The organism is Kingella oralis (assembly GCF_014054985.1).
GTDB classification, from domain to species: domain Bacteria; phylum Pseudomonadota; class Gammaproteobacteria; order Burkholderiales; family Neisseriaceae; genus Kingella_B; species Kingella_B oralis.
Genome location: NZ_CP059569.1, coordinates 1,445,398 through 1,500,729, shown reverse-complemented (window position 1 = coordinate 1,500,729; position 55,332 = coordinate 1,445,398). Strand labels below are relative to the sequence as shown.

Here is a 55,332-nt window from a genome sequence, read left to right as displayed (position 1 = left end):
TCCGATTGACCGCACGCTGCCAGCAGCCCCGCTAATACCAAAGCAGAAAGAGTTCGCAAGCTGTTCATAAATTTTCCTTATTCTTTAGAGTGTAAAAGGCAATAAACATTGTAGAGAAAAAAAGCAATCTTTACAAACGAATAGATAATCAACTTGATACGCAAAACCGTTGGGCAGCCTGAAAACACGGGTTTGCGATAAACCGTGTTAAAACGTGTAAAATAACCTTTTTTACCCAAACGAGGCCGCGCCATGAACCCTTTGATAACCGATTACCCGCTTTCCACCCAGCCCACGCCTGTGATTGTGGCGCTGGATTTTGCCAACGAAGCCGAAACCTTGGCATTTGTGCGCCGCTTGTCGCCCGAATTGTGCCAGTTAAAAATCGGCAAGGAATTGTTTACCGCAACGGGGCGTTCGCTGGCAGAAAAGCTCATCAACCAAGGCTTTAAGCTGTTTTTGGATTTGAAATACCATGATATTCCCAACACGGTGGCCCATGCGTGCAAAGTGGCGGCGGAAATGGGCGTGTGGCTGGTGGATATGCACGCTTCGGGCGGGCGGCGCATGATGGAAGCGGCAGCAGAGGCGGTGGCAAATTGCGCGTATCGCCCGAAACTGATTGGCGTAACGGTGCTCACCAGCATGACGGCGGAGGATTTGCGCGAGATTGGTTTGAATCGGCAGCCTGAAACGCTGGTGTTGCAATGGGCGCAGCTGGCGCAGTCGTCGGGGCTGGATGGCGTGGTGTGTTCGGCGCAAGAGGCGCGCTTGCTGCGGCAGCAGTTGGGCGACGCGTTTTTGCTGGTTACGCCGGGGATTCGCTTGGACACGGCGCATAATCGGGACGACCAGCGGCGCATCATGACCCCGCTGGATGCGTTGAACGCGGGCGCGAGCTATTTGGTGATGGGGCGGCCGATTACGCAGGCGGCCGACCCTGCGGCGGTGTTGCGCGGGATTAACGCGGATGCGGCGCAGCTGATGCGCGGCGAAAGCTAAACGGCAGGAAACGCTGGTTGTACGCCGGCGTTTTTTTATAGCGGATTAAAAATTGTTACCTTGCGGCAGCCTGAAAAAGCACAAACCGTTTTGGCTCCGCCACTACGCTGCGCTGCGCAGGCTGCCTTGGCGCCTTATTCGGGCAGCCCGTCCCACGCCGACACCGCCGCCGCGTCTTGCCGCAGCGTGCGGTGTCCGTGCTCGGCGCCCTTGCCGAGGGCAATCAGCATCACGTCCAGATAACGTTCGGACAGGTTCAGCACGCGGCGCAGGCCGTCGCGTCGGTAGCCGGTCATCGGCACGGTTTGCCAGCCCGCTGCTTCGGCGGCGAGCATAAACGCCATCGCCTACAGCCCGCAGTCGAGCGCGAGGCCGCGCTGGGTGTCGGTTTCATCGAAGGGTTGGTAAAACTGAACGGCAGCCTGAATCAGGAAATCGCGCACGTTTGCATCAAAGCAGCCGTCTGCAAACTCCTGCTGGTGGATGCGGCGCAGGTTCGGCTCGCGGTAGGCTGTGCGGTCGCCCAACAGCACCAGCACGGCGGAGGCGGTGATGATTTGCTCCTGCCCGTAGGCTTCGGGCAGCAGGCGCTGGCGCAGGACGGGGTCGGTCAGCACCATGATGCGCCACGGCTGGGCGTTGTTGCTGCTAGGGGCGCGGTTGGCTTGGCTGATAAGCGCGTTTAATTCGGCGCGGTCGATGGGGGCGTCGGGGCGGAAACGGCGGGTGGAGCGGCGGTTTTGCAGCAGGTCGTTAAGCGGCATCATGGCTTCCTTCTGAGTGGAAAACCGTTATACTAACGCTTTTAAAATCAAATAAAAACAACGTACTAAAAAGTTCTCTACGCACTTTTTGGTAAGTTTTCCAACAAAATAGGAGCTTAACGGAGCATGCTTTCGGCAATTGAACTGACGATGAAACTGGTGGGCGGCAAATGGAAATGCCTGATTCTTTACCATTTGGGCGGCGGGGCGCGGCGCACGCGCGATTTGCTGGAACGGCTCGGCGGCATCAGCCCGAAGGTGCTCACCGAGCAGCTGCGCCAGCTGGAAGCGGACGGCCTGGTGGCGCGCGAAGTGTTTGCCGAAGTGCCGCCGCGCGTGGAATACCGCCTGAGTGAGGAGGGCAAAACCTTTCTGCCCGCGCTCTATACGCTGTGCGACTGGGGCAAGGCATACGGCCTGCGCCACGGAACGGCAACCAGCCCCTGCCCGCCGCCTGCCGAGTGAGACAGTTGAAATTGAGGCAGCCTGAAACAAAGGCAGCCTGAAACAAAGGCAGCCTGAAAACCCCTTGTTTGACGAAAGGAAGACACATGAAACCCATCTTAACCGCCGTTCTGATGCCGCTGCTGCTGGCCGCCTGCGGCGTTTACCTGCCCGAGCAGATAACGATAGACACGTGCGGGCCGAGCCATCGCAGCCCCCGCCCCGAGCGCGATGCCGACGGGCTGATTCGCACCCAGCGCGGCGAATGCCTCGACATCCACGGCGACGACCGCCGCAGCCTGATACGCCACCGCTGCCACGGGCAGGCGAACCAGCTGTTCCGCTGGGATGCGAAGAGCGGCACCATCCGCCAAAACGAGCGCTGCCTCGACGTGGCCGGCGGCGAAACCCGCGACGGCAGCCGCGTCATCCTGTTTTCCTGCAACGGCCGGGACAACCAGCGCTGGTATCGCGACGGCGCGCGCATCCGCAGCGCCGATTCGGGCAAATGCTTGGATGCGTCCGAAAGCTATCTCGCCATCCGCACCTGCAACGGCAGCCGCGAGCAGCAGTTTGAGTGGGGCGGGCGCTAGGACGTGGGCGCGGCGTTCGTTTTAGTTTAGTGAAAACGGCAGCCTGAAAACCAAAAAATGGTTTTCAGGCTGCCGCTTGGTTTTCAGTTTGTAGGTCGGGCATTCATGCCCGACAAACGCTGACCTATTTATCTTTAAGGATACACCAAAAATTTAAAACGTCGGGCATGAATGCCCGACCTTATATAGTTCCCATCATTCAAGGGGCTTTACCAAGGTTTCAGGCTGCCTTGTGTGGGAAGGCAGCCTGAAAGCTAGTCGGGCAGGGCGATGGTTTCGCCGCCGTGTTTGGGCTGTTTGCCGGTGAGCAGGTCCAGATACATTTTCATGCGCGCGCCGTATTCGCGCACGCGGGTTTTGAAGCCGCCGGCGTAGAGGTGTACGTCGGGGGCGTTGTAGCCGACGGCGCGGATGCCGTGGGCGCGGGCGAGGTACACGGCGCGTTCGTTGTGGAATTTTTGCGAGACGACGATGTAGTCCGCCTGCCCGAACACGCTGCGGGCGCGCAGCACGGAATCGAGGGTGCGGATGCCGGCGTAGTCGGGGACGATGCGTTCGGCGGGCACGCCTTGGGCGATGAGGGCGGCTTTCATGGCTTCGGGTTCGTTGTAGCCGTGTTTGCGGTTGTCGCCGCTGGCGATGATGTAGCGCACTTTGCCGGCGCGGTAGAGTTCGGCGGCGGCGCGGATGCGGTGGGTGAAGTAGAGGTTGCTGCGCCCGTTGGCGAGGAGGGGGGAGGTGCCCAGCAGTAGGGCGGCTTTTTGCGCGGGGATTTGCTCGGCGTGGGTGTAGAGATAGGGCGCGGTTTGGCGTTGGGTGTGCCAGTTGGCGAGCAGGGTGATGGCGGTGAGCAGGGCGAATAGGGCGATGGCGAGAATAAGCGGGGTTTTCATGGGGCTGGTTGGGTTTTGTGGGGTGAATGGGGCAGGGCAGCCTGAAAACCGTTTTTTGTTTTCAGGCTGCCTATTGGTTTTCAGGCTGCCTTATCCTACTCGCCAATGCAATACTCCACTTCGTGCGCTTCGTCATAAAACGGGATTTCCAGTTTGCCGAGCAGGCGGCGGATAACGGCTTCGGGTACGCTGTGTTCGCGCTGTTTGTTTTGGCGCAAGAGCTGCTGCCACGGCACTTCTAGGTAGCTGATGCGGATGCGGGCGCGGTAGTCGGCGAAAAGCTGCGTCCATTTGCCGCGCAACTCACGGGTGAGGTTGGTGGCGTTGAATACGAAGTCTTGGCGGTCGCGCAGGTATTGGCGGGTTTGTTCTTTGCCAAGCTGTATCACGCGCCCTGCGGCTTTTTTGTCGGCGGGGTCTATGCGGTAGGCGCGGCGGATGTCGTCAAGCGAGAGCACGGGCAAATCGGGGAAATGGCGGGCGATGTGGGTGTCTTTGCCGCTGCCAGGTAGCGCGCTCATCATGTGGACGGTGCAACTGAAATCATTGTAGGGCTGATAATCGGGGCTGCTTTCGGGGTGGTTGAGGTAATGATAACGTGCGTGGCAGCCTGAAAAGGGGTAGGACACGCCCCAGCTTTGGTTTTCTTCGCACAGGGCTTGGAACAGGGCGATTTTGTCCAGCAGCTCGGCGGTGTCGGGGCAGATGCGCCCGAGTGCGTCGGCTTTGGCGAGGATGGCGAGCCATTGGGTATTGGTTTGCAGGGCGGCGGCGATAACGGCGTGTTCGGGCTGGGGTTTTTCTATTGCCCACAGCGGCAGCCCGTGCCAGCGCACGAGTTTGGCGACGACTTGGTGCACGGCAAAGGGGGTGGCGAGGTCGCAGTAAAGGATTTGGTGGGCGGTGTATTCGCCTTTTTTGGCGTGGCGCGGGGAGACGATGCGGATGCGCCCGTCGCGCTCTTCGCTTGTGGTGGTGCTGCGTTTTTCTACATCGTGCAGCAGGGCGGCGGCGAACAGGATGTGTTGGGCTTGTTCGTCTAATTCCTGATATTCAGGCAGCCTGAAAAGCGCGTCGGCAACCATTTTGGTGTGGGTGAGCACATCGCCTTCGCCGTGCCATTCGGGGTCTTGGGGGACGGCGGCCATGTCGACGAGCCAGTTGAAGCGGGCGGTGAGCGCGTGCCAGTCGGGGTCGTGGTTGGGGGTGAAATGGGGGAATTGCCACATGGCAGGTGCCTTATAAGGGGTAAGCGCGTTGATAGGCAGCCTGAAAACGGGTTGGGCGTTTTCGCTTCGCCGAAGCCTTCGGTTTTCAGGCTGCCTTTACGTTTGCTGCATCGGCTGGTAGGGGTGGCGGATAAACAGCCACAGCACAAGCAGCCACACCGCTGCTACGGTGATGCAGAAAGCGGTAGCAAACCATGCAACGTTGTCCTGCCCTGCCTTAAAAAAGCGGAATACATCGGGGTTGTCGGGCAGATATTGCACGGGGATGGTTTTGCCTGCGTTCAGTTGGTCGCGCTCCATCGGGCTGACGGGATAGTTGGCGATGGTGATGGTTTTGCCGCTTTGGGTGGTGAAGCGCAAATCTACGGCGTAGGTTTTCAGGCTGCCTTGGCGGAAGCTGCCGTATGGCGCGGCATAGGCGATGGGGGCGTGTTGGAAGGTTTGTTTTTCCTGCCATGTGGTCAGGGCGAGAAAGCCAGATATGCTGCCCAGCGCAAGGGCTGCCAGCGTGATGCCCAGCAGGGTAATGATGTTGTTCCGCAGCACGCGGCGCGGGTTGGCTGCGGATTGCAGCGGGTATCGGGCGGCTGGGGGCATATCGTTGGGGGCGATGGGCGCGGGCAATGCGCGGGTTTTCATGTGGACAACCAGCGCAACGGGCAGCAGGGCAATCATCAGCCAGTCTGTTATGTCTAGGGTTTCTGCGGCTTTGTCGCGCAAGATTTCGCTATGGTCTTGGGTAATCAGAAATTCGCGGGTGATGGGAATATGGCGGCGCATTTGCGCTTGCTCATCGGCAGAAACGCGGGTTTGGGCGGCGTGGGTTTTGCCTTGCGCATCTTGGAAAACCACAATGGTTTCGCTATCCGTGCTTCCTCGGATGCTTTGGTAGTTTTCCGAATAGGGCATTGCCTGCACGGTTTCGCGGTGGGCGGCGGTGCTTACTAAATGCTGCTGGTTGATAACGGGCAGCAGCCTGAAAACGGCAAACGCGCCAAAGACGATAATGAGGAATAGGTTGTTGAGCAGGGAGCGCAGTTTCATTTTCAGGCTGCCTTTATGGTTTGCTTTGGTATTGGTAGCCGTGCCAGCCGTATTTGTCGTAGTCAATCAGCGTGGCGGGCTGCCATGTTTTTGTCCAATGCACATCGGTTTTGACGTGTTTGGCGCGGACGAGTTTGAACAGGTTGTCAAATTCGTTGGGCTGCACGGGTAAATCGCCGTTGTTGGTGGCAAAGCCGTCGCCGTTCCATATTGCGTTTCAGGCTGCCGATTGTGTTTATCCATAATGAGGCAGCCTGAAAATAGCTTGAACCATCGCAATAGCAATATGTATGCACTTGCGCTTGCCCTGCCAAATACATTTTCAGGCTGCCTCTGTTTACAGGCTGTGGTGCATCACAACGCACGGTCAAAGTAAGTATTGATTTGGCTGCGCTGCGCCATGTTGGCGATGTAGTCTTGCACCACGGCGGGGAACTGGATGCCGCGCACCATCGTGAGATTGCGCAGCATGGGGAAGATCAGGATGTCTTCCATGCTGAGATCGCTGCCGTTAAGGGTGTCGCTGTGGATTTGGCTGGCGAGCGTTTGCAAATCGCTGTGGATTTGCGCAAGCAGCTCGGGGGTTTTATCGAGCATTTGGGCGATGCCTGTGCCGATGCTGGCTTCTTTTTTCAGGATGAAATACACCACGGCGGCGGGGGTGGCAAATTCGGGCAGACCAAGCTGGATGCTGCGGGGGAACAGCAGCTGGTTGTAATACTCGCCCACTTTGTCTGCCCATGCTTGGATGCTGGGGCGGATGGTTTCGCTGATGGGGCGCTTGGCTTGTGCGTTGATGTGGCGCACGATGTCTAGGCTTTCGCCCATATAGCTGCCGTCTAGCTTTTGCAGGATGGGCACTTGTTTGGCGCCGATTAAACGGATGGGCGTGGCTTCGTCGTCGTTGGCAAGGGTAATCAATTCAACGGGAATTTGCTGGATGCCAAATATCATGCGGGCACGAACGCAGAAGGGGCAATGGTCGTAGATGTAGAGTTTCATGGGATGTCCTTTTTGTGTGGGGGGAAAACGGTTTTTCAGGCTGCCTGTTTGTCAACACATTAGGCAGCCTGAAAATGTGTTACCGCGCGGGAATTGTGCCCAACCGTTGTTTCAACGATGTTTTGGGTTCGCCCAAAATATTGGCGTAATAAACCGAATTGGTGAGCACTTTTTTCACATAATCGCGCGTTTCGTTAAACGGGATGGTTTCGGCGTAGATTGCGCCTTCCATGCTGGCGCCTTGCCATTTGCGCGCGCGCCCAGGGCCGGCGTTATAGCCTGCGGTGGCGAGTACGTCGCTGTTGCTTAGGCTATTGCGCGCGTCTGCCATATACCATGTGCCCATGCGGATGTTGCCGTTCATGGTGTATAGCTCGCTGTTGTCCATGCCGATTTTGCGGGCAATCATGCTGGCGGTGGCGGGCATCACTTGCATCAAGCCTTGCGCACCCACGCTGGATTGCGCGCCCATCACAAAGCGGCTTTCTTGGCGGATTAAGCCATAAACCCATGCAGGGTCCACGCCGTTTTCGTTGCCGTATTGCGTAACCAGCTCGCGGAAGGGCGTGGGATAGCGCAGGTTGTAGTTCAGCAGGTTGTGGGTTTTATCTGCGCTGTGGATGGACATTTCGTAGAACTGGTGGTTGGCAGCAAGCTGGGCGGCGGTGAGCAATGTGCCTTCGTTCATGCCGCGCGTGGCGTATTTCCATTCGTTTTGCGCTTGGCGGCGCATTTTCCAGTTGCCCGATTGTTGGCTGGTGTGGAAAAGATGCAGGGCGCGTTGGATGGCGCCGTCTTTGCCCAGTTGGGCGATGTGGGCATCTTGCGCGGCTGGGGCATTGTTTTGCGTGTTAACACGGCTGCCGAGTTCTTCGGTCGCCAGCACGGCGTAGAAATTGCGCCCGCTGGCGGCGGCTTTTTGATACAGGGTTTGCGCTTCGCCGCGCTTGCCTTGCGCGGCAAGGGCGCGGGCGAGCCAGTATTGCCATGTGGGATCGTTTTGCAGCTTGGGCGGCATGGTTTGGATGATGTGGGCAAGCTCTGCCCAGTTTTGCTGGCGCAGGGCGGCGCGGGCAAACCATTCAAATTGCTCGCTGTTGAGCTGGTTGCGGTCGGCGTTGCGGTAGTAATTCAATGCGCCATCCATGTTGAGATTTTTGGCGTGCACCAAGCCGAGTACACCCCATGCGAAGCCCGATTGTTCGCTGTTCAGGCTGCCTGAAAGCTGTTGCAGGCGGGCGGCGGCGGTGTCAGGCGATTTTTGTGCGTTCGTGCCGATAACATCACGCAGGGAATTTTCTTGCGCACCAAAGCCTGTGGGGCTGTCCAGCGGGCTGCCAAGTGCGGCGGCAAGGTTGGCGGCATCGGTGGTTTGCCCTGCGCTAATCAGCCCGCGCACGCGCCGCCATGCGCGGCTGGGGTTGAGCTGGCTGGCGCGCGCTTGCAATAGGTTGTTGCAGCCTGCGGGCAGTTTGCCTGTTTCTTCGACCAGCTCGTTGATGAATTTGCTGTCGTTTTCCATGCCCAGCAGGTTGGCATAGCAGCGCGTTTCTTGGCTGCGGCCTTCGGGGTCTAGCTGGGCGTATTGTTGTTGGAAGGTGGCGGTTTGCCCGCGTTTGGCGAGGCTTTTGAGCCATTCGTTGCGCACGCTCTCGCCCATCGCGCTTTGGCTTTGTTGGGCGAGAAATTGGGCGGGCTGGATGTCGTCGCCATTTTTGGCGGCGGCTAACACACTTTCATACACGCCGTAGGTTTGCAGGGCTTGGTCTGCCGATTGCGCGGGGCGCAGATTGGGATGCACAAAAGCGGCTTCGCCCGACACGGGTTGCAGCGGCTGCTCTTGCACGGCGGGCGCGGTGTGGTGCGAGGCGCAGGCGGCTAAAAAGGCAACGGCAAGGCCGCCGATGCTTTGGGATAAAAAACGCAATGCTGTCATTATGATTTCCATCATGAGCTTGATTTTTCGGGGGAATTGAAAGGGGCGTATCATAGCATTTTTTGCGCTTTCAGGCTGCCTTTGGGGTGCGGGGCGGATGGAGGCAGCCTGAAAAATGAGAGTGGTTTTATTTGGGTGGAATGGGGTTTCAGGCTGCCTTTGGTAAGGCGCAATTCTTGTTTACAAGCGATGGCATGGTTTGCGAAATCTAGCTAATCGTTTAACGCTTTTCAGGCTGCCTCTGCGTCATAGGGCAGCCTGAAAAAATAAAATGGCTTGGTGTTGAGCCAAACGATTTTTTTTGCTGGATAGATTGGGTTTCAGGCTGCCTCAACGCGGGCGGGATGGTTGGGCAGCCTGAAACGCTACCCCGCGTCCCTACGGCTTGCTTGCAAGCCGTGCGCTGGCTTGAAAATGGGTTTTAGGCTGCCTTTGGCGGAGCGCAATTCCTGTTTACAAGCGATGGCGCAGTTTGCAAAGCCTAGCTAACCGCTCAACCCATTTTCAGGCTGCCTCAAAGCATAAGGCAGCCTGAAACTGCTATACTCCCCGCATCTCACGTTTCACTAACCCCTACCAAAGGAAATGCCATGAGCAAACTGTTCCCCACCGCCACCCTACGCAACCGCGCCCCTTATCGCTTTGACATCGTTGGCAGCTTTTTGCGCCCCGAAGCCTTGAAGCAAGCCCGCCGCCAATGCGCGTGCGGCGAATGTAGCATGGAAGCCATGCACGCCGTGGAAGATGCCGAAATCCACAAAATCGTAGAAAAACAAAAAGCCATCGGCTTGCCCGCCGTGAGCGATGGCGAATTTCGCCGCACATGGTGGCATTTGGATTTTCTGTTTGAACTGATTGGCGTGGAGTTGCGCGACACCGACACATACAGCACGCAATTCAAAGCCCATATGCACCGCCCCGTTACCCTAGAAATCATCGGCAAAATCCAATGGCCCAACGTGCATCCCTTTTTGGAACACTACAAACGCCTGCACGCCGAAGCGGACGGCTACCCCGTTAAATTCACCATCCCCTCGCCCAGCATGCTGCACCTGATTACCTGCGTGCGCACTGCCGAGCCCAAGCTGCCCGCCATTTATGCCGATAACCAAGAGCAGCTATTTGCCGACATCACCGCCGCCTACATCCAAGCCGTTAAAGCGTTCTACGACTTGGGCTGCCGCATTTTGCAACTCGACGACACCTCGTGGGGCGAATTCTGCTCCGAAGAAAAACGCGCGCTGTACGCATCGCAAGGCGTGGACGTGGATGCCACCGCCCGCAGCTATGTGCAAATGCTCAACGACATCCGTGCCGCCGCCCCAGCCGACATGGCGCTCACCATGCACATTTGCCGCGGCAACTTCCGCTCCACATGGTTCTCATCAGGCGGCTACGAGCCGATTGCCGAAATTCTGTTCGGCGGCTGCAACATCGACGGCTTCTATTTGGAATACGACAGCGACCGCGCAGGCGACTTCAAACCGCTGCGTTTTATTAAAGACCAACAAGTCGTGCTCGGCTTGGTAACCAGCAAAACAGGCGAATTGGAAAACAAACAAGACATCATTAACCGCATCCAAGAAGCCACGCAATACGTTGATATTAACCAGCTTTGCCTCAGCCCCCAATGCGGCTTCGCTTCCACCGAAGAAGGCAACGTGCTCACCGAAGAAGAGCAATGGCGCAAGCTGGAATTTATCCGCGAAATCGCCGAAGAAGTGTGGGGCAAATAAGCGCATAGGCGTTGCACTGTAAACGCCAAACGCAACCATAATCCTGCAAACCCAAACACGCGCCAAGGGCAGCTCCGGCGCGTGTTTTTTTGCAAGATGGAGTAGGGCAGGCGCAAGCATTGGGATTTGAGATGCAAGCATTCACGCCAGCCCAAGGCAGCCTGAAAACGCTTTTTCCAACCAAGCGCACGGCTTGCCAGCAAGCCGTAGGAACGCGGGGCAGCGTTTCAGGCTGCCGAACCGTTGCCCCCGCGCTTAGGCAGCCAGAAACCCAAAATGGAACGGCGACGGCTCATTGCCAAAAATGGCAACATCACTTGCAAAATACCCATTGCCCAATCGCTACACGTTTTCAGGCTGCCTCAAACCATCATCCAAGGCAGCCTGAAAATAGCACGGCGACGGCTCGCCGCCAAATGGTGTACTCAACAAGACTTTGCTGGTTGGCAAAATATCGACGAGCCGCCGACGCGCCATCGCGCATCCCGTTTCAGGCTGCCTCAGCAGCGCAATCCCCCGAAGGCAGCCTGAAAAACAAAAACCGCTTGGTATTGCGCCAAACGGTTTTTTGTTAGATAGATTGGTTTTCAGGCTGCCCAATCTAAATGCCAATCACAAAGCCCAACCCTTTTTCAGTCTGCCTACTCCACTTACATCAAAGCAGCCTGAAACCCCCATTTACACCCCCTGCAACACCATTCCCTCAAAATCCCCCGCCCATTCCACATCCCCCCGCAGCCGCACCCCCGCCGCCCGCTTGCTCAACACCACCCCATACACCGCCGCATTTCTCGCCCACAAAAGCTGCCCCGCCGTCTCCACCAGCTGCCAATTTTCAGGCTGCCCCACAGGCGGCAAATGCACCATAAACCGCCCGCCGCCCACCTGCCAGCCCACCATCCGCGCCAAGCGCCGCAGCCGGTTAAAAGACACCCCGTTGCGCACGTCAGGCAAGCCGTCGTCCCGCCACCAGCGCCACACCGAATGCGGATTCAACCCTGTAACCAACACCGCCCCCAGCGGCTGCACCACCCGAAACAACTCCGCCAACGCCAACAACAACGGCGCATCATCATCAGGCAAATGCGGCGCCACCACGCAATCAAACGCCTCATCGCGCCAAGGCAACCGCCCCGCCGAAGCCACCACATCCGCAGGCAACGCATCGCATTGCAACACCGCATCAAGGCAGCCTGAAAACGCAGGCAACGCCGTTACCCCAGCCACCGCCAAACGCCCGCCGTCGCCCAAACACAACACATCCCGCCACGCCCGCTCCCCCAAGGCAGCCTGAAAAAACCCCCACTCCTCCTGCCACACAAAACGCCCCAAACCATCCCCCGCCAACCAAGCGCATAAATTCCGCGAATTCATTATATTTAAAACCTGTATTCATTATTTTCATAGGTAGATTTTATGACATAAAAGCGTGGATACAAGGCAAAAAGCGCAGCAAGGTTAGACATCTTGCCAGCATTTTTAACGCGGTAGCCGCGTTTTTAGGGCATAAGATACCTATGAGAATGGTGAATATAGGTTCCTAACCCCGTAAAGCACATATTTACCTTTTAAAGCCAAGCACTTAGCTTGACACAACACGCTAATATCATTACGATGCGAACCTATTTTTTCGCACGAACACCCTCCCGTCAATATGAAAACCATAAAAAACATTGCCCTAGCCGTCAGCAGCCTATTCATCCTCCCCACCCTAGCGCACGGCGAAACTTACAAACCAGCCCAAACGGGCGCGGCAATGATGCAACTGCAAAACACCCCGTTCAGCAAAAACCCCATCGCCACCTTCCTATCAGGCGGCAGCGTATGGGACAACCTGCGCAAAAACTTCCGCATGCAAGAAGTCAATTCAGGGCTGGTGCGCAGCCACGAAAGCAAATTCGCCCAAAACAGCGCCTATTTCAACCGCACCATCCAGCGCAGCACCCCCTATATGTATTACATCACCGACGAAGTCAAAAAACGCAATATGCCCGCCGAAGTCGCCCTATTGCCGTTTATTGAAAGCGCGTATGTAACCAAAGCGCGTTCGCACGTCGGCGCATCGGGCTTGTGGCAGTTCATGCCCGCCACAGGGCGGCACTACGGGCTGGAACAAACCCCGCTCTACGACGGGCGGCACGATGTGCACGCCGCCACCAATGCCGCGCTCAACTATCTGCAATATCTTTACGGCTTATTTGGCGACTGGTCGCTTGCGCTTGCCGCTTACAACTGGGGCGAAGGCAACGTAACCCGCGCCGTCAACCGCGCCATCGCCCAAGGCCTTCCCCCCACCTACGAAAACCTGAAAATGCCCGCCGAAACGCGCAACTATGTGCCCAAGCTGCTCGCGGTGCGCAATCTGGTGAACAACCCCGGCGCATTCGGCCTAAAACTGCCCGAAATCAAATCCGAACCCTATTTCAAAACCGTCAACGTGAAAGCCCCGCTGGACATCCGCGCCGCCGCGTTTCTCGCCAACATCCCCGAGAGCGAATTCCTTGCCCTGAACCCCGCCTTCAAAACCCCCGTGTTCATCCCCAAAGGCAACAGCCGCCAAATGCTGCTGCCGATTCAGGCTGCCAAAACCTTTGAAAGCAACTACAAAAATTCCGACCTGAACACGCTGCTATCGTGGGACGTTTACACCCCCAACAGCCGCATCTCCCTGCAAGACATCGCCGCCCAAACAGGCAGCAGCATCAGCGAAATCCAACGGCTCAACGGCATCCGCTCCGCCTATCTGGAAGCAGGGCGCACCATTTTGGTGAACAAAAACCGCGCCTCAGGCATCAAGCCCGCCTCAGAATTTGCCAAAGCCGATTTTGACCCTGTGCCCGATACGTTTAAAGAACAAGCGCCTGTGCTGGGCAAGGGCGTAGCCAATATGGCGACTTCTGCGCCAACCACTGCCAGCTTCCCCGCGCCCACGCCCGTAGTGCTTGCCACGCCGCATCCCGATGCCTTCAAGCAGCCTGAAAAACCTGCGATTGTGGTTACGCAAAACAGCATAAGGCAGCCTGAAAAAGCCAATGTAACCACAACCGTGGTCGCCCAAGACAACAAGCAGCCTGAAAAAACCACCATCCCCACCACGCCCGTTGTGGTCTTCAAACCGCACGCGCAGCCTGAAAAAGCAACCAGCGTTGCCCAAAACAGCAAGCAGCCTGAAACGCCCGCGATTGTGGTTACACAAAACAGCGTTAAGCAGCCTGAAAATGCCATCGTCGCCAGCACAGCCACGCAGCCTGAAACGCCAGCCAGCGCCAGCGATGTAGCCCATGCTGTTGCCAGCAACGAAAAGCAGCCTGAAACCGCCCATCATGCCGACAACACCGCCGAAGACGAACTCATGCAGCTTGCCCGCGCTTCGCAAGAGCGCATCCGTGCCGCCGAAGCCGCCAAGGCAAATCACGCCAGCGAAGCAGTTAAAGCCAGCCTAGCGCAATCCGAAGCGCAAGAAGCCCGCGCCCGCGCCACCAGCGAACAGCGTGCTGCCAAAGAGCGCCAACGCCAGCAGCAACTTGCCGCCGAAAAAGCCAAAGCGCCCGTTGCCAAAGCCGAAGCTCCCACCAGCACACACAAAGTCAGCAACGGCGACACCTTATACAGCATCGCCAAACGCTACAACATGGATGTAAACGAGCTCGCCGCGCTCAATAAAATCAAAGGCAACAACATCAAAACAGGGCAAACGCTGAAAGTCGCCAGCAACGCACATTCCAGCAAGCCTCAGCTGGTTAAAGCCGTCGCCAAAGGCAAAGCCGAAACCAAAGCACACGATAACCGCGAAAGCGACAGCCGCCACAAAAACGCCAAGCCCGACAACAAAAAGGACAGCAAAAACGACAATAAACAAAGCGCGCGCAAACCCGAAGCCGCCAAAAAAGACAAAGCCAAAAGCGAAAAACCCGCCGCCAAAACACAACGCAAAAAATAAGCCCAGCATACGCGTTATCCCAAAGGCAGCCTGAAAGCGAGTTTACGTGCTTCTGCGAAGCTAAAACAGCATTGCAAGCCAAGCAACACCAACACTTGCCGCGCCACCTTTTTCAGGCTGCCTTATCCAGTCGGATTCCCATCCGACTTTTTTATTGCCCAACCGCTTGTGTCGCGCAAATCCCCACAATCCCACGCCGCAATGTAAATAAACTTGTTGCCCACGCTAACAAAAGTTTACAATCCCCGCATTCAGGCTGCCCATCCAAAGGCAGCCTGAAAAACACCCTAAGGACACGCCATGCCACTAAACATCCCAATATACCTTACATGGGCGCGCATACTGCTTATCCCCATATTCACCGCCCTGTTTTATCTCCCCGCAAACTGGTTCACCCCCCAAGCCATCAACATCGCCGCCGCTGCCACCTTCGCCGCCGCAGGCATCACCGACTGGTTAGACGGCTTTCTCGCCCGCTATCTCAAACAAACTTCCGATTTTGGCGCATTTTTAGACCCCGTTGCCGACAAGCTCATGGTCGCCGTCGCCCTAATTTTATTGGTCAAACTAGACCGCACGCTCGCCATCTACGCCATGATCATCATCGGACGCGAAATCACCATTTCCGCCCTGCGCGAATGGATGGCACAAATGGGCAAACGCAACAGCGTCGCCGTCGCCTATATCGGCAAACTGAAAACCGCCGCCCAAATGGCCGCCATTTTCGCCCTGCTGTTGCACGAAATTCCGCTATGGGGCGTGCAACTTTCATTCATCGGCAACGCGTTAATGTTTATCGCTTCCGTGCTCACCGTTTGGTCCATGTGTTACTACCTTAAAATGGCTTGGCACGAATTCAAATAATTTTACAAACCAACTTGACACAAAAACAGAAGTCGCTATAATGGCGGCTTCTTTGCTTTTAGCGCAAAGACAAAGCGGGAATAGCTCAGTTGGTAGAGCGCAACCTTGCCAAGGTTGAGGTCGCGAGTTCGAGACTCGTTTCCCGCTCCAATTTTTTTGCTTCATCAAACAGGGCGGGAATAGCTCAGTTGGTAGAGCGCAACCTTGCCAAGGTTGAGGTCGCGAGTTCGAGACTCGTTTCCCGCTCCACTTCTGCTTGATGATGTTCACGCGGGAATAGCTCAGTTGGTAGAGCGCAACCTTGCCAAGGTTGAGGTCGCGAGTTCGAGACTCGTTTCCCGCTCCAAATTCTAGTTGTTTATCCCATTATCAATAAACAATTCAATATTTTGGGCGAGATAGCAAAGTGGTTATGCAGCGGATTGCAAATCCGTCTACGCCGGTTCGATTCCGACTCTCGCCTCCATCTTAATTTATGGCGGAGTGGCAGAGTGTTTATGCTGCGAAAGGTGCAACTTTCGTATAGGTCGGTTCAAATCCGTGCCTCCGCCTCCAATTAGTTAGTGTCCATTAGCCCGAGTGGTGGAATTGGTAGACACAACGGACTTAAAATCCGTCGTTCCTAATACGAACGTACCGGTTCGATTCCGGTCTCGGGCACCAAGCATCAATAAAACTACTACTCATTCGGGTAGTATTTTTTTTATCTAAATTTGCCTGTTGGCGGATGATTGCGCGCCCGAAAATTAGAGCGCATGGGTTGGATGATGAAGATAATGGCAACGAATAAACCCGCATAAAAGGCAGCCTGAAAATGGAGTTTCCCTTTTTTCAGGCTGCCTCAATTATCATGTGGGCAGGGTAAGCAAATTGCTGCGAACAACTGTGCTGCTTTTTGTTCAACTACTTGCGCTCGTTTCGTGCCGCGCAATGCTCGCAGCGCCGTAGAAAACTGTTTACGATAGCAAATAGCATTTCGCCCAGCCATTCGCAAATCAGCGCAATGAAATAGTAGGCAGCCTGAAAACGTGTTTTGAAATGCAGCTTGTCTCGCCAAACCATGCCACATCCATTTTCAGGCTGCCTTCATCCCACCAACCATAACCCCAAAAGGAGTCGCCATGAGCATCAAAGATTGGGCTGCTAGCGAGCGCCCGCGCGAGAAACTGTTGGAACGCGGCGCAAGCGCGTTAAGCGATGCCGAATTGCTGGCGATTTTGTTGCGTGTGGGCACGCAGGGCATGAGTGCGGTGGATTTGTCGCGCTCGCTGCTGGATGCCTACGGCGGCTTGGGCGGCGTGATGCACGCGTCTGCCGCCGAGCTGGGCAAACACAAGGGCATGGGCTTGGCTGCCTACGCCCAGTTTGCCACCGTGTTGGAAATTGGGCGGCGCGTCTTGGGCGAGGAATTGCGCCAAGCCTCGCTGTTGAACACGCCGCAAGCGGTGGGCGATTATTTGCGCCTGCGCATTGGGCATGAGCGCGTGGAAATCAGCTTCGCGCTGTTTTTGGATGCCAACAACCACCTGCTCGCCGCCGAAGAAATCGCGCGGGGCACGTTGTCCGAAAGCGTGGCTTATCCGCGCGAAATCGCCCGTTTTGCCCTGCAACACCACGCCGCCGCCGTGATTTTTGCTCACAACCACCCATCAGGCAGCCTGAAACCATCGCCCGCCGATTTTGCCTTTACCCAACGCCTCCATGCCGCGCTTGCCCTGTTGGATATTGTGTTGCTGGATCACATCATTGTTACCGCTGCTGCCACCGTATCGTTTACCCAGCAAGGCTGGTTACAGCCTTTTGAGGCAGCCTGAAAAGAAATTTAGTACAATCCCCCTCCTTTCTTTGCACAAGCCAACGCCATGACTCAACACCAAGCCCGCAAACGCTTTGGGCAAAATTTCCTGCAAGATACTCGCATCATCACCGACATCGTCAACGCGGTTCGCCCGCAAGCTGATGATATTGTGATAGAAATTGGACCAGGGCTTGCCGCGATTACCGAGCCGCTTGCCCGCAAGCTCAATCAATTGCACGTTTGCGAAATTGACCGCGACATCATCAATCATCTGAAAAAACAGCCATTTGCCAACAAGCTGGTGATCCATGAGGGCGATGTGTTGAATTTTGATTTTCGCAGCATTGCTGGACGCAAAAAAATCGTGGGCAACCTGCCCTATAATATTTCCACCCCGCTGCTGTTTAAGCTGGCAGAAGTGGCGGATGAAGTGATTGATATGCACTTCATGCTGCAAAAAGAAGTGGTTGAGCGCATGGTTGCCGCGCCCAAAACCAACGACTACGGGCGGTTGAGCGTGATGCTGCAATACTTTTTTGATATGGAAAGCCTGATTGATGTGCCGCCTGAAAGTTTTATCCCTGCGCCCAAAGTGGATTCGGCGGTGGTGCGCATGATTCCCGTGGCAGGGCGCATCGGCATCGCGCGGGATTTTGCCCGATTTGCCGATTTGGTGCGCTTGGCGTTCCATCAACGGCGCAAAACGCTGCGCAATAATCTGAAAGGCGTTGCCAGCGATGAGGATTTGCAAGCGGTCGGCATTTTGCCCGCGCAACGGGCGGAAGAAGTGGCGGCGGAAAAATATGTGGCGTTGAGCAATTGGCTGGCGGATAAATGATTTTCAGGCTGCCTGATATGTTGAAAAACGCGATTAAATCAGCCCATTATCTTTCTGTCTTGCTGCCTGTGTGCTGGTTGCTGTGGGCTTGGCATCGCGGCGGCGCGATAGCGCTTGCCCTGCATTTTCCGCTGGCGGCGGCAGGTTTTTTGATGCTGAACAATGCTTTTACCATGCCGCTGTCTGCCATTTATTCGCAGCGATGTGATGCCGAACCGCGCCATTTTTCCAGCGTGCCGTTGGTAGGCGAAATCATGATTTATATTTTTAAAATGGCGGCGGGGCAAGCGCAAAAATGGCAGCCGAGCCACGATTGGCTGGATGTGTCGGTTTGGATTTTGCTGCCGCCGGCAGTGGCATCTTGGCTGATTGCGCCGTGGCTGTGGCATCGTTTGGTAAAATGATTCGCTTGCACGGTAGGCAGCCTGAAAACCGTAAATACTTAATTTTTCATTCATACAACACGGAAGTTTTAAACCATGACCAACCAAATCAACCCTCAGAAACTCATGCTCAGTTTCAAAGCCGTAAACAAGCATTTCGGCAGCAACCATGTGATTAACAATGTGAATTTGGACATCCACCAAGGCGAAGTGGTGGTGGTGTGCGGGCCTTCGGGCAGCGGCAAATCCACGCTGATTCGCACGGTGAACCAGTTGGAAAAAATTGAAAGCGGCGAAATTTGGGTGGACGGCGTAAACGTTGCCGATTCCAAAACCGATTTGAACAAAATCCGCACCGAGGTGGGCTTTGTGTTCCAGCATTTCAATTTGTATCCGCATTTAACGGTGTTGGAAAACATCACCTTATCGCCGATTAAGGTGAAAAACATGGATGCCGCCGCTGCTGAAAAGCTGGCGATGGAATTGTTGGATAAAGTGGGTTTGGCGCACAAAAAAGACGCTTATCCCACCGAGCTGTCGGGCGGGCAGCGGCAGCGCGTGGCGATTGCGCGCGGTTTGGCGATGCAGCCTGCGGTGATGCTGTTTGACGAGCCGACTTCCGCGCTTGACCCCGAAATGGTGGGCGAGGTGTTGAAGGTGATGAAGGATTTGGCGCAGTCGGGCATCACCATGATGTGTGTTACGCATGAGATGGGCTTTGCACGCGAGGTGGCGGATCGGATTATTTTCTTGGACCACGGGCAGATTTTGGAAGACCGCAAGCCCGATGAGTTTTTTGAGCATCCGCAAACGGAGCGCGCGAAGCAGTTTTTGAGTCAGATTATGTCGCATTGATTGCAGATTAAAGAGGCAGCCTGAAAACGTGTGATGGCGTTTTCAGGCTGCTTTTTTTGGTTTTTCCGAACTGCGTTTCAGGCTGCCTATGCGGCGGGCGCGACGTCTACCGCGCTTGAAACTTCTTCAACCGCAGCGCGTTGCCCAGCACCGACACGGAACTCATCGCCATCATCGCGCCTGCAATCACGGGCGTGAGCAGCCCAAAGGCAGCGAGCGGGATGCCGAGGATGTTGTAGATAAAGGCGAAAAACAGGTTTTGCTTGATGTTTTTCAGCGTGGCGCGGGCGATGAAGATGCCGTCTGCCAACTGGTTCACCGATTGGCGCACCAGCACGGCATCGGCACTGTGTTCGGCAATATCGGTGCTGCCGCGCACGGCAAAGCCTACGTCTGCCAGCGCGAGGGCGGGTGCGTCATTGATGCCGTCGCCCACCATCGCCACGCTGCGCCCTTGTGCTTTGAGTTGGGCGATGAAGTCGGCTTTGCTGCGCGGCGATTGGTTGCCGTGGGCGTGTGGGCTGTCTATGCCGAGCGCGTTGGCGATGTGCGACACGGTGGCGGCATTATCGCCGCTGAGGATGTACACGCCGATGCCGTGCGCGTGCAGGCGGGCGATGGCTTCGGCGCTGTCGGGTTTGAGCGGGTCGGCAAGGGCAAACGCGCCTGCGGCTTCGCCGTTGATGGATACGGCGACAAGGCTGGCGATTTGCCAGATGTCGTTTTCAGGCTGCCCATTTTCAGGCTGCCCTTGTTGCCAAACCGCCTGCATGTCTAGGTTGGCAAAATCGGGCTTGCCCACTTTCACCAAGCCGATGCCCGCCACTTGTGCTTGCAAGCCTGCGCCTGCTTCGGTTTCAGGCTGTGTGGCGGTGGGGATGGCGATGCCGCGCTCGGCGGCGTGCGACACAATGGCTTTGGCAAGCGGATGGACGGCGTGTTGCTCCACGGCGGCGGCAGCCTGAAACAGCGTATCTTCGCTGATATTCGGCGCAGTCCAGATGGCGGCGATGTCGGGCTTGCCTTGGGTGAGCGTGCCTGTTTTGTCCAGCACCACGGTGTCAATATGCCCCGCTTGCTCCATGGCGGCGGCGTTTTTGAACCACACGCCATGGCGCACGGCAACGCCCATGCCTGCCATGATGGCGGCGGGCGTTGCCAAGCCCAGCGCGCAGGGGCAAGCCACCACCAGCACGGCAACGGCGTGCACAAGGGCTTTGGTTGCGCTGCCTGTAAACAGCCATGTGGCGATAAAGGTAAGCGCGGCGATGGATAAAACGGTGGGCACAAATACGGCGGCGGCTTTATCTGCTAGCCGCGCGATGGGGGCTTTGCTGCCTTGCGCGTCTGCCAGCGCGTTCATCATGTCGCCCAGCAGCGTGTTGCTGCCCAACTGCTCGGCGCGGTAGTCCACGCTGCCCGATAGGATAGACCCCGCCAGCACTTTGCTGCCTGCGGTTTTGTAAACAGGCTGGCTCTCGCCTGTTAAATGGCTTTCGTCTGCCCACGCTTCGCCCGATAGCACCACGCCATCCGCCGCGATGCGCTCGCCTTGCACGGCGCGCAGTGTGTCGCCGATTTGCACGTTTTCCAGCTTTTCAGGCTGCCATTGCGTGCCGCGCAACACGGTTACTTGGCGCGGCGTAAGCTGCATCATCAGCCCCAAGCTGTTCAGGCTGCCGCGTTTGGTGCGCTCTTCCAAAAATTTGCCCAGCGACACAAACGCAATCACCATCACGCCCGCTTCAAAGTAAACATGATGCACGGGATGACCTGCCAACATCATGCCGATGGAATAGAGATAAATCGCCAGCGTGCCGATGGAAACCAGCACATCCATATTCGCCAAACCGCCGCGCACGCTGGCGATGGCGCTTTTATAAAATGGAATCGCCAGCCAAAGCTGCACGATGCTGGCAAGGGCAATTTGCAGCCAAGCGGGCGGCATCAGCGTGTGAACGCCAAACAGCATGCCCACCATGCCGAGCATAAACGGCGCGGCAAGAATCAGCAGTAGCCAAGTACGCCAATGGCTGCGCCATAGGTTTGCGTTTTCAGGCTGCATTTCGGGCAGCGCGCTGGTTTTAAGGGCAGCCTGATAACCTGTTTTCTGGATGATTTGCATCAGCTCTTCGGGCGTGGTTTGCGCGTCGTCGTATTCTACTTGCGCGGTTTCGCCCGCAAAGTTCACGCTGGCGTTGGCAACGAAATCTTTTTTGTTGAGCACTTTTTCAATGCGGCTGGCGCAGGCTTGGCAGGTCATGCCGTCAATTTGCAAATTGATGTGTTGGGTGGACATTTTGCTTCCCTTTGTGGATTAGATGGCGACAAGCGTAAGGGTTTACTCGGGGGTAGGGTCAAGAGGCAGCCTGAAAATGCTGTTGGGGGTGGTTTCAGGCTGCCTTTTATGCGCGGATTATTGAAACAGCCGTTGCAAGCGTTTTTTCAAACGCGGCAGCTCGTCTTGGCAATAGGCGGCGTTTTTTTGCTCGCGCGCTTCGCTGGAATCGGATGGGCTGATTTTGTATCGGCTCGCCAGCAGCCGTTCCATCTTGTTTTCTTCGGCGTTAAACCATGCTTTTTCTATTTCGCGCGTCATACCCAGCTTTTTGCAGGCATCCAAATAGTCTTCGTTTGCTGGGGCGAATCTTGTAACCAGTTCTTCCAGCTCGGCATCTTGGGTTTTTTCGCAAGCGATGGCAACGGCGTAAACCTGCACCATGTTTTGGGCGTGCGCCTTGCAGTCGTTTAAATTGACAGGCGGTTTTGCTTGGATAAACGGCGCGGCAAGCAGCAGCGCGGCGAGGATAAGTGGTTTGGGCAGGGCGAACATTTTGGGTTTCCTTGTTTACGGTTGAGGCAGCCTGAAAACGGTTTGGGCGTTTCAGGCTGCCTGAAAATCCGTCTCCCAGTCAAAGGGGTAAACGCGCTCGGGCGGCAGCAGGGCTTGCGCGGCGGCAAGGTTGTCTTGGGCGATAAGCGCGTGGATTTCTTGCACCACATCGGTGATTTCGCTGATGTTCTGTATCCATTCGTTGACATAGCGCGGCACGGCTTCGCCTGTTAGCCCGATTTGGATGCTGCGGTGTGGCAGCGGTTCTAGTTTCAGGCTGCGTTCGGGGTCCCATTGGATGCGCACGGGGTGGGCGGCTTTGGTTTGCTGCCATGTTGCGCTGTCCATGCCGGCGGGCGGGTGGCTGAGGCAGGCGTGGTGCAATGCCCATTCAAAGCCGCTGCGGCTGATGTCTATCGCTAGAATGCGTTTTTGGTTGTCGTCTTTGCCGCCCCAGCCTGCGCGGTACATCATCCATAAGAAAGACGGCTTAATCCACGTCATGCGTTCCATTTTGAACGGCGGCGATACGAACCGCCCCGCCGCCAGCGCGGTATCGGCGATGGCGTCGCTGTATGCCTGATAGACGCGGATGGTGGTGTCGGTGTACACGGCGCGGATTTGTTTGGGCGGGGTGGTCATGTTGTTGTTTCCTGATTGGTTGGGAGGCAGCCTGAAAAACGGTTTGGGCGTTTCAGGCTGCCTTAGTTATGGTTTGTATTTGGCTTTTCAGGCTGCCTCAATGCAATCCCAACTGGTTTTGGTGTTGGCGGCAATGTCGCGCGTTACCCGTTTGCCGATTAGGTCGTCATAACACTTGGGCGGCAAGCCGTAGCCGGGGCGCACGCTGCGGATGCAGGTTGCGTCGATGGTGTCGCCCGCTTTCATGTCGCGCACGAAATACAGCGAGCGGCGAAATTGCGCGTTGCCTTGTTCGCTGGATTTTAAGCCGTATTCCACGCGCCCCAAGGCTTGCCATGCGGTTTTGCTGTCGCGGCAAAGCGCGGCTAAATCGGCGGGTTCTAGCGAGAAGCTGTCGTCTGCGCCGCCGCCGTTGCGATCCAGCGTGAAATGTTTTTCTATCACGCATGCGCCCAAGGCAACGCTGACGATGGCGGTGGTGTTGTCGAGCGTGTGGTCGGACAGCCCGACGAGTGTGCCGTAGCGGGCGGCCATATCGGGCAGGGTGCGCAGGTTGTAATCGGCGGCGGGGGCGGGATAGCCGCTCACGCAATGCAGCACAACGAGCTGGGTGCAGCCGTTGTCTTGCGCGGTGGCGATGGCTTCGGCGATTTCGTTGGCATCCGCCATGCCGGTGGAGATAATCATGGGCTTGCCGGTTTGGGCGACGTGGCGGATGAGCGGCAAATCGATGGCTTCAAACGAGGCGATTTTGTAGGCGGGGGCGTTCAGGCTTTCCAGCAAATCGACGGCGGTGAAGTCAAAAGGGGAGCTGAAAATGGTGATGCCGATTTCGCGGGCGTAGTCAAACAGGGGCGCGTGCCAATCCCACGGCATGTGGGCTTTTTGGTAGAGCTCGTGCAGCGATTGCCCGTGCCACAGCCCGCCGTTAATCATGAATTCGGGGGCGCGGCTGGGGAGCGTGATGGTGTCGGCGGTGTAGGTTTGGATTTTGACGGCATCGGCGCCTGCGGCTTTGGCTTCGTTGATGATGCGCAAGGCGGTTTTCAGGCTGCCGTTATGGTTGGCGGACATTTCGGCGATGATGTAGGGGGGGTGGTTGTTGCCGATGGGGCGGTGGTTGATTTGCATGGTGGGAATGTTAAGAAAAGAAAATGAGATTTTAGCGTGTTTGGGGGTTTTCAGGCTGCCTATTTGGGAGGACAACCAAGATAGTAGGCAGCCTGAAAACAGAGTTTTGTGAAGTCAAGATGGCGTTGGCTGTGCTTCGTTTTATGTTTCTGATGGATTGGGCTTTGCGCCTTATCGCGGCGCGGGCGACTTACTTTCTTTGCTTCGCCAAAGTGTGAACCTGCATTCATCATCCACGCGACAGCTTTTGCGTCCTAAAAATATGGCTACGGCGTTGCAAATGCTTGCAAGGTGCCCAACCTTGCTGCGCTTTGCGCCTTGTATTCATGCTTTTATGCCGCAAAAGCTGTCGCGTGGACAATGAATACAGGTTGAATACAGGTTCAAAGCAAAAGAAAGGCGACCCCGACGTGCAGGTCTGCTTCGCAGACTTCCCTCACTGCGCATCCTTTTTTCGGCGCGTGCGAACTAGCCGCACTTCGTGCGTCGTCGAACAAGCGCACGCTTTTTTCCGAAAAAAGGATGCTCCATTCGGCTGGACGTAGGGGAATGGGCAGTAGCATTAAACATTTGTGAAGCGTTAGGCAGCCTGAAAGCCAATCTATTCAGCAAAAAACCGCGTGGTAAAACACCAAGCGGTTTTGTTTTTCAGGCTGCCTTTGGCGTTCCACGAAAATTTCCCACTTTCGCCCCAACAATTTACACCCGACAATTTGCGGCAGCCCGCCCGCTTGTATTACAATTCTTAACAGTAGCGTTTGGCAGCTTTCAGGCTGCCTCAATTCTTTTAAGGACGTTTTATGTATAACAAAGATATTGCTTGCTTTTCGCAAGATGGGTTGGTGAACGCCGTGCATTGCGCGGTGAACACCGTTAGCGAGCCGCTTTGGGCGTGGCTGTTGTGGCTGCTGTTGGGCGTGGGCGTGTTTTTCAGCGTTACCACGGGCTTGGTGCAGTTTCGCCTGTTTGGACGCAGCCTGAAAGAGATTTCAGGCAGCCGCCAAGACCCGAACGACCCGCACGGGATTACTTCGTTCCAAGCGTTTGTAACGGGGCTGGCGAGCCGCGTGGGCACGGGCAACATTGCGGGCGTGGCGATTGCCATTTCCATGGGCGGCGCGGGCGCGGTGTTTTGGATGTGGCTGGTGGCGCTGATTGGCATGGCTTCGGCGTTTGCAGAATCATCGTTGGCGCAGCTGTATAAAGTGCGCGATAAGAAAACGGGCTTGTTTCGCGGCGGGCCGGCGTATTACATCGCGCACGGGCTGAACCTGCATTGGCTCTCGGTGCTGTTTTCGGTGAGCCTGATTGTGTGTTTTGGCTTTGTGTACCAATCCATCCAAGCCAATACTATTGTGCAGGCGGTGCAATCGGCGGCGAATATGACGGCGGAAGACGGCGTGTCGGCAGAAGTTTGGAACACTTATAAACACGCCATCGGCGCGGTGTTGGTGTTGCTGGCGGCGCCGATTATCTTTGGCGGCGTGCGGCGCGTGGCGAAGGTGGCAGAAGGCGTTGTGCCGCTGATGTCGGTGGTTTATTTGCTGGTAGCGCTGTATGTGATGATTGTGAACGCGGGCGAGATTCCGCGCGTGTTGGGCTTGATTTTTCAGGATGCGTTTAACAGCAAGGCGGTGGGCGGCGGCTTGCTGGGCGGCATCGTGTCGCAAGCAATGATGTACGGCATCAAGCGCGGCTTGTATTCCAACGAAGCGGGGCAGGGCTCTGCGCCCAATGCCGCGGCGGCGGCGGATGTGAAGCATCCCGTGTCACAAGGTTTGATTCAAATGCTGGGCGTGTTTATTGACACGATTGTGGTGTGTTCTTGCACGGCGTTTATCATTTTGCTGTCTAACGTGCCGATGAACACGGAGCTAAGCGGCATCCAGCTCACGCAAGCGGCGTTGGAAAGCCAAATTGGCGGCTGGGCGCAGCAATTTTTGGCGGTGGTGCTGTTTTTGTTTGCCTTCACCACGATTATTGGTAACTATGCCTATGCCGAAACCAATGTGAAATATTTGCACGGCAACCGCTTTGTGTTGCTGGTGTTCCGTTTGCTGATGCTGGGTTTTGTGTATTTTGGCGCGGTGGCGGAGATGCCTGTGGTGTGGGATATGGGTGATTTGACCATGGGCGTGATGGCGTTGATTAACCTGATTGCGATTGTGCTGATGTATAAAACGGTGTTGTTGCTGCTGAAAGATTACAGCGTGAAAGTGCGCCGCGGCATTAAAGAGCCTGAGTTTAAGCTGTCGGAGCATCCTGTGTTGAAACGGAAGATTAAGTCTAATATTTGGTGATGCTGTTGCGATGCAAAGGCAGCCTGAAAACGGTTTTTTGTTTTCAGGCTGCCTTTTTGTGTGGGGCGTTTGGGGGATGTTTTAGCTTCGCTTGTTTTGGCTTCGCCACTCCGCTTCGCCACGCAGGCTGCCTTGTTTGCATGATTTGAGGCGGCCTGAAACTTTTGCATAACGCGCAACCGATGGAGCGTCGGCGGCTCGTCGACATTTGGGCAAACCAGTCATGCTCCGTTTGATTAGAGCCACTTGCACTTGGCGATGAGCCGCCGTGCCATTTTAGATTTCAGGCTGCCTTTGGGTGTTTGCGCGTACCCGAGGCAGCCTGAAACCGGATTTTGCAAGCCAAAAACAAACAACCGTTATCTCGCGATAACGGTTGTTGTGCTTAAAACGGCTGGAACTTATTTCTTCGCGGCGGCTTTCAAAATGCCGTACAGCTCGTCTTTCAGCGCCAATTTTTTCTGTTTCAACACAGCCACTTCGGCATCGGCGGTGGCGCTGGTAACGGGGTCGTTTTCCAAGCCGGCGATTTTGTCGTCCAGCTCGTTGTGCTCGTCAAACAAGCGGGCGAAGTGTGCGTCTTCTTGTTTCAATTTGCTGATTAGGTCGCGGAATTCTGGGAACATGGTCAAATCCTTTGCTAAGGGTGGAGAAATCTTGTTTTCTTGTTAGCATTTTATAACAAAGCCCCTTGTTTTGCCATACAATAGCCGGCGATTTTTTACAAAAGGACCGGCAATGTTAGCAAAATTTATCACTTTGGACGGCATCGACGGCGCGGGCAAAACCACGCAGTTAAACGTGATTCGCGATTGGTTTGCCGCGCAAGCGCTGCCCGTGCTGTTTACGCGCGAACCGGGCGGCACACCGCTGGGCGAGGCGTTGCGCGCTTTGCTGCTCAACCCCGCCACCCAAGTTTCGCTGCACACGGAAACGCTGCTGATGTTTGCGGCGCGGCGGCAGCATTTGGAGGATGTGATTTTGCCTGCGCTGGCACGGGGTGTGAGCGTGGTGTCCGACCGCTTTACCGATGCCACATTTGCCTACCAAGGCGGCGGGCGCGGTTTGCCCGATGGGCAGATTGAAATATTGGAAAACTGGGTGCAGGGCAGCCTGAAACCCGATTTAACGATTTTGCTGGATGTGCCGCTGGCGGTATCGTTGCAGCGGATTGAGCGCAGCCGCGAGAAAGACCGCTTTGAGCAGGAAGAGGCGGATTTTTTCACGCGCGTGCGCGAGGCGTATTTGCGCCGTGCGGCGGCTGCGCCTGAGCGTTATGCGGTGGTGGATAGCAATCGGGATAAGGCGGTGGTGCGCGGGGAGATTGAAGGGGTGTTGGATGGGGTGTTTGGGGTGGATAAGGCAGCCTGAAATATGGGTTTACAGCGTTTCAGGCTGCCTTTGGGCAATGGCGGCAAAGGTTGGGCTACACGGGGTGCAGGGGCTTGCTCCTGCTCGTGGTAAGCGGCGAAACGCTTGCTCTGGCAAAACTTAACAAATGGATGGGTAAACAAAAAACGCTGGCGGATAACCAGCGTTTTGTTGTTTATGGTGAACGCCAACCTGTGCGGCATCAGGCAGCCTGAAACGCTTGTTTGAGCGTGGCGACCACGGTGTCTTGCTCGGCTTCGCTAAGGTCAAAATACAGCGGCAGGCTGATGGCGCGGGCGTAGTAGGCTTCGGCGGCGGGGAAGTCGCCTTGCTGAAAGCCGAAGCGTTGGCGGTAATAGGGCTGGGTGTGCACGGGGATGTAGTGCACATTTGCGCCGATGCCGTGGCTTCGCAGGTAGTCGAATATTTGCCGGCGCGTTTTGCCGCTTTCAGGCTGCATATTTTCAGGTTGTATTTGGACGGGGTAGAGATGCAGGGCGGAGCGGTTGTCGGGATGGCGGTAGGGCAGGGTAAGGGGCAGGTCGGCGAGCAGGGTGTCGTAGCGCTCGGCGAGCGCGTGGCGGCGGGCAACAAATTCGTCCAGCCGCGTCATCTGGCTCACGCCGAGGGCGGCTTGTAGCTCGGTCATGCGGTAGTTGTAGCCGAGGTCTATTTGTTGGTAGAACCATGCGCCGTCGGGTTCGCCGTGCATTTCGGCGGGATTGCGGGTGATGCCGTGGCTGCGTAACAGCGCCATTTTCTCGGCGAGTTCGGCGTGGTTGGTGAGGCAGGCGCCGCCTTCGGCGGTGGTGATGATTTTAACGGGGTGGAAGCTGAATACGGTGATGTCGCTGTATCGGCAGTTGCCGACTTTGCCGCCGCGGTAGCTGGCGCCGATGGCGTGAGAGGCGTCTTCGATGATTTTGAAGCCGTATTGTTGGGCGAGTTGGTGCAGGGCGGCCATGTCGCAGGGTTCGCCGCACAGGTGCACGGGGATGACGATTTTGGGCAGGCAGCCTGAAACTTGGGCTTGGCGCAGTTTGGCTTCTAGTGCAGGGATGGAGAGGTTAAGCGTGGCGGGGTCGATGTCCACAAAATCCACCGTTGCGCCGCAGTAGAGGGCGCAGTTGGCGCTGGCGACGAAGGTGATGGGCGTGGTCCATACGATGTCGCCCGGTTTTAAGCCGAGCGCGAGGCAGGCGATGTGCAGGGCGGACGTGGCGCTGTTCACGGCAACGGCGTGCGCGGCGCCGCAATAGCTTTTCAGGCTGCCTTCAAAGGCAGGCACCTGCGGCCCTTGGGTGAGAAAGTCGGATTGGAGCACGGAAACGACGGCGTCGATGTCGTCTTGTGAAATGGTTTGGCGGCCGTAGGGAATCATGGGGTGTCCTTTGGGGATTTTGCGGATGGGCTGAGTGGCATTGAACGGATGTGTTAGGCAGCCTGAAAAGCCGTTTGGGTGATTTTCAGGCTGCCTTTGGTCTTGGCTTCATTATGCAGGCTGCCTTTGGGGGGTGTGGCGTTTTCAGGCTGCTTAGGCGCGGGCGCGATGTGAGGCAGCCTGAAACTTTTCCCGCGCTCCTACGGCTTGCTGGCAAGCCGTGCGCTGGCAAAAGCAAACGGTTAATTCAAGTCAATCGCGGGATTATCGGCGGTCAAAATAGCTTGGCGCACAACGTTTGCGCCCAGTTCGGCTTGCGCGTGGCGGGCGATGTCGGCAAGCGCGGCTTCCAAATCGGCGCGGCGGCCGGCGTTGGGATATTCCAGCACGACAAACGCGCGGCGGCTGGTTGCTGTAATCATGGTGCGTTTGCCGTCGCGCCAGTTGAAGCAGCGGCACACTGCGCCTACATTGTCGGTGTAGCAGAGTTCGCCTGCCAGTGTGGGTGAATTTTCTTCGTCGCCGAGCGCGAAAAATTCGTCGCCGCCTTGGGTGATGTGCAGTTTCAGGTTACCTACAAAGGTGTCAATATCTTCCGCGCCGCAGGGCAAGCCGTATGTGAGGCTAGCGGCGTTGTAGATGTCCACCAACGGGTTGATGCTGCCTACGCCTTTGCCTTGCTCTATGCGTTTGAGCAGGGCTTCTATGCTGCTGCGCACGCCTTTTTTGGTTTTGAATTGCTGATAGGCTTCCCGCCACACGGCAACGGCGGGGTTTTGGCTTAGCTGTTCGGCGGTGAGATGCTTTTTGGCGGCGAGGTTGGCTTCTGCCAAAAGCTGTTTGATGGCGGGGCTGGATTCGCCTTGGTTGTTGATGTTGTCTAATATCAGCACGGCGAGCTGGGCTTGCGGGAACAGTTGCCAGAAGCTGGCATCGACGATGAATTGTTGGGTCATGGGGTTTCCTTTTTGGATGGATAATAATATGTGCGCCTTGCTCTGCTTGCGTTTTTAGGCTGCCTATTGTTTACGCGCAATAGGCAGCCTGAAAATCTGCTTTAAACCGTCTGCGAATACTTGGCTTTGGTTTCCTTATGCCGCAAGTAGTAATCAAAAATCATGGCGATGTTGCGAATCAAAAAACGCCCTTTCGGGGTAACTTTCAGGCTGCCCGTTTCAGGCTGCCATTCAATCAAGCCCAGCGCGGCGATGCGTTGCAAATCGGGGATTTCCTCGGCAAAGTAATCGGCAAAATCGGCTTGGTAATCCGCCAGTTCCAGCGCAAAGCGGCACATCAAATCTTGGATAATTTGGCGGCGCATCACGTCATCAGCATTCAGTTCATAGCCGCGCATCACGGGCAGTTTGCCCGCGTCCAAATCGGCGTAGTAATCGTTTAAATCGCGCTGGTTTTGGCTGTATGTGTTGCCAATTTTGCCGATGCTGCTCACGCCAATCGCCACCAAATCGCAATCGGCATAAGTGGAATAGCCTTGGAAATTGCGCTGCAAACGCCCTTCGCGCAACGCAATCGCCAGTTCGTCTTCGGGTTTGGCAAAATGATCCATGCCGATAAACACATAGCCGCGCTCGTCCAACAGCTTCACCGCGTATTGCAAAATATCCAATTTTTCTTCGCTTGATGGCACGGCGTTGGTGTCAATGCGCCGCTGCGGCTTGAAAATATGCGGCAGATGCGCGTAGTGATACAGCGCAAGGCGGTCGGGCGACAGCGAGAGCACGGTTTCCAGCGTGGGCTTGATGCTTGCCACCGATTGATGCGGCAGCCCGTAAATCAAATCCACGCTGATGGATTTGAACCCCGCTTCGCGCGCCGCTTCAATCACTTCGCGCGTTTCTTCCACCGTTTGGATGCGGTTTACGGCAGCCTGAACTTTGGGGTCAAAATCTTGAATGCCCACGCTCATGCGGTTAAAGCCCAGTTCGCCCAGTTTGAACACGCTTTCGCGGCTCACCTTGCGCGGGTCGATTTCAATGGAATATTCGCCGTCGGGCAGCAATTCAAAATGCTCGCGTATCATGCGGAACACGCGCTCCAACTGCGCGTCGCTCAAAAACGTGGGCGTGCCGCCGCCGAAATGAAGCTGGGCAAGTTTGTGCCTGCCGTGCAAATGCGGGGCGAGCAGCGCCATTTCTTTTTCCAGATAGGTTAAGTATTCGTCGGCTTTGCTGGTGTCTTTGGTGATGACTTTGTTGCAGCCGCAGTAATAGCAAATCACGTTGCAAAACGGGATGTGGACATAAAGCGAAACGGGTTTCAGGCTGCCTGAAAGCGTGTTTTCCAGCACGGAAACGTATTCAGGCTGCCTGAAACCGTCATGGAAGCGGTCGGCGGTGGGATAGGAGGTGTAGCGCGGCCCGCTGGCGGGCAGGCTGGCGATGAGTTCGCGGTCAAAGTCAAACAGCGTGGGTGTGTGTGGTGCGATGGTGATGGTTTTCATGGTGGTGGTTAAGTAAATAATTTTGCTTTTAATCAAATTTTGTTAAAATTGGTGTTGGCTTTACAAGTAATGTAAAGTTTTATCAATTAGACAATATAACTAGACCAACTAACTATTTAGGACTGCAAAGAATTATGTCAAGGCTGCCCATTTGCAAAACGCAATGCACACATTGTTCCTTAAAAGAAATCTGCATGCCCGTTGGGTTTCAGGAGGAGGATTTTAACCAAATTGGCGCTGTGTTGAAACAAAATCGCCGTGTAAAGAGAGGAGAATTCTTATTTCATGCGGGGGAAACGTTCACTTCTTTGTTTGCCATCCGCACGGGGTTTTTCAAAACGGCGGTGAGCACGCAAGACGGGCGCGACCAAGTTACGGGTTTTTTTATGTCGGGCGAATTGGTGGGCACGGACGGGATTTGCTTGGGCAAATATGCTTGCGACGCGGTGGCGCTGGAAGACAGCGAGGTGTGCGAGCTGCCATTTGACCAAATCGACGAGTTGAGCGAGAAAATCCCGCAGCTTTATCTGCACGTTTTGCGCTTGATGAGCCGCGAGATTGTGCGTAACCAAACGGTGATGCTGCTTTTGGGCAATATGCGGGCGGAAGAGCGGCTGGCGATGTTTTTGCTGAATTTGTCGGATCGTTTGTATGTGCGCGGTTTTGCGGCAAACGATTTTATTTTGCGGATGTCGCGCGAGGAAATCGGCAGCTATTTGGGGCTGAAACTGGAAACAGTGAGCCGCACGCTGTCTAAATTCAAGCAAGACGGCTTGATTGATGTGGAGCATAAGCATATCCGTATTTTGTTGCCGCGCGATTTGCAGGCGCTGGTTTCAGGCTGCCAAGAGCGGCGGGAGTATTAGGCTGTATTGCTCGTTAAGCATACGATAATTTTTGTTAAGATTTCTGTTTTTAGGTTAAAATTCAGGCTGCCTCGGAGGATTGAGGCAGCCTGAAAACGTTTTTACGGCTCGGATAGGAGCTTATGTTTACCTGTGAACAAGGACTGTTGGATGAATCAGTTTAATCAGAAAAAATTGGCTGGCGCGGTTTTGTGTGCGCTGTTGGCGTTGTCTTCGGCTGCGGGAATTGCGGCGAATCAGTCTGACAACGAGCCGAATACGGCGGGGCAATCGCAGTTGGAAAAAAGTGCCCAAGAGGCGGCGCGTAAGCATGCCAACCGAACCAAACAGGCGAATAACGGCAAGCAAGCCGAAAAAGCCGCCTCCAAGCCAGCCGAAGAAAACGGCGTGGATGAGGACACCATCAAAGGCCCCGCCACCATCCCTTTGGGCGCAGAAGGCAGCCTGAAACTGCCTGCGGGGATGTTGTTCATCAAAAAAGAGGCGGCGAATGCGCTGATGGTGGAACATGGCAACAGTTCTAATCCCAACCGCTATGGCTTGATATTGCCCGAGGTGAAAGAGGGCGAGGATGTTACTTGGTGGGTGGATTTGGATTATGTGGATTCGGGCTATATTAAAGACGATGACGCGAAAGAATGGGACACGGAAGCGATGCTCAACGAGCTTAAAGCGGGCAACGAAGAGCAAAATAAAGTGCGAAAATCCAAAGGGATAGCGGAAACGGAAACGCGCGGCTGGATTGAAAAACCGCAGTATGACGCGGCGACGCATCGTTTGATTTGGTCTATTGATGTGTATGAAAAAGGCGGCAAGGATGAAAACCCTGCGGTGAACTACAATACGTTTCAACTCGGCAGAAAGGGCTACATCAGCCTTACGCTGGTTACGGATTTGAAAGAAATTGACAAGATGAAACCTGTGGCGCGCGAGCTGTTGAGTAATATTGAGTTCAACCAAGGCTTGCGCTATGCGGACTTTAACGCAACCACCGATAAGGTGGCGGAATATGGTTTGGCGGCGTTGATTGGCGGCGTGGCGGCGAAAAAGCTGGGCTTGCTGGCGGTGATTGGCGCGTTTTTTGTGAAGTTTGGCAAGATTATTGCGCTGGCAGCGGTGGGCTTGGGCGCGGGGTTGAAGGGGCGGTTTGGGCGGAAGAAGGATAAGTAAGCGAGAGTGTTTTCAGGCTGCCTTTGGCGATTGAGGCAGCCTGAAAACGTATCAACAGCCCAATACGCAATTAACGCATTGCTGGCTTCATCCTATTAGATTGAGCGGCAAGCCGTTGCGCCCTATTTTGATTTTCAGGCTGCCTTTGGTGATTGAGGCAGCCTGAAAGCGTTTTCCGTTTGCAATTACGGCATCACTTGCTCGGGATTGGGGCTATCGGACAACACAATCGGCAGCAGGGCTTGTTCCACTTTGTCTTTGAGCAAAAAGCGGTCGTTTTCGGGCAAATCGCGGGGCAGCAGCGGCGCGGCGATGGTTACTTTGACGTTGATTTGTTCTATGGAAACGATGCGCCACAGCGATTGGAACAGGTTGGCGTTGGCAAACGATACGGCGGTGGTGCGCTCGTTGGCATTGTAGTAGCGCATGGCGATGGGCTGCACGGGGGCGTTGCTGTCTAGGGCAGCCTGAAACAGGGCGGCTTTGAGTGGGAGCATACCGTTGCCCAGCGTGGTGCGGGCTTCGGGGAAGAAGCAGACGTTGCCGTTGGCTTCCAACACGCGGGAGATGGCGGCGTTGATAATGTTGATGTCTTTGCGGTTGCTGCGGTCTATATACACCGTGCCTGCGTTGGTTACCATTTTGCCGATAATGGGCCAGTTTTTGAGCTCTTGCATGGCGATGAAGCTGGCGGGATAGAGGGCGGTAATCACGAAGATGTCCAGCCATGAGACGTGGTTGGCGGCGATAAGCAGACCGTGTTGCGCTTGGTTGCCGTTGGGGGCTTCAACGTGGGTTTGGATGCCGAGTGTGTCCAGGCAGCTTTGCCCCATGTGGCGCAGGGTGGCGGCGCGTTGTTCGTCGGTGGCGTGGTCAAGCCGGCGCAGGTTGCGTCCTGTGTGGTAGAGCCAAATCAGGAGTTTGAAAATACGGGCGATGCGTTTGCGGATGGGGGCTTTTTGGGGCATGGCGGTTGGGGATGGTTGGGGTGGATGGGTTGAGGTTTCGCTGAAATCGCTGCGTTCGTTTTCAGGCTGCCTTGGGGGTAACGGTTGGGCAAATGAGCCGTTGTGGTTTTATTTTGGTTTTCAGGCTGCCTATTCAATAATCACGTCTGCGCCTGCGGCGATGGCGAGCCGGCGCAGGGTGGCGACGGGCATATGGCGGTGGGCGAGCGTGCTGATGTTTGCCAGCACGGGCAGGTGGCTTTGCTGCTTGGCTTGGGCGATGGCTTCTACGTCCAGGCGGACGGGCGCGCTGTGCAGGCTCAGCGTGCCGGCTTCGCCCAGCAGGATGTGCTGGTTGCCGCGCAGCGCGATTTGTTCGGCGGCAATCAGCCAGTCGCGCACGGTGTGGTGGATGTCTTTGCAAACGACAACGGGCACATTCAGGCTGCCCAGTTCGTGCAGGATATGGCGGTTGTTGATGAGTTCGCCGCCCAAATAGAGCAAATCGGCTTCGGCGTTGAGCGCGGCTTGGATGTGTGCGCTGTCGCGGATGCGAACGGCAACAGCTTTTTGCGCGCGGTGCCAATGGGCGCCGCAGTGTTGCAGTTGGCGGGCGATGTCGGCTTCGCCGGCGTTGTTGTCGGGGGCGTAGGGATTGGCGGGGAGATAGAAGGGATCCAGCAGCACGGCGAGGGCATGCACTTCGCTTATTTCAGCCGCGTGGGATTGGGGTTTGCTTGTTTCGGTTTCGTTGCCGCCTTCGGTTTCCGCTGCGCAGGAACTCGCTTTGCCCGTTTTAACTTCGTTGAAGCCTGCGGTTTTCAGGCTGCCGATGTAGGCGATGGTTTGCGGCGCGTTTGTGCCGCCGAACGGAATGCCGCGGATGATGATTTGGCTGTCATCCGCCCATGCTTCGCGGCTGATGATGCGCCAGTCTTGCATGATGCGGATGGCGCGTTCCACTTCGGGCAGGGCTTCGATTTGGGCGGCGTCAAACACGCGCTCGTCGCCGACCGCGCCGATGATGGTGTGTTCGGTGCCGCGCGACAGGTGTTCGGTCAAGCCTTGGGCGCGGATAAATTGGACGACGTTTTGCACGGCGGCTTCGCTGGCGTGCGGTTGCATCACGATAATCATGGGGGCTACTTTCGGAATTTTAGGCTGCCTTGGTTTGGCTCAATGCAGGGCGATATGTCGGGCTGTAAGCAACTAGGCGGCGGGAGCAAAAGAATGATGATTTTCAGGCTGCCCCCGCCCCATTAGGCAGCCTGAAAAACAAAAACAGGCAAGGAAACCATCCCCTTGCCTGCTGTGCTGCCCGTTTAGAACGGGATGTAGTTGCTCGGGTTTACAGGCGTGCCGTTTTCGCGCACTTCAAAATGCAGTTTGCCTGCGCTGCCCAGCCGCGCGAGCGATTGCCCGCGTTTCACGCGCTCTTGCTCTTTCACAATCAGGTTGTCGCCGTTGCTGTATGCGGTGAGCAAATTGGGGCTGTGTTGCACCACCACCAGCTTGCCGTAGCCGCGCGGGCCGTTGCCGCTGAAAATCACTTGTCCGTCGGCAGCGGCGACAACGGTTTGGTTTGCCGAGCCTTGCAGCTCTACGCCGCGCGTGCTGCTGCTAAACGCTTTGCCGATGCTCGCGCCCGCCAGCGGGTTTTGCCATGTCAGCCCTGCGTGGCTGGCGGTTTTGCCGGATGCGGCAATGGTTGGTGTTGGTGGGGGGGTTACGCTGGTTGTGGTGGTTGTAGTAACAACGGGCGTGGGTTGAACTGCGGGCGTGCTGGCAACGGCTGTACCTGTTACGCGCAAGGTTTGTCCCACGCGGAGGTTTTCGTCTTGCAGATGGTTTACCGCGCGAAGCTGGCTTACGGTCATGCCGTGGCGTTGGGCGATGCTGTATAGCGTGTCGCCCGAAACTACTCGGTAGCTGCCTGTGGCTGAACTGGTGTTCCCGTATGATGCGCCGCTCGCGCTAGTGGGCTTTACCCGCAGGCTGGTCCCCAATTTTACGGTGTCGTCGGGCATGTTGTTCCATGCGCGGATGTTGTCTTGGCTCACGCCATAGCGTTTGGCGATGTTGTATAAGGTGTCGCCGGGGGCAACTTGGTGGAAGGTGGCGTTCACATCCACGCTGGGGTAAGCGCCTGCCGGGTGGTTGTATGCGCTGCCGCTGGCAACGGGCGTGCTGGGGGTGCTTGGGGTGCTTGGGGTGTAAACGGTGGACGGGGTGGGCGTGTAGGGCGTTGCGCCGTAGGGGTTGCCCGCGCCGGCGGTTGTGCCTGCGGCGGTGCCGTCGTAGGGGGTGGCGGTGCTTGGGGTGTAGGGCGATGCGGTGCTGCTGCCGCCTACGCCATTGCCCGCCACAACGGGCGCGGAATTTTTGGCAGCGGAACACGCAGTCAATAAGGCTGCGGCTGTTGCCAAAGTTAAAATGGAGCGAAGTTTCATAGAGCTACCCTTTTCTAGATAAAAACACGCGCAGCAAATGGCTGCAAACGGGCGTAATCATACCGTTTTGCTGGGGCATTGGGCAAGTTTTCGCTTTGCCGGGTGGGCTGCCTGTGCGCGGGCATGGGGCGCGTTGGGAAGGCGCAAGCGAAATCCTGTTTTCAGGCTGCCGCAATGTTTGGGCGGGCGGGTTTGCCTATGCTTGCCCATGCCGGGAACTGCAATGCCGCCCATGCAAAGGCAGCCTGAAAATTATCCTGCATACCGTGAATCAAATTTGCGCGATTACAATGCTTTGCCGCCTTGTGCCCGTTCCAATTGAATTCACTATAAACGGCGCGATTTCGGTAAAATATGCGCTTTTGCTTTGGGCTAGAACGATGTCGATGGATGATAAATTGTTGCCGCACCGCAATGCGATTGATGCGATTGACCGGCAAATTTTAACTTTGCTCAACGAGCGGGCAACGCATGCGCGGGCGATTGGCGCGCTGAAAGGCACGGGGGCGGTGTATCGTCCCGAGCGCGAGGCGCAGGTGTTGCAGCGGATTAAGGATTTGAACGAGGGGCCTTTGCCGGATGAGGGGGTGGCGCGCTTGTTCCGCGAAGTGATGAGCGAATGCTTGGCGGTGGAGCGTCCGCTGACGATTGCTTATTTGGGCCCGATGGGCACGTTTACGCAAATGGCGGCGATTAAGCATTTTGGTCATGCAGCGGTTACCGTGCCTTGCACCACGGTGGATGACAGCGTGCGCTTGGTGGAGGCGCGGCAGGCGGATTATGCGGTTGCGCCGGTGGAAAATTCGACGGAAGGCTCGGTGGGGCGCACTTTGGATTTGCTGGTGAACACGCCGTTGCGCGCTTGCGGTGAAGTGGTGCTGCGGATTCATCATCATTTGTTGAGCGTTTCAGGCAGCCTGAAAAACGTGAAGAAGGTGTATGCGCACGCGCAGGCGTTGGCGCAATGCCAATTTTGGTTAAACGCGCATTTGGGCGGCGATGTGCAGCGCGTGGCGGTGTCCAGCAATGGCGAGGCGGCGCGCTTGGCGCAGTTGGATGAGAATGTGGCGGCGATTGCCAGCCAAACGGCGGCGGAAATTTATGGCTTGACGAAAATCGCGGAAAACATTGAAGACGAGCCGAACAACACCACGCGCTTTTTGGTGCTGGGGCATCAGGATACGACGGCGAGCGGCAAGGATAAGACCACGCTGATTGTGAGCGCGCCCAATCAGGTGGGGATGCTGCATCGCGTGATTGAGCCTTTGACGCGGGCGGGGATTTCGCTAACCAAGTTTGAAAGCCGCCCCAGCCGCACGGGGCTTTGGGAATATCTGTTTTTCATTGATATTGAGGGGCACGAATCGGATGGGCGCGTGCAGGCGGCGTTGGCGCAACTGCGCGAGACGGCGGCGTTTGTGAAGGTGGTGGGGAGTTATCCGATGGCGGTGTTGTAGTTTGAATGTGAACAGGCAGCCTGAAAAAGTGTAAACAACGCGACGATTTCCAACATCAAGCGACAACGCCTGCCATGTGCGAATGTCGCACAAGGGCTTGGCAACGTTGAATCATCGCTATTTTAATCAACGGTAAAAGCCATTTGCCCCCAATATTGCCCACTCTATCCCAACTTATAAGGACATTATCATGAGCCAATTCCGCCAAGACTTCCTGCAATTTGCCCTGCGCCAAAACGTGCTCAAATTCGGTGAATTCACCACCAAGGCAGGCCGCCAATCGCCCTATTTCTTCAACGCAGGCTTGTTTAACGACGGCGCGTCCACGCTCGCGCTCGCCAAGTTTTACGCCCAAGCGATTGTGGAAAGCCAAGTTCGGTTTGATATGCTGTTCGGCCCTGCCTACAAGGGCATCATCCTCGCTGCCGCCACCGCCATGATGCTGGCGGAACGCGGCATCAACGTGCCCTTTGCCTACAACCGCAAAGAAGCCAAAGACCACGGCGAAGGCGGCACGCTGGTGGGCGCGCCGCTCCAAGGGCGTGTGTTGATTATCGACGATGTGATTTCCGCAGGCACTTCCGTGCGCGAAAGCGTGAACCTTATCCGACAAGCGGGCGCAACCCCCGCGGGCGTGGCGATTGCGTTAGACCGCATGGAAAAAGGCACGGGCGAGCAGTCTGCGGTGCAAGAAGTGCAAACGCAATACGGTTTGCCCGTGGTGGCGATTGCCAATTTGCTGGATTTGTTTGCGCTGTTGGAACAAGGCGGCAGCGCGGAGTTGGCACAGTTTGTTGAGCCGATGCGGGCGTATCGCGCGCAATATGGCGTGGTGTAGGCAAGCGGTTTTCAGGCTGCCTACTCGTCTTCTGCGGCTTCGTATTCCCGATAGCCCAGTTTGCTGCCTGCGCGGTAAGGCAGATACAAAAACAGCACAATAAACGCAGCCGCCATCGCCATAGTAAACAATATATTCAGCAACGGCGCGCTGCTCATGGCTATCAAGGGCAGCAGTATAAGCAACGCTAAGAACACTTTGCCAATCCAGCCTGCGGTTAAGCCTTTTTTGCCACGGCTATGCCCGTAAACAAAAGCGATGCTGGCTGCGCCTAACACGTTGAGCGCGAACACCAACAACTCCCCTTGTTGGTTCAACGATTGGAGCGACGGGAGAATGGTGATGGCAAAGACAAACCACAATACGCCGATGATTTTAGCGGGTAGTACAAGATGTCTCATGAGTTGTTTCTTTTATGATTTCAGGCTGCCTATTATGTGAGCAATAAAGGCAGCCTGAAAATATATTCAGCAATCAACAGCCCAACCTACTTCGCCTGCTGTTGCTGCTCTTTTTTCGCAGCCTCTTTCGCCGCTTGCCATTCTTGTTCTTGCTTGGCGATTTTGGGGTTCACTTGATACTGCGCCGCCTCGCGCAAAATCTCGGGCTTGATGATGCCGTTGAGCTGCCGGTTAGACAGGAAAATCTCAGGGCGGCCAATCGCATACGCGCCGATTTCATAGCTTTGGAACAAGAACACTAAGCCGCCTTTGGCAAAACGCCAGTTGTCCGTGCCTTTGAAATCTTGGTTGTATTCGGCCACATATTCGCGCGCTTCTTTTTCGCTGTATTCGGCGTCGGTTTGCAAATAGTTCACATAGCCCGCTTTTTGCAACGCCACCAGCTTCGCCATCTGCTTGGGCAGCAAAATGTCTTTTAACGCAACGGGTTTGATTTTGGCTTCGCCGCGTTTCAATACGGTGAAACCGTGGTTGCCGTTGCCGTGTGCGCCGCAGGTGTATTCCCATTCTTCCATGCCGAACACCGCGTATTGCGGCGTTTGCCCTTCCAGTTCCAGCGTGCGGATGTAATCCAAGAAGCAGGGGTATTCGCCTTGGCGCAATGTTCTGTTTTCTTTATTGGTTTCCGCAACATCTTTGCTTCTCGTTAAAAATTTTTTCAAACCGTTGGCGGACAAGTCTTTGGCGCCGACGGATTTTCTGATTGCTGCCAACGCCCATGCGTCCAGCGTTTTGTCGCCCGTTTGCGGATAGGCAACGGTGAGCTCGTGGCAGCGCGGTTCTTTTTCGCCGCTCACTTTGGTGCAGTTGGTTTTGGCATGCGCGGTTTGGGTTTTGTAGGACAACGGTGCGGCCTGAACGCCGATGGCGGCGAACAAGGTTACGGCTAATAAGGATTTGGTAAACATGGATTTTCCTTTAAAAATAACGATATATGAATTTCAGGCTGCCTTGCGTGCTTAACGGGCAAATGCAAGGCAGCCTGAAAACGGTTTAGCCTTTAAACACGGGCAAAATCTCGGCGCGGCTGAGCAGCTGGGCGACGATATTTGCCAAGCCGAACAGCAGCACCCAAATCACCAGCCAAGTGCCGCCGAATACTTGGAAGCCTTTGCCCGCGCCAAATTTTTTGCGTACCGCGCGCAGCAGCAGGGCGGGCACGATGGCAACCCATATCGTCGCCGCCAAGCCCACATAGCCGATAACGCCCACAAAGCCCAAGGGATACAGCAGGCAGGCAACCAGCGGCGGCAGGAAGGTGATGGCGGCGGTTTTGGTGCGCCCGATGCGGCTGTTGTCGAAGCCGAACAGATCGCTCAAATAGTCAAACAAGCCGAGCGTTACGCCCAAAAACGAGGTGGCGATTGCCATGTAGGAGAAAAACGCCAAGATTTTTGCCATGCTGCCCGTGGTAACAAATTTAGACAATTCGCCAATCAACACGGCAACGTCGCCATCGGCTTTAATCACAGGCGCGAAGGCGTTGCGCGGCAGGTTGCCTTGGATGGCGAGCTGCCACAGCGCGTAAATCACCAGCGCGATGAGCGTGCCTATCCACAAGGCGCGGGCGACTTTGGGCGCATCGCCGTTGAAGTATTTATACAGGCTGGACACGTTGCCGTGAAAGCCGAACGAGGCAAGGCACACGGGCAGCGCGGTGCCGAGGTAAATCCAATAGCTGGTGTTTTCGGGGGCGGCGCTGTTGAGCAGGATGGGCAGTTGCGCGGTGTTCAGCAGCCCGCCGGTTGCCCAGATAAAGGTGATGACCATGCCGCCGATGAGAATGCTGGACAGTCTGTCCACCAAGCGCGCGGAGTACCACACGCAGCCCGCAAAGATGATGAAGAAGGCGAGTTGCCCAATCCAGAGCGTGCTGTCGGGGTTGAAGCCGAGCGCAACGGTGGTGAGCCGCCCGCCCACGAAAATATAGGCGTAGGTAAGCAGATACAGCACGAAGGCAACGCCCAGCCCGTTGACGATGTTCCAGCCTTTGCCGAGCGAATCGCGCACGATGGTGTCAAAACTTGCGCCCACGGGGTAATGGGTGTTGGCTTCCAATATCATCAGCCCCGAGGCGAGCATGGAAAACCATGTGTACAGCAGCACGGCGAGCGAGCCGATGAACCATACGCCTGATGTGGCGGTGGGGTTGGCGAGCATGCCGGCGCCGATAATCGTGCCTGCGATAATCATCGCGCCGCCGAGTAGGGTGGGGGTTTTGGTGGTCATAGGGGATTCCTTATGGATTTCAGGCAGCCTGAAAAGGGGTTTTGCAAAGGGTGTATTTTACGATATTGCACACGATTTTAACCTAACTTTGCAGAATATTTTTCGCGCGGGGCATTGTTGCGTTTTCAGGCTGCCTATGCGTTGCCATCAAGGCAGCCTGAAAACGCAAAAGCAAAACGCCGTGTTGGCATGCGACACGGCGTTGGGGTTATTGCTTGGCGGTTAGTAAAAAGCGAAGTGGGCGGCAATGGCGGCGAGCCACAGCCAGCCGATGCGGTTGTTGTCCAAAAAGGCGGCGTGGCAGGCTTGGCGGTTGCGGCTTTCCACGCGCAGGTATTGCTGCCATTGCCAGTAAACCACCAGTATCAGCGCCGCCCAATACACCCACGCCGCGCCCAGCTGGCTGCCCACTTGTATCATCAGGATGTCGGCGATGCCGTGGCAGAGCATGGCGGCTTCGGCATCGTAGCTGCCGAAGGTGATGGCGGAGGTTTTGATGCCGATTTTGAGGTCGTCTTCTTTGTCTGCCATGGCGTAGAGTGTGTCGTAGGCGAGCGTCCAGAATACGTTGGCGAAAAACAGCCACCATGCGATAGCGGGCACGCTGCCTGTGATGGCGACAAACGCCATGGGGATGCCGAACGAGAACGCCAGCCCGAGATAAAGCTGGGGGATGGGGAAGACGCGCTTGGCGAAGGGATAGGTGAACGCGAGGCACAGCGCGGGGATTGCCATCAGCCATGTGGTGTAGCTGAACGGTATCAGGCACAGGGCGGCGAGTGCGCACAGGATGAGAATGAGCCGTTTGGCTTCGCGCGGCGTTACGGCGTTGCGGGCGAAGGGGCGATTTTGCGTGCGGGCGACGTGACGGTCGATGTCTTGGTCTGCCCAGTCGTTGGCAACGCAGCCTGCACTGCGCATCAGGAATGTGCCCAGCGCGAACAGGACAACGGTGGAGAGCTTGGGGCGGCCTGCAGAGGCAATCCAGATTGCCCACAGGGTGGGCCATAACAGCAAGAGCGTGCCGATGGGTTTGTCGGCGCGCATCAGTTGGAGGTAGGTGGGAAATTGGGTGCGCCAGTTGGGGGCGGGTGATGGACGGGGGCGGATGGTGATTGGGCTGGTGGGCATGGTTGTTTTGAGTAAATGTTCTTTTGGGGGATTATAGTGGGTCTTGTTAGGATTTTGTTGGGTTTTGTTAAGGGGTAAGCAATTTTTGTTCCATTGCTGGGGTGGTGGTGTAAAGATGGGTTTCAGGCTGCCTTTGATGCTGGGGTTATCAGAGGCAGCCTGAAAATGGGTTGGTGCTTTGTGGCAAGCATCCGATTAGTTTAACCATGCGCTTCATGCCGACGGGGCACTTACTTTTCTTTGCTTCGTCAAAGAAAAGTAAGCAAAAGAAAGGCGACCCAGACGTGCAGGTTTGGCTGCGCCAAACTTCCCTCACTACGCATCCTTTTTTCGGCGCGTGCGAACTAGCCGCGCTACGCGCGTCGTCGAACAAGCGCACGCTTTTTCCCGAAAAAAGGATGCTCCGTTCGGCTGGACGTAGGGGAGGGGATAGCAGCATTAAACAGTCGTGAAGCGTTAGGCAGCCTGAAACGCCAATTTATTTAACAAAACTCTGTTTGATACAACACCAAGCTGGGTTTTTGTTGAATGGCGCAAGCAAGTGTTGGCAAGCTGCCACCGCGCCATTATTGGGCGGATTGGTTTGACAGGGTTTTCAGGCTGCCTTTAACACGTCAAAACACCAAAGGCAGCCTGAAACGCTATTGTTGTTTACCCCCCCTCGCCCACCGTCTCCGCCAGAAACCGCAACACGCAGGCGAGTTCTTCGGCGGTTTCTTGTTGCGTGCCGTTGCCTGTGTGTCCGCCGCTGGCGGGGGCGTAAAGATGGCTGGGGGCGTGGTGGGCGCGCAGTTGGGCGTGGAATTTGAGCGCGTGGGCGGGGTGCACGCGATCGTCGGCAAGGCTGGTGGTAATCAGGGCGGGGGGATATTTCAGGCTGCCTGAAACGTTGTGATAGGGCGAGAAGGCGGCAAGGTAGTCGCGCATTGGCGGGTCGGCGGGGTCGCCGTATTCTTCTATCCAGCTGGCACCTGCGTAGAGCTGGGGGTAGCGCAGCATATCGGTGAGCGGCACTTCGCACACCATTGCGCCGATGTTTTCAGGCTGCCTTGTGTACGCGCTGGCAACGATTAGCCCGCCGTTGCTGCCGCCTTGGATGGCGATGCGTTCAGCGCGGCTGTAACCTTGTTGGCAAAGATGCTGAACGACGGCGAGCAGGTCGTCCACCGATTTGTGTTTGTGTTGGCGTTGGGCGGCTTCATGCCAGCCTGTGAACTCGCCGCCGCCGCGTATGTTGGCGAGCACAAAGGCGTTGCCTTGTTCCAGCCAATGTTTGCCTATTACCCCCATGTAATGTGGTAGCTCGGGCACGTTGAAGCCGCCGTAAACGTAAACCAGCGTGGGCGTTTCAGGCTGCCTTGGCTGCTTGCCCACCCAGTAATAAGGAATGGGCGTGCCGTCTGCCGATGGGGCGTGGTGCTGTTCCACGATGATGCCTTCGGCGTTGAATTGGGCGACTTGGCGGCGCATCACGCTTAATTCCATCACGCTTAAATCCAGCGCGTAGAGCGTGAGCGGGGTGGTGAAATCGCTGGCGGCAAGGTAGAGCACATCGCCGCCCCACGGCTGGTCGGTCAGGTCTATCGCGCCGTTGGGCAGGCTGGGCAGGGCGGCTTCGTGCCATGCGCCGTTTTGCCATTGCCATGCTTTCAGGCTGCCTGAAACGTTGTCCAGCAGATTGGCGATGATGAAGCGGCGCGTGGTTTCCACGCTGGCGATGGCTTGCTGCGCGTTGGGCGTAATCAGGCAAAAGGCTTCGCCGAGCATGCCTTTGTTGAGCTTAACGGCAATCAGGCTGCCTGCGGCGTAGCTTTGGTTGGCGCGATGCCATGCGGTTTTGAGTTGAACGATAAGCTGCCCTGCAATATAGCCCGCAATATCGGCATCGCTGGGCAGGGCAAGGGCTTGGATGTCGCCCGTTTTGCCCACTTGATAATAGGTTTTTTGGAAGAAGCTGCTGGCGGATTCAATCAAATCAATCGGCGCACCTTGCGGGTCTAGATAACGCCATGCGTTCACCATCACGCCGTTTTCAGGCTGCCTGAAAATGGCTTGGGCTTCGTCAAAACTTTGCCCGCGCTGCATCAGCCAAACTTCGCGCGGGTAGCCCGATGGCGTGAGCTGGCGTTCATCCCAAGCAGGGCAAACCCAAACGCTGTTTTCATCGCGCCATGCGATGTGGTTTTTGCCCAGCGGAAAGTGAAAACCGTTTTCCACAATTTGGCGCGTGGCAAGGTTGAATTCAATGGTGTATGCCGCATCTGAACCCGCTTGCGAGAGCGTGAGCAACACTTTTTCAGGCTGCTCAACATAATGCGACACGCCGTCTAAATACACATCGTCGCCCAAAATGTCGTCAAAATCGGCAACGGAAAACAAATTCTGCCATTCGGGCAAGCCCGCGCGATAGCTGGCAGCGCTGCACACGCGATACACGCCCTTGGGAAACTCGGGCGATTGGTGGAAGTGGTACATCCGTGCGCGGTGTTCTTGGCAAAAGGGGATTTGGCGTTCGTCTTGAAGCTGGGCAAGGATGTCGTCGCGCAGGGCGGCATATTCAGGAGATTGGCAAAATTGCACCAACGTTTCGGCGTGCGCTTGCGCGATAAATTGTTGCGTGGCAGGGTCTTGCAGATTTTCTAGCGATTGATGCGGATCTTGCATTTTGGGCTTTCGGATGGATGAAAACGAGCGATTTTAGCACGCAGCCAAAGGCAGCCTGAAAACGACAAACGGCTTTTCAGGCTGCCTTGGGATGGCGCATAAAGGCTTGTCGCATTTTGGACATTTTGGAAAATGTAGTTATGATTACAGCCTTGCAACCTAAATCAATGAGGAAAACATGAAAACCTTAAATGAAAAACAAGTCAAAATATTGTCTATCGTAGCCACCATCGCCGCTGTGTGCATGTATTTTGCCTGCATCGCGCAAATCCAAGCCAATTTGGCAGGGCAAAAAGGCATTCGATTCAACCACTTGCCGCCGCATCAACTGCACATTGTGGGTGATTTATGGTTTGATGAAACCGCAGCGCGATTACCCCGTTGCCATCGCTAACGCGCCAGGGTGGTGCTGGGTTTGATTACCGCCATCGCTGCGCTGTAATTTGAATACAAAAAAGGCAGCCTGAAAACGTGTTATCTGTTTTCAGGCTGCCTTTGGTTTATGCCAACGCCTTGCCTAACTCTGCCGAGCGCGCCGCCGCCGCGTTCACGCCATCGCAAAAATGTTCCGCCAAATGATGCTGGCGAAACGTTTCTAGCGCGGCAAAGGTGGTGCCGCCCTTGCTGGTAACCGTGTCTTGCAAGGCGGCAAAATCCGCGCCCGATTGCGCCGCCAGCTCCACCGCGCCGCGAAACGTTTGCAAACTCAACGCCCGCGCCGCGTCCGCGCCAAAGCCCAAATCCTGCGCCGCCTGCTGCAAGGCATTCATCAAATAAAACACATACGCCGAGCCGCTGCCCGAAACCGCCGTAACCGCGTGCATCTGTGCTTCATCGTTCAGCCAAAAAGTCAAACGACACGAAGCGGCGATAATCGCTTCGGCGCGCGCCCGATCCGCTGCGTTCACATCATCTGCGGCAAACAGCCCTGCCACGCCTTCGCCCACCTGCGCGGGCGTATTCGGCATCACGCGCACCAGCCGCCGCGTGCCGCCCAAATAGCGCGACAACGTTGCCACGCTCAACCCCGCCGCCAGCGAAATCACCAGCGCGCCATTGGGCTGCACATCCGCGCAAGCCGCCTGCATATCCTGCGGCTTCACCGCCAAAATCAACACATCATCCGCGCCGATTTCAGGCTGCCTCTCCGACACCGCCACGCCATAGCGCGCCGCCAACGCCTCGCGCTTTGCCGCGCCGCGATTGGTAACGTGCACCTCGCCTGCCCGCCCCGCGCGATGCAAGCCCGCCACAATCGCCGCCGCCATGTTGCCGCCGCCGAGAAAATAAATCGTCATGCTGTTGCCTTTCATTATCTATCAAAATGTTATCCATCCCCACTCGCCATCATCAGGCAGCCTGAAAACGGCATTGCAACCATAAGCCCCTTTTCAGGCTGCCTCAACGCGCTTGCCCTGCCGCCATAAAATACGCATTGTAAACAAACCCAGCCCGTTAAAAAACGTTAAAATACGCCCCATCAACACACAAGCCCACCGCCATGCAACCCCTAGACTACTGCCGCGAAAAAGCCCAAACCAGCCATTCCAACTTCCTCGCCAGCTTCCGCTTCCTCCCCCCCGCGCAACGCGATGCCATGACCATCCTCTACGCCTATTGCCGCGAGCTGGACGACATCGTGGACGACAGCCGCGACCCCAGCATCGCCCGCGCCACGCTCGCATGGTGGCGACAAGATTTGTCCAAAGTCTTCCAAGCCAACACCGCGCCCGAGCATCCCGTCAACCAAGCTCTGCGCAGCATTCAACCCGTTTTCAGGCTGCCTGAAAGCGAGCTAATGGACATCATCAACGGCATGGAAATGGACTTGCACCACGACCGCTACGCCACCTTCGACGACCTGCAATACTACTGCTACCGCGTGGCAGGCGTAGTTGGGCGGCTCATCGCCCGCATCCTCGGCTACACGCAAGACACCACACTGCGCTACGCCGAAACACTCGGGCTTGCCCTGCAACTGACCAACATCATCCGCGATGTCGGCGAAGACGCACGCATGGGGCGCATCTACCTGCCGCAAGACGAACTCGCCCAGTTTGGCGTAAGCGAAACCAGCATCCTCGCCGCCACGCCCACGCCCGAATTTGCCACCCTGATGCAATTTCAATTCAACCGCGCCCGCGACACCTACCGCCAAGCCATCGCCCTCTTGCCCCCCGCCGACAAAAAAACGCAAAAAGCAGGGCTCATCATGGCAAGCATCTACCACGCGCTGCTGCTGGAAATAGAACGCGACGGGCTCGCCAACGTGTTGCGCTACAAAATCCGCATCCCCAACCCGCGCAAAATGCGCATCGCCCTGAAAACATGGCTGTTCGGGTTTAAGCCATAAAGCCATTTCAGGCTGCCTTATCACGCACACCAAAGCAGCCTGAAACGCCTCATCCAGCCATTGCCCCGCCCCCAATTTTGCCAGCGCACGGCTTGCAAGCAAGCCGTAGGGAGCGCGGGGTAAGCATTTCAGGCTGCCTCCCTCTCGCGCCCGCGCTTAATCAGCGCATTTATTTACGCCACACCAAACAACGTTTCAGGCTGCTTTTGGGGGAGGCAGCCTGAAAATAACTCGGCGAAAGGTGGGCATAGCTGGCTTATTCAACATTTTGGCGACGAGCCATCGACGCTCCATTTGAGGCAGCCTGAAACCTTTGCCACACGATAAACGCACCCACCCGCCGTCATTCCCGCGCAGGCGGGAATCTTGTTTGATATACAGAAACGATTGTAAAAACAAACTGTTGTTGTAGGTCGGGCATTTATGCCCGACACTTAGAATACACTACACCTAAAAACGTCGGGCATTTATGCCCGACCTACCTGCAAAGGTTTCTATCTAGCAATGCTTAACAAACGGTGTGTGGCAAAGCCATACACTCTATGCCGATTGAAATAAATGTTAATTAAATAACGGCTCGCTTGCGGCAGCCTGATTGGATGATGATGAAGAAACCTAAAATTGCGGTGATTGGCGCAGGCTGGGCGGGGTTGTCTGCCGCTGCGCATTTGGTTGAACACGCGGACGTGGCGTTGTATGAAGCGGGGCGTGTGGCGGGCGGGCGCGCGCGCGGCGTGTCCGGCGATGCGTTTTCGTTTTTGGACAACGGGCAGCATTTGCTGATTGGGGCGTATCAGGGCGTTTTCAGGCTGCTGGATAAGGCGGGGGCGGATTGGCGCGGGCATTTTTTCCGTCAGCCGTTGCGCTGGTATTTGCACGATGGTTTGCGCTTTGAGGCGGCTTGGTCGCTGCCTGCGCCGTTGAATTTGCTCACGGGGCTGTTGCGCGGGGAAAATGCGTCGCTGGGGGAAAAAACGGCGCTGGTGCGGCAGTTGAAACGTTTGCAGTCGCATCATAAGCGGCATCTGCCTGACCAAAGCGTGCAGTCGTGGCTGGATGCGCAGGGGGTGTCGCGCAAATGGCTAGCGGAATTTTGGCAGCCGATGGTGTGGGGGGCGCTGAATACGCCGTTGGAGGAGGCGAGTTTGAATGTGTTGTGCGCTGTGCTGGCGGACGGGGTGTGGGCGCAGTGCGAGTTGAGCGATTATTTTGTGCCGAAGGTGGATTTGACGCGGGCGTTTGCCGCGCCGGTTGTGGCGTATTTGCAGCGGCAGGGGGCGGCTTGGCTGCCCAATCAGCGGGTGAAGCGGGTGTTGCTGGATAATCGGCGCGGGGTGCGCGTGGATGGGGAGCGGTTTGACGGGGCGGTGGTTGCGACCGCGCCGTATCATGTGGCGGGCGTGTTGCCGCCGTCGCTGGGCGAGGAGGTGCGCTTGGCGATTAGGGATTTGACGTATTACCCGATTACGACGGTGTATTTGAAATATGGGCGCGCTTTCAGGCTGCCTGCGCTGATGACGGGCTTTGCGGAGGGGACGGCGCAATGGTTGGTTGACCGCCGCCGTTTGACGGGGGCGAATGAGATTGCGGCGGTGGTGAGCTTGTCGCACCGCATCCGCGCCACGCCGTTGCAATGGGCGCAGCGGGTGCATGGTGATGTGTTGCGGGTGTGCCCTGATGTGGGCGAGCCTGTGGCTTGGCAGACGATTACGGAAAAGCGGGCGACGATTGCTTCGCGGGTGGGGCGTGTTGTGCCTGCGCAAGATGGGTTGAATCGGTATGCGATTTGGTTGGCGGGGGATTGGTTGCATCCGCGCTATCCTGCGACTTTGGAAGCGGCGGTGCAATCGGGCGAGATGGCGGCGCAGGCAGTGTTGCAGCGGTTTGCGGCTGGGGGTGAGGCAGCCTGAAAATGTGGCGGCTGCGCAAAAGGACGGTCGGGTTAAACGCCATCTTGGTTCGGGTTGCGCCGGCAGCGCGGTGAACCGAGACGGTGTTGTTTCGTTTGGTATTAGGGCAGCCTGAGAACGGGATTTGGCTTTGTTGGAACTCGTTTCGCTTGTTTTCAGGCTGCCTTTAATCGTTCCGATTATTGAACCGCTTGTTCCCACCACACATTGTCGTGATAAGTATCGCCGCGCAAATGGTAACGCCGCCGGCAACGGGTGCATTCAAAATACAGCGATAAGCTGTCATACCAGCCGAAGCGGTCGCGCCCGCTGCCTAAGGCGCGGCATTCTGCCAGCGATTCGCTCCATGCGGGGTCGATTTCTTTGCCCACATCGCGCAAAATGCCCAGCGACACGGCGGTTTCAACATGGCACAGCGTGCGCTGCAAATGCGCCGCGCCTTCCATTTTCACGCGTGTTTTAAACTCGGCGCATTGCGGGCAGTCTATGCCTTTGCGGGAAAAAACGGGCATGGTGGGGCTCTTGGAATAATAGGCAGCCTGAAAACGGCTTGGAAATGCTTTTAGCTTTGCTGAAACGCGTTTCATTCGTTTTCAGGCTGCCTGTGGTTTATTGCCCGGCTTCTTTTACCTTGTCGGCAACGGCTTTCAGATACGGGAAGACATCAGGGCGCGGGGGTTCGCCGCTGTGGGCGTATGGCGGCGTTTCGTCTGCCTCGATGGCAACGGCGGCGCCGCCCATCAGCGAGGCATCCACGGCGTTGTGGCGGTTTTGCCCGTCCCAAATGCCGATGTGCCAATTGGCGGTACGCAGTTTTTCGGCATCGTTTTGCGCGGAGAGGTAATAGCGGTTGTAATTCAACACGGTGTAGCCCGCTTGAATCAAATCCAGCACGCTGGCGGGGCGGGCGTTTTCATCGCTCTGGGCGGGGGTTTCGCGGTTGCCGTCTCTGCCGTGGTAGGTGATTTCCACGCTGTTGTCCAGCAGGGCGAGGCTGGCGGGGAGAATGGCATCGTTCCACACGCGCACGGTGCGGTTTTTGCCTTTAAGGTGTAGCACGATGCGGTTGAGATAGGCGATGTAGTGCGCGTTGCGGCTGACGCTGCCTGAAAACGCGTCGCCGCCGATGTGGATATGCATGCCGCTGTCGGCAAACATATCGGCTGCTTCGCCATAGAGCGTTTGCATGAATTGCTGTCCTGCTTCGGTTTCGTAGTGCAAGGTGTCGTTGCTGTCGAAGACTGCGCCTGCTTGGGCCGGGTCTTTGCGCGCGAGCAGGTTTCGGATGGCATTCATCTGCGCGGGGGCGTTGATTTCGGGCACGAGTTCCACGCCTTTTTGCTTGGCGTATTGCGCCAGCTCTTGGATTTGCGCCGCGCTGTAAAACGGTTTGCCTGTGGCGAGGTTGGTGTAGCTGCCGTTGGCGTTTTGTTTGGCTTGGCGGGCAAGCTGGCCGAGCGTAACGCTTTCCAGCGCGTAGTTTTGTTCGTCGGACAAGCGCAGGTGGAGGAATGTGCCGCCTGCGCGCGCCACGTCGTCCACATAGCTTTTGAGCATGCCAAGCGGATAGAAGCGGTGCGCGGTATCCAGCATCAAGCCGCTTTGTTTGCGGTGCTGGGCGACGGGCATGAAGGCGGCGGCATTTGGGTTTTGCCGCAATGCGCCGCGCTCGTTTTCCGGCTGCCTTTTCTGCGGTTCGGATGCGGGCGCGGGCAGGGCGGCTTGGGGTTTTGCTGCGGACGCGGCGGGCGTGTGATGGTTTGCGGCAACGCGGGTGTTTTCGCCGGCTTGGTTTTCTTTTTCCGAATTGAAGGCGTTTTCCAGCGCGGCGGCTGCACCCGCCAGCGCGCCCACGCCCGATGCGGCGCGCATGCCTGCGCGAAGGGCTTGTTTCAGGCTGCCTTTGGTGTTGGGCGGGCTGGTTGGGATGTATTTGCCGCCGCGGCAGTTATCCAATTCGTTGCCTTCGGGCAGCAGCGCGTTGCCGCTTTCGATCAGGCGCACGCCTGCGGTGGCGAGCCAGCCTGCGCGGGGGCGTTTGCTTAAATCGGCGGCGTTGATGCGGTTGTTTTCAATTTTGGCGGCGGGCTGCTGGCGGTTTGTCGCCATGCCTTGCACTTCGGCGATGGGTTTGCCCTCGCAGCGGCCGATGTCGCCCAGCAGGTTAAACGTGTTGTCGAGCACGTTGTAGCTTTGCGCGTTGCCCGATAGCAGGAACGCATCGCGCACGGCTTCGGTTTCTTTGATGGTGAAGGTGTTGCCCGCGATGAGCACGCTGCCGCGCAACGCGCCGTCGGCTTTGGCTTCGCTGACGGAGATGGGGGCTTCGCCCTGCATTTTGTCGACGGCGATTTGGTTGTGGGTGATTCGGATGGTGCCCGAGCCTTTGCCGATATGGGTTTGCGCCAATTCGTAAGCCTTTTTGGCGGGGTTGAACCGGTATTCGTTCCACATGGTGTCGTTGCGGGCGGCGATGATGGATTTGCCGGCGAATGCGCCTTCTATGGTGTTGCCGTCGATTGTCAGCGTGTAGTTGATTTCGGGTTCGTGGTTGCGGAACAAAATGGCTTCGTCTTGGATGGATTCGCGCTCGGAATTTTCGTAGGCGGTGAAGTTTTTGATGGTGTTGCCGCTGATTTCGTAAACGCCGTCGCGCTTGCTGTGCAGATTGCGCAGTTTTTCGTTGGTTTGGATGGCGATGGCTTGGTAGAGCTGGTAGTTGGCATACCATTTTACGTTGGGGCGGGGGTTGCCGTTGTTGCCGTCGTCTTGGCGGATGCGGTTGGCAGGGTTTTGGATGATGGTGTTGTGGCGGATGGCGACGCGATCCATGGTGAATTGGCGGTTATATACCTCGATGCTCGTTTGGTAGTCGCCTTCCAGCGTGTTGTGTTCAATCACGATGTCGTTGCCATCGTGTGCATCCAGCCCTTTGCGGTAGTTGTTTTTGGTGCGGTTGCGGGCGTAGCGCACGCCGAAGTTGTAGCTGCCGGCCACGGTGGCGGCACCGTAGCCTGTGCCGCCGTCGCGGCTGTCGCCGTTGGCTTCCAAATCGTTGTTTTCGGCGGTGAAGTTGCGTTGGAAGCCTATCAGCACGCCTGCCACGCGGTTGTGGTGCAGATAGCTTTGGAGCACGCTGTTGTTGTTACCGATGGGGAGGGCGGGGTCGTTTTCGCTGATTTCGTTGTTAATCAGGCTGGCTTTGTAGGATGAGCCTTTGGCGCTGTCGGGATTTTTTTGCAGCGTGCGCAGCGAGTCAAAATAGATGCCCGCGCGGTTTGCGCCCGTTACTTCCACTTGGGCGATGGCGATGTTGCTGGAATCAACCACATAGATGCCGTTTACTTTGCCAAAGTAGCTTTCGGCCGGGCGGTAGAAGTCGTTGCGGGTGTATCGGATGGTGAGGTTTTCGATTTTGAGCTGGTTTTGCGCGTTGACAACGATGCCTGCTCACGGGCTGACATCGAGTTCGTTGCTGTCGCGGCTGTCGATGCGGTAGTTGGTGTTGCCTTGGCTGGTGTTGAAGCTGATGGTGGTGGCTTTGCCGCCGTTTTCGCGGCTTTTGGCGTTCATGCCTTCGCCAAACAGGGCGGTTACGCCGTCGTTGCGGCTGTCGAGTGTGATGGGGGCGGAGATGTAGATGTCTCATTCCAGATAAAGGGCGGCTTTTTCGCTGCTGGCGGCGGCTAGGGCAGCCTGAATGGCGGCGAGGCTGTCGGTTTTGCCGGTGCTGTCCGCGCCGAATTCGCTGGCGCAGAGATAGTTGCCGTAGCTTTCGTGTTTGAATACGGTGTATTGGGCGCGGGTGGCGACGGGGGTGTGGCGCATAGACTGGCGGCGGGCGGGGTTGGAGTAGGTGTTGGAGTGGGCGTTGGTGTTGGAGTGGGCGTTGGTGTTGGAGTGGGCGTTGGTGTTGGAGTGGGCGTTGGTGTTGGAGTGGGCGTTGGTGTTGGAGTAGGCGTTGGGGTTGGAGTAAGCGTTGGGGTTGGAGTAAGCGTTGGGGTTGGAGTAGGCGTGGGTGCAATATGCCCGCCGGCATGGTTGCGTTTGTTGTTCACCATAATGCTGTTGTTGCGTTTGGCGGGTTGCGGCTCGGGCGGGGGGCGATGTGGATATGCCCGCCTGAGCGGTTGGCTTGGTTGCCGTGCACCATGATGTTGTTGGTGTGCGTGTTGGGTGTGCGGTTGGACGCGGGTTGCGGGGCGGGGGAGGGCGAAGGAGCAGGCGTGCGGTGTGTGCGTGCGTTGCCATCGCCGCGTTTGCTGTTGTGGACGATGTTGGGATGGGTGGATGCGTTGTGTTTGTCGGTGTGGATGGTTGGGCGTTTTTCGTCGTTGCAGGCGTTGAGTGCGAACAGGCTCGTCAGCACGAGGGTGATGGTTTTGCGTGTCATTGGGTTTTCCTCGCAGAGGGGTTTTCAGGCTGCCTTAACGGGGTAGGCGGACAACATGGGGCGAGCAAAATTGATGCCCGTTGCCGTGACGGATGCGGTGAGGGCAGCCTGAAACTCCGTTTTGCCAAACAAAACCGCCGTAACCCATTTTCAGGCTGCCTAAACGGCTTGTTTCGCGTAAAATTTGCGCTTTCCCCCAACTTGCAAAAGGAATCCCCCATGACCGAAATCACTGCCGAAAAACGCATGAACGTGGAAAGTTTCAATTTGGACCACACCAAAGTGAAAGCGCCTTATGTGCGCCTTGCCTGCGTAACCGATGGCGACCACGGCGACATCATCTACAAATACGACTTGCGCGTGTGCCAGCCCAACCAAGACCACATGGAAATGCCGTCTTTGCATTCTTTGGAGCACCTGATGGCGGAGCTGTCGCGCAACCACAGCGACAAAATCGTGGACATCAGCCCGATGGGCTGCCAAACGGGCTTTTATGTAACCCTGCTCAATATGCCCGAATACCAAGACGCGCTGGATTTGATTGAAGCCACGCTAAAAGACGTGGTGGTCGCCAAAGAAGTGCCCGCGTGCAACGTGGTGCAATGCGGTTGGGCGGCGAGCCACAGCCTAGAAGGCGCGCAAAAAATCGCGCAATATCTGCTGGATAAACGCAGCGAATGGACGGAGATTTTTGCATGAGCCGCGAGCCATTGGTTGCCAACACCATCGCCATTATCGGCGCGATGGAAGCCGAAGTTGCCCATTTGAAAACGCGATTAGGCAGCCTGAAAACGCACAGCTTCGGCAAAGTCGCCACCATCCACACGGGCACGCTGCACGGCAAAGACATTGTGTTATGCCAAAGCGGCATCGGCAAGGTAAACGCCGCCATCGCCACCACGCTGGTGATTGAGCATTTTTCGCCCGACTGCGTCATCAACACAGGCAGCGCAGGCGGCATCGGCAAAGGCTTGCAAGTGGGCGACGTGGTCATCGGCACGCAAGTTGCGCATCATGATGTGG

At 56.5% G+C, this 55,332-nt stretch carries 54 protein-coding genes, 6 tRNA genes and 2 pseudogenes (2 of these 62 cut by a window edge); 28 read left to right on the top strand and 34 right to left on the bottom strand.

Annotated elements, in window-relative coordinates; genetic code table 11:
• Positions 1-68: the 5' portion of a hypothetical protein gene (locus H3L93_RS08075; protein ID WP_003794333.1), read on the bottom strand. It extends 628 nt beyond the left edge of the window; only the first 68 of its 696 coding nucleotides appear in the window; it begins with the start codon at positions 66-68; the stop codon falls past the left edge of the window.
• A 184-nt stretch (positions 69-252) separates the two neighbouring features.
• Here H3L93_RS08075 and pyrF point away from each other — a divergent pair, with 184 nt between their 5' ends.
• Positions 253-1,002 carry an orotidine-5'-phosphate decarboxylase gene (gene pyrF / locus H3L93_RS08070; protein ID WP_003794337.1) on the top strand — a complete coding sequence of 250 codons (750 nt, stop codon included), beginning with the start codon at positions 253-255 and terminating at the stop codon, positions 1,000-1,002.
• A 134-nt stretch (positions 1,003-1,136) separates the two neighbouring features.
• Here pyrF and H3L93_RS08065 read toward each other — a convergent pair.
• Positions 1,137-1,766: pseudogene (locus H3L93_RS08065) on the bottom strand (nitroreductase family protein).
• A 126-nt stretch (positions 1,767-1,892) separates the two neighbouring features.
• Here H3L93_RS08065 and H3L93_RS08060 point away from each other — a divergent pair.
• Together H3L93_RS08060 and H3L93_RS08055 are read left to right on the top strand one after the other, a co-directional pair.
• A complete protein-coding gene (locus tag H3L93_RS08060; RefSeq protein WP_003794344.1) occupies positions 1,893-2,231 on the top strand; it encodes a winged helix-turn-helix transcriptional regulator in 339 nt (112 codons plus the stop codon).
• Positions 2,232-2,317: 86 nt separating this feature from the next.
• A complete protein-coding gene (locus H3L93_RS08055) occupies positions 2,318-2,803 on the top strand; it encodes a ricin-type beta-trefoil lectin domain protein (RefSeq protein WP_003794345.1) in 486 nt (161 codons plus the stop codon).
• A 254-nt stretch (positions 2,804-3,057) separates the two neighbouring features.
• Here H3L93_RS08055 and H3L93_RS08050 read toward each other — a convergent pair whose 3' ends face one another.
• The 7 genes from H3L93_RS08050 to H3L93_RS13360 form a co-directional block, all read right to left on the bottom strand.
• A complete protein-coding gene (locus H3L93_RS08050; RefSeq protein WP_003794347.1) occupies positions 3,058-3,696 on the bottom strand; it encodes a SanA/YdcF family protein in 639 nt (212 codons plus the stop codon).
• 95 nt (positions 3,697-3,791) lie between these two features.
• Positions 3,792-4,925, bottom strand: a complete 1,134-nt coding sequence (locus tag H3L93_RS08045; protein ID WP_003794349.1) for an AAA family ATPase — start codon at positions 4,923-4,925, stop codon at positions 3,792-3,794.
• A gap of 96 nt (positions 4,926-5,021) precedes the next feature.
• A complete protein-coding gene (locus H3L93_RS08040) occupies positions 5,022-5,969 on the bottom strand; it encodes a DUF3592 domain-containing protein (protein ID WP_003794350.1) in 948 nt (315 codons plus the stop codon).
• A gap of 13 nt (positions 5,970-5,982) precedes the next feature.
• Complete coding sequence (locus H3L93_RS08035) at positions 5,983-6,135, bottom strand: hypothetical protein (RefSeq protein WP_003794353.1); 153 nt, start codon at positions 6,133-6,135, stop codon at positions 5,983-5,985.
• A 188-nt stretch (positions 6,136-6,323) separates the two neighbouring features.
• Entirely contained in the window at positions 6,324-6,971 is a 648-nt protein-coding gene (grxB, locus tag H3L93_RS08030) for a glutaredoxin 2 (RefSeq protein ID WP_003794357.1), read from the bottom strand.
• Positions 6,972-7,050: 79 nt separating this feature from the next.
• The gene (locus H3L93_RS08025; protein WP_040558342.1) at positions 7,051-8,907 is read right to left on the bottom strand and encodes a lytic transglycosylase domain-containing protein; all 1,857 of its coding nucleotides are present in this window, start codon (positions 8,905-8,907) and stop codon (positions 7,051-7,053) included.
• A 50-nt stretch (positions 8,908-8,957) separates the two neighbouring features.
• Positions 8,958-9,080, bottom strand: a complete 123-nt coding sequence (locus tag H3L93_RS13360; protein ID WP_003794360.1) for a hypothetical protein — start codon at positions 9,078-9,080, stop codon at positions 8,958-8,960.
• A gap of 417 nt (positions 9,081-9,497) precedes the next feature.
• Between H3L93_RS13360 and H3L93_RS08020 the strand changes: the two genes are divergently transcribed.
• Complete coding sequence (locus tag H3L93_RS08020) at positions 9,498-10,643, top strand: 5-methyltetrahydropteroyltriglutamate--homocysteine S-methyltransferase (protein WP_003794363.1); 1,146 nt, start codon at positions 9,498-9,500, stop codon at positions 10,641-10,643.
• Positions 10,644-10,985: 342 nt separating this feature from the next.
• Here H3L93_RS08020 and H3L93_RS08015 read toward each other — a convergent pair whose 3' ends face one another.
• Positions 10,986-11,255, bottom strand: a complete 270-nt coding sequence (locus tag H3L93_RS08015) for a hypothetical protein (RefSeq protein ID WP_155802974.1) — start codon at positions 11,253-11,255, stop codon at positions 10,986-10,988.
• A gap of 66 nt (positions 11,256-11,321) precedes the next feature.
• A complete protein-coding gene (locus H3L93_RS08010) occupies positions 11,322-12,017 on the bottom strand; it encodes a class I SAM-dependent methyltransferase (protein ID WP_155802977.1) in 696 nt (231 codons plus the stop codon).
• A gap of 280 nt (positions 12,018-12,297) precedes the next feature.
• Between H3L93_RS08010 and H3L93_RS08005 the strand changes: the two genes are divergently transcribed.
• The 8 genes from H3L93_RS08005 to H3L93_RS07970 all read left to right on the top strand — a co-directional run bounded on the left by H3L93_RS08005 (position 12,298) and on the right by H3L93_RS07970 (position 16,110).
• A complete protein-coding gene (locus H3L93_RS08005; protein ID WP_003794368.1) occupies positions 12,298-14,583 on the top strand; it encodes a lytic transglycosylase in 2,286 nt (761 codons plus the stop codon).
• Between the two features lie 300 nt (positions 14,584-14,883).
• Positions 14,884-15,447 (top strand): CDP-diacylglycerol--glycerol-3-phosphate 3-phosphatidyltransferase, encoded by a 564-nt coding sequence (gene pgsA, locus H3L93_RS08000; RefSeq protein ID WP_003794372.1) that lies wholly within the window; start codon positions 14,884-14,886, stop codon positions 15,445-15,447.
• Between the two features lie 74 nt (positions 15,448-15,521).
• Positions 15,522-15,597 (top strand) — tRNA-Gly (locus H3L93_RS07995).
• 23 nt (positions 15,598-15,620) lie between these two features.
• A tRNA-Gly gene (locus H3L93_RS07990) sits at positions 15,621-15,696 on the top strand.
• A 21-nt stretch (positions 15,697-15,717) separates the two neighbouring features.
• Positions 15,718-15,793 (top strand) — tRNA-Gly (locus H3L93_RS07985).
• A gap of 46 nt (positions 15,794-15,839) precedes the next feature.
• Positions 15,840-15,913: transfer RNA gene (locus H3L93_RS07980), tRNA-Cys, on the top strand.
• Positions 15,914-15,924: 11 nt separating this feature from the next.
• Positions 15,925-16,002: transfer RNA gene (locus H3L93_RS07975), tRNA-OTHER, on the top strand.
• Positions 16,003-16,020: 18 nt separating this feature from the next.
• A tRNA-Leu gene (locus H3L93_RS07970) sits at positions 16,021-16,110 on the top strand.
• Positions 16,111-16,350: 240 nt separating this feature from the next.
• On the opposite strand, the gene H3L93_RS07965 is transcribed toward H3L93_RS07970, so the two are convergent.
• Entirely contained in the window at positions 16,351-16,509 is a 159-nt protein-coding gene (locus H3L93_RS07965) for a hypothetical protein (RefSeq protein WP_003794374.1), read from the bottom strand.
• Between the two features lie 59 nt (positions 16,510-16,568).
• On the opposite strand from H3L93_RS07965, the gene radC reads away from it, so the two are divergent.
• The 4 genes from radC (at position 16,569) to H3L93_RS07945 (ending at position 19,321) form a co-directional block, all read left to right on the top strand.
• Entirely contained in the window at positions 16,569-17,261 is a 693-nt protein-coding gene (gene radC / locus H3L93_RS07960; RefSeq protein ID WP_003794376.1) for a RadC family protein, read from the top strand.
• 48 nt (positions 17,262-17,309) lie between these two features.
• Positions 17,310-18,083: a 16S rRNA (adenine(1518)-N(6)/adenine(1519)-N(6))-dimethyltransferase RsmA gene (gene rsmA, locus H3L93_RS07955; RefSeq protein ID WP_003794378.1), complete on the top strand. Its 774-nt coding sequence runs from the start codon at positions 17,310-17,312 to the stop codon at positions 18,081-18,083.
• On the top strand, positions 18,080-18,487 hold the full coding sequence (locus tag H3L93_RS07950; RefSeq protein ID WP_003794380.1) for a hypothetical protein: 408 nt from the start codon (positions 18,080-18,082) through the stop codon (positions 18,485-18,487). The genes rsmA and H3L93_RS07950 overlap by 4 nt, the downstream gene beginning before the upstream one ends.
• Positions 18,488-18,592: 105 nt before the next feature.
• Positions 18,593-19,321, top strand: a complete 729-nt coding sequence (locus tag H3L93_RS07945) for an amino acid ABC transporter ATP-binding protein (RefSeq protein WP_040558345.1) — start codon at positions 18,593-18,595, stop codon at positions 19,319-19,321.
• A 106-nt stretch (positions 19,322-19,427) separates the two neighbouring features.
• Here the strand turns inward: H3L93_RS07945 and H3L93_RS07940 are convergent, their stop codons facing one another.
• The 4 genes from H3L93_RS07940 to pseI all read right to left on the bottom strand — a co-directional run bounded on the left by H3L93_RS07940 (position 19,428) and on the right by pseI (position 24,002).
• Complete coding sequence (locus tag H3L93_RS07940; RefSeq protein ID WP_003794385.1) at positions 19,428-21,620, bottom strand: heavy metal translocating P-type ATPase; 2,193 nt, start codon at positions 21,618-21,620, stop codon at positions 19,428-19,430.
• Positions 21,621-21,737: 117 nt separating this feature from the next.
• Positions 21,738-22,154, bottom strand: coding sequence for a hypothetical protein (locus tag H3L93_RS07935; RefSeq protein ID WP_003794387.1), 417 nt, complete (start codon positions 22,152-22,154; stop codon positions 21,738-21,740).
• 51 nt (positions 22,155-22,205) lie between these two features.
• Positions 22,206-22,796, bottom strand: a complete 591-nt coding sequence (locus H3L93_RS07930; RefSeq protein ID WP_003794388.1) for a DUF4291 domain-containing protein — start codon at positions 22,794-22,796, stop codon at positions 22,206-22,208.
• A gap of 87 nt (positions 22,797-22,883) precedes the next feature.
• Positions 22,884-24,002: a pseudaminic acid synthase gene (gene pseI / locus H3L93_RS07925; protein WP_246313965.1), complete on the bottom strand. Its 1,119-nt coding sequence runs from the start codon at positions 24,000-24,002 to the stop codon at positions 22,884-22,886.
• 545 nt (positions 24,003-24,547) lie between these two features.
• Between pseI and H3L93_RS13355 the strand changes: the two genes are divergently transcribed.
• Both H3L93_RS13355 and H3L93_RS07920 read left to right on the top strand, forming a co-directional pair.
• Positions 24,548-24,676 (top strand): hypothetical protein, encoded by a 129-nt coding sequence (locus H3L93_RS13355; RefSeq protein ID WP_281364990.1) that lies wholly within the window; start codon positions 24,548-24,550, stop codon positions 24,674-24,676.
• Between the two features lie 51 nt (positions 24,677-24,727).
• A complete protein-coding gene (locus tag H3L93_RS07920) occupies positions 24,728-26,227 on the top strand; it encodes an alanine/glycine:cation symporter family protein (protein WP_003794396.1) in 1,500 nt (499 codons plus the stop codon).
• Between the two features lie 401 nt (positions 26,228-26,628).
• Here H3L93_RS07920 and H3L93_RS07915 read toward each other — a convergent pair whose 3' ends face one another.
• Positions 26,629-26,853, bottom strand: coding sequence for an HP1242/YdcH family protein (locus H3L93_RS07915; RefSeq protein ID WP_003794400.1), 225 nt, complete (start codon positions 26,851-26,853; stop codon positions 26,629-26,631).
• A 112-nt stretch (positions 26,854-26,965) separates the two neighbouring features.
• Here H3L93_RS07915 and tmk point away from each other — a divergent pair, with 112 nt between their 5' ends.
• Positions 26,966-27,598 carry a dTMP kinase gene (gene tmk / locus H3L93_RS07910; RefSeq protein ID WP_003794401.1) on the top strand — a complete coding sequence of 211 codons (633 nt, stop codon included), beginning with the start codon at positions 26,966-26,968 and terminating at the stop codon, positions 27,596-27,598.
• Between the two features lie 202 nt (positions 27,599-27,800).
• On the opposite strand, the gene pseC is transcribed toward tmk, so the two are convergent.
• From pseC to hemN, 3 genes are all read right to left on the bottom strand, one after another.
• A complete protein-coding gene (gene pseC, locus H3L93_RS07905; RefSeq protein ID WP_003794405.1) occupies positions 27,801-28,979 on the bottom strand; it encodes a UDP-4-amino-4,6-dideoxy-N-acetyl-beta-L-altrosamine transaminase in 1,179 nt (392 codons plus the stop codon).
• Between the two features lie 242 nt (positions 28,980-29,221).
• Positions 29,222-29,935 (bottom strand): B3/B4 domain-containing protein, encoded by a 714-nt coding sequence (locus H3L93_RS07900; protein ID WP_003794407.1) that lies wholly within the window; start codon positions 29,933-29,935, stop codon positions 29,222-29,224.
• Positions 29,936-30,036: 101 nt separating this feature from the next.
• Positions 30,037-31,440, bottom strand: a complete 1,404-nt coding sequence (hemN, locus tag H3L93_RS07895; protein ID WP_003794409.1) for an oxygen-independent coproporphyrinogen III oxidase — start codon at positions 31,438-31,440, stop codon at positions 30,037-30,039.
• 194 nt (positions 31,441-31,634) lie between these two features.
• On the opposite strand from hemN, the gene H3L93_RS07890 reads away from it, so the two are divergent.
• Both H3L93_RS07890 and H3L93_RS07885 read left to right on the top strand, forming a co-directional pair.
• Positions 31,635-32,306, top strand: coding sequence for a helix-turn-helix domain-containing protein (locus H3L93_RS07890; RefSeq protein ID WP_003794411.1), 672 nt, complete (start codon positions 31,635-31,637; stop codon positions 32,304-32,306).
• 150 nt (positions 32,307-32,456) lie between these two features.
• Positions 32,457-33,476 carry a DUF2167 domain-containing protein gene (locus H3L93_RS07885; protein ID WP_003794414.1) on the top strand — a complete coding sequence of 340 codons (1,020 nt, stop codon included), beginning with the start codon at positions 32,457-32,459 and terminating at the stop codon, positions 33,474-33,476.
• Positions 33,477-33,661: 185 nt separating this feature from the next.
• On the opposite strand, the gene H3L93_RS07880 is transcribed toward H3L93_RS07885, so the two are convergent.
• The 3 genes from H3L93_RS07880 to H3L93_RS07870 all read right to left on the bottom strand — a co-directional run bounded on the left by H3L93_RS07880 (position 33,662) and on the right by H3L93_RS07870 (position 36,873).
• Positions 33,662-34,444 carry a lysophospholipid acyltransferase family protein gene (locus H3L93_RS07880; RefSeq protein WP_003794415.1) on the bottom strand — a complete coding sequence of 261 codons (783 nt, stop codon included), beginning with the start codon at positions 34,442-34,444 and terminating at the stop codon, positions 33,662-33,664.
• 129 nt (positions 34,445-34,573) lie between these two features.
• On the bottom strand, positions 34,574-35,560 hold the full coding sequence (locus H3L93_RS07875; protein WP_040558135.1) for a 3-deoxy-D-arabino-heptulosonate 7-phosphate synthase: 987 nt from the start codon (positions 35,558-35,560) through the stop codon (positions 34,574-34,576).
• 185 nt (positions 35,561-35,745) lie between these two features.
• Positions 35,746-36,873 (bottom strand): M23 family metallopeptidase, encoded by a 1,128-nt coding sequence (locus H3L93_RS07870; RefSeq protein ID WP_003794422.1) that lies wholly within the window; start codon positions 36,871-36,873, stop codon positions 35,746-35,748.
• Positions 36,874-37,253: 380 nt separating this feature from the next.
• On the opposite strand from H3L93_RS07870, the gene pheA reads away from it, so the two are divergent.
• Complete coding sequence (gene pheA, locus H3L93_RS07865) at positions 37,254-38,330, top strand: prephenate dehydratase (protein WP_040558136.1); 1,077 nt, start codon at positions 37,254-37,256, stop codon at positions 38,328-38,330.
• 190 nt (positions 38,331-38,520) lie between these two features.
• A complete protein-coding gene (gene pyrE / locus H3L93_RS07860; protein ID WP_003794426.1) occupies positions 38,521-39,168 on the top strand; it encodes an orotate phosphoribosyltransferase in 648 nt (215 codons plus the stop codon).
• 20 nt (positions 39,169-39,188) lie between these two features.
• Here the strand turns inward: pyrE and H3L93_RS07855 are convergent, their stop codons facing one another.
• The 5 genes from H3L93_RS07855 to H3L93_RS07835 form a co-directional block, all read right to left on the bottom strand.
• Positions 39,189-39,569 (bottom strand): hypothetical protein, encoded by a 381-nt coding sequence (locus H3L93_RS07855; RefSeq protein WP_003794428.1) that lies wholly within the window; start codon positions 39,567-39,569, stop codon positions 39,189-39,191.
• 86 nt (positions 39,570-39,655) lie between these two features.
• Entirely contained in the window at positions 39,656-40,537 is an 882-nt protein-coding gene (locus H3L93_RS07850) for an RsiV family protein (RefSeq protein ID WP_003794430.1), read from the bottom strand.
• A gap of 85 nt (positions 40,538-40,622) precedes the next feature.
• A complete protein-coding gene (locus H3L93_RS07845) occupies positions 40,623-41,858 on the bottom strand; it encodes an aromatic amino acid transporter (protein WP_040558137.1) in 1,236 nt (411 codons plus the stop codon).
• A 222-nt stretch (positions 41,859-42,080) separates the two neighbouring features.
• Positions 42,081-42,905 (bottom strand): 4-hydroxybenzoate octaprenyltransferase, encoded by an 825-nt coding sequence (gene ubiA / locus H3L93_RS07840; protein ID WP_003794437.1) that lies wholly within the window; start codon positions 42,903-42,905, stop codon positions 42,081-42,083.
• A gap of 735 nt (positions 42,906-43,640) precedes the next feature.
• Positions 43,641-45,653, bottom strand: coding sequence for a prolyl oligopeptidase family serine peptidase (locus H3L93_RS07835; RefSeq protein WP_003794441.1), 2,013 nt, complete (start codon positions 45,651-45,653; stop codon positions 43,641-43,643).
• A 178-nt stretch (positions 45,654-45,831) separates the two neighbouring features.
• Between H3L93_RS07835 and H3L93_RS07830 the strand changes: the two are divergent.
• Positions 45,832-46,095 (top strand): annotated as a pseudogene (locus H3L93_RS07830) (SemiSWEET family transporter).
• A gap of 58 nt (positions 46,096-46,153) precedes the next feature.
• Here H3L93_RS07830 and proC read toward each other — a convergent pair.
• Positions 46,154-46,951 (bottom strand): pyrroline-5-carboxylate reductase, encoded by a 798-nt coding sequence (gene proC, locus H3L93_RS07825; RefSeq protein ID WP_040558138.1) that lies wholly within the window; start codon positions 46,949-46,951, stop codon positions 46,154-46,156.
• Between the two features lie 203 nt (positions 46,952-47,154).
• Between proC and hpnD the strand changes: the two genes are divergently transcribed.
• Both hpnD and hpnE read left to right on the top strand, forming a co-directional pair.
• On the top strand, positions 47,155-48,006 hold the full coding sequence (hpnD, locus tag H3L93_RS07820) for a presqualene diphosphate synthase HpnD (RefSeq protein WP_003794452.1): 852 nt from the start codon (positions 47,155-47,157) through the stop codon (positions 48,004-48,006).
• Between the two features lie 599 nt (positions 48,007-48,605).
• On the top strand, positions 48,606-49,916 hold the full coding sequence (gene hpnE, locus H3L93_RS07815) for a hydroxysqualene dehydroxylase HpnE (RefSeq protein ID WP_003794457.1): 1,311 nt from the start codon (positions 48,606-48,608) through the stop codon (positions 49,914-49,916).
• Between the two features lie 179 nt (positions 49,917-50,095).
• Here the strand turns inward: hpnE and H3L93_RS07810 are convergent, their stop codons facing one another.
• The 5 genes from H3L93_RS07810 to H3L93_RS07795 all read right to left on the bottom strand — a co-directional run bounded on the left by H3L93_RS07810 (position 50,096) and on the right by H3L93_RS07795 (position 54,309).
• Positions 50,096-50,428 carry a hypothetical protein gene (locus tag H3L93_RS07810; protein WP_155802980.1) on the bottom strand — a complete coding sequence of 111 codons (333 nt, stop codon included), beginning with the start codon at positions 50,426-50,428 and terminating at the stop codon, positions 50,096-50,098.
• Between the two features lie 97 nt (positions 50,429-50,525).
• Complete coding sequence (locus H3L93_RS07805; RefSeq protein WP_050755539.1) at positions 50,526-53,246, bottom strand: family 20 glycosylhydrolase; 2,721 nt, start codon at positions 53,244-53,246, stop codon at positions 50,526-50,528.
• 120 nt (positions 53,247-53,366) lie between these two features.
• Complete coding sequence (locus tag H3L93_RS13350; protein ID WP_281364989.1) at positions 53,367-53,489, bottom strand: hypothetical protein; 123 nt, start codon at positions 53,487-53,489, stop codon at positions 53,367-53,369.
• Positions 53,490-53,561: 72 nt separating this feature from the next.
• Positions 53,562-53,744: a hypothetical protein gene (locus tag H3L93_RS07800; RefSeq protein WP_003794469.1), complete on the bottom strand. Its 183-nt coding sequence runs from the start codon at positions 53,742-53,744 to the stop codon at positions 53,562-53,564.
• A 226-nt stretch (positions 53,745-53,970) separates the two neighbouring features.
• Positions 53,971-54,309, bottom strand: coding sequence for a hypothetical protein (locus H3L93_RS07795; protein WP_040558140.1), 339 nt, complete (start codon positions 54,307-54,309; stop codon positions 53,971-53,973).
• A gap of 219 nt (positions 54,310-54,528) precedes the next feature.
• Between H3L93_RS07795 and H3L93_RS07790 the strand changes: the two genes are divergently transcribed.
• Both H3L93_RS07790 and H3L93_RS07785 read left to right on the top strand, forming a co-directional pair.
• Entirely contained in the window at positions 54,529-55,008 is a 480-nt protein-coding gene (locus H3L93_RS07790; RefSeq protein ID WP_040558351.1) for an S-ribosylhomocysteine lyase, read from the top strand.
• Positions 55,009-55,019: 11 nt separating this feature from the next.
• On the top strand, positions 55,020-55,332 hold the 5' portion of the coding sequence (locus tag H3L93_RS07785) for a 5'-methylthioadenosine/adenosylhomocysteine nucleosidase (RefSeq protein WP_155803108.1). Its footprint extends 392 nt past the window's final position; 313 of the gene's 705 nt are visible here — the first part of the coding sequence; its start codon is at positions 55,020-55,022; the stop codon falls past the right edge of the window.

Bases quoted from the DNA above. Each gene is read 5' to 3' on its own strand.
- hemN (WP_003794409.1), bottom strand. From the start codon at position 31,440: ATGAAAACCATCACCATCGCACCACACACACCCACGCTGTTTGACTTT.
- H3L93_RS07855 (WP_003794428.1), bottom strand. From the start codon at position 39,569: ATGAGACATCTTGTACTACCCGCTAAAATCATCGGCGTATTGTGGTTT.
- proC (WP_040558138.1), bottom strand. From the start codon at position 46,951: ATGACGATTTATTTTCTCGGCGGCGGCAACATGGCGGCGGCGATTGTG.
- pheA (WP_040558136.1), top strand. From the start codon at position 37,254: ATGTCGATGGATGATAAATTGTTGCCGCACCGCAATGCGATTGATGCG.
- hpnE (WP_003794457.1), top strand. From the start codon at position 48,606: ATGATGATGAAGAAACCTAAAATTGCGGTGATTGGCGCAGGCTGGGCG.
- H3L93_RS07835 (WP_003794441.1), bottom strand. From the start codon at position 45,653: ATGCAAGATCCGCATCAATCGCTAGAAAATCTGCAAGACCCTGCCACG.
- grxB (WP_003794357.1), bottom strand. From the start codon at position 6,971: ATGAAACTCTACATCTACGACCATTGCCCCTTCTGCGTTCGTGCCCGC.
- H3L93_RS07915 (WP_003794400.1), bottom strand. From the start codon at position 26,853: ATGTTCCCAGAATTCCGCGACCTAATCAGCAAATTGAAACAAGAAGAC.
- H3L93_RS07930 (WP_003794388.1), bottom strand. From the start codon at position 22,796: ATGACCACCCCGCCCAAACAAATCCGCGCCGTGTACACCGACACCACC.
- H3L93_RS07935 (WP_003794387.1), bottom strand. From the start codon at position 22,154: ATGTTCGCCCTGCCCAAACCACTTATCCTCGCCGCGCTGCTGCTTGCC.
- pgsA (WP_003794372.1), top strand. From the start codon at position 14,884: ATGCCACTAAACATCCCAATATACCTTACATGGGCGCGCATACTGCTT.
- H3L93_RS07965 (WP_003794374.1), bottom strand. From the start codon at position 16,509: ATGGTTTGGCGAGACAAGCTGCATTTCAAAACACGTTTTCAGGCTGCC.
- H3L93_RS07850 (WP_003794430.1), bottom strand. From the start codon at position 40,537: ATGTTTACCAAATCCTTATTAGCCGTAACCTTGTTCGCCGCCATCGGC.
- H3L93_RS08045 (WP_003794349.1), bottom strand. From the start codon at position 4,925: ATGTGGCAATTCCCCCATTTCACCCCCAACCACGACCCCGACTGGCAC.
- H3L93_RS08060 (WP_003794344.1), top strand. From the start codon at position 1,893: ATGCTTTCGGCAATTGAACTGACGATGAAACTGGTGGGCGGCAAATGG.
- H3L93_RS07795 (WP_040558140.1), bottom strand. From the start codon at position 54,309: ATGACACGCAAAACCATCACCCTCGTGCTGACGAGCCTGTTCGCACTC.
- hpnD (WP_003794452.1), top strand. From the start codon at position 47,155: ATGCAACCCCTAGACTACTGCCGCGAAAAAGCCCAAACCAGCCATTCC.
- ubiA (WP_003794437.1), bottom strand. From the start codon at position 42,905: ATGCGCGCCGACAAACCCATCGGCACGCTCTTGCTGTTATGGCCCACC.
- pyrF (WP_003794337.1), top strand. From the start codon at position 253: ATGAACCCTTTGATAACCGATTACCCGCTTTCCACCCAGCCCACGCCT.
- tmk (WP_003794401.1), top strand. From the start codon at position 26,966: ATGTTAGCAAAATTTATCACTTTGGACGGCATCGACGGCGCGGGCAAA.
- H3L93_RS08040 (WP_003794350.1), bottom strand. From the start codon at position 5,969: ATGAAACTGCGCTCCCTGCTCAACAACCTATTCCTCATTATCGTCTTT.
- H3L93_RS13350 (WP_281364989.1), bottom strand. From the start codon at position 53,489: ATGAACGCCAAAAGCCGCGAAAACGGCGGCAAAGCCACCACCATCAGC.
- H3L93_RS08005 (WP_003794368.1), top strand. From the start codon at position 12,298: ATGAAAACCATAAAAAACATTGCCCTAGCCGTCAGCAGCCTATTCATC.
- H3L93_RS07810 (WP_155802980.1), bottom strand. From the start codon at position 50,428: ATGCCCGTTTTTTCCCGCAAAGGCATAGACTGCCCGCAATGCGCCGAG.
- H3L93_RS07875 (WP_040558135.1), bottom strand. From the start codon at position 35,560: ATGATTATCGTGATGCAACCGCACGCCAGCGAAGCCGCCGTGCAAAAC.
- H3L93_RS07880 (WP_003794415.1), bottom strand. From the start codon at position 34,444: ATGCCCCAAAAAGCCCCCATCCGCAAACGCATCGCCCGTATTTTCAAA.
- pseC (WP_003794405.1), bottom strand. From the start codon at position 28,979: ATGATTCCCTACGGCCGCCAAACCATTTCACAAGACGACATCGACGCC.
- H3L93_RS07940 (WP_003794385.1), bottom strand. From the start codon at position 21,620: ATGTCCACCCAACACATCAATTTGCAAATTGACGGCATGACCTGCCAA.
- H3L93_RS08055 (WP_003794345.1), top strand. From the start codon at position 2,318: ATGAAACCCATCTTAACCGCCGTTCTGATGCCGCTGCTGCTGGCCGCC.
- H3L93_RS07845 (WP_040558137.1), bottom strand. From the start codon at position 41,858: ATGACCACCAAAACCCCCACCCTACTCGGCGGCGCGATGATTATCGCA.
- H3L93_RS08020 (WP_003794363.1), top strand. From the start codon at position 9,498: ATGAGCAAACTGTTCCCCACCGCCACCCTACGCAACCGCGCCCCTTAT.
- H3L93_RS08050 (WP_003794347.1), bottom strand. From the start codon at position 3,696: ATGAAAACCCCGCTTATTCTCGCCATCGCCCTATTCGCCCTGCTCACC.
- rsmA (WP_003794378.1), top strand. From the start codon at position 17,310: ATGACTCAACACCAAGCCCGCAAACGCTTTGGGCAAAATTTCCTGCAA.
- H3L93_RS07885 (WP_003794414.1), top strand. From the start codon at position 32,457: ATGAATCAGTTTAATCAGAAAAAATTGGCTGGCGCGGTTTTGTGTGCG.
- H3L93_RS07920 (WP_003794396.1), top strand. From the start codon at position 24,728: ATGTATAACAAAGATATTGCTTGCTTTTCGCAAGATGGGTTGGTGAAC.
- H3L93_RS08025 (WP_040558342.1), bottom strand. From the start codon at position 8,907: ATGACAGCATTGCGTTTTTTATCCCAAAGCATCGGCGGCCTTGCCGTT.
- H3L93_RS07890 (WP_003794411.1), top strand. From the start codon at position 31,635: ATGCCCGTTGGGTTTCAGGAGGAGGATTTTAACCAAATTGGCGCTGTG.
- radC (WP_003794376.1), top strand. From the start codon at position 16,569: ATGAGCATCAAAGATTGGGCTGCTAGCGAGCGCCCGCGCGAGAAACTG.
- H3L93_RS08010 (WP_155802977.1), bottom strand. From the start codon at position 12,017: ATGAATTCGCGGAATTTATGCGCTTGGTTGGCGGGGGATGGTTTGGGG.
- pyrE (WP_003794426.1), top strand. From the start codon at position 38,521: ATGAGCCAATTCCGCCAAGACTTCCTGCAATTTGCCCTGCGCCAAAAC.
- H3L93_RS07945 (WP_040558345.1), top strand. From the start codon at position 18,593: ATGCTCAGTTTCAAAGCCGTAAACAAGCATTTCGGCAGCAACCATGTG.
- H3L93_RS07800 (WP_003794469.1), bottom strand. From the start codon at position 53,744: ATGCGCCACACCCCCGTCGCCACCCGCGCCCAATACACCGTATTCAAA.
- H3L93_RS07900 (WP_003794407.1), bottom strand. From the start codon at position 29,935: ATGACCCAACAATTCATCGTCGATGCCAGCTTCTGGCAACTGTTCCCG.
- H3L93_RS07950 (WP_003794380.1), top strand. From the start codon at position 18,080: ATGATTTTCAGGCTGCCTGATATGTTGAAAAACGCGATTAAATCAGCC.
- H3L93_RS07870 (WP_003794422.1), bottom strand. From the start codon at position 36,873: ATGAAACTTCGCTCCATTTTAACTTTGGCAACAGCCGCAGCCTTATTG.
- H3L93_RS07790 (WP_040558351.1), top strand. From the start codon at position 54,529: ATGACCGAAATCACTGCCGAAAAACGCATGAACGTGGAAAGTTTCAAT.